The organism is Pseudomonas asiatica (genome assembly GCF_040214835.1).
Lineage (GTDB): Bacteria > Pseudomonadota > Gammaproteobacteria > Pseudomonadales > Pseudomonadaceae > Aquipseudomonas > Aquipseudomonas putida_Z.
On record NZ_CP157874.1, the window covers coordinates 3914398 to 3972068 of the forward strand.

Genomic DNA, 57671 nt, shown 5'->3' on the forward strand with positions numbered 1-57671 from the left:
TGGATCGCCTTCGCCAACGACCCCTGGCCCCGTGCGGTACTCGACCGCTATCGGCAAGGCATCGCCGACAGTGACCCGGGCACCCTCGCCCGCTTCGTCGAAGTGGACCTGCACACCGCACGCAACGACCCTGCCAGCCTCGGCATCGCCATGACCGACAGCTTCCGCTTCGGCCTGGAACAGGTGCTGGAGTTCTCGACCTTTTCCTCTGCCAGGTTTACCAGCGCTCATGGCTTTTACAGCCGCCTGGGCCGCTGGCATGAAACCCGCACGCATGTGCGCAATGTCATCCAGCAGGAACAACTGCCCAATGGCCTGCTGGCGCTGACGCTGCCCGACCCGGTCGGCATGGTCATGGAGCTCAACGCGCAACGCACTGGCTGGGTGCAAGCCCTGCAGGAATGGCGGGCGCAGCCGCAGCGGCACTTCGAGTACTTCACCTCGCAAGCACTACTGGGCATCCGCGAACTGCACGCTGCCATGGCGGCCGTGCAGGGTGCCGAGGACGCGCAGCGGGAAGCCCGGCAGGTCGAGCAGTGGAACGACAGCCCGATCGCGGCCAAGGCGTATCTGCCGCCGGTGGACATCGACGCGCAGACCGAACGCAACACCGCGCGCAAACAGCAGGACGCCCGCGAGCGGCTGGAAGAGCGTTACGACGAAAGCGCCCGCGCCGCGTTCCAGGCCGATTACGACCGCGAACTGAAAAACTGGCAGTCGATGATCGACCAGGTTGGCAATCTGTATGCGCGGCACTATGCCAAGCGGGCGTTTCAGCAGATCGGCTACTACGACTATGACGCGACCTCCCCCGTTTCGGTGGAGTACTTCATCCAGATGATGGCCGCCTGCCTGGCCGGCGGGCCCACTGAAACCCTGCCGCAGGAGGGTCAGCCACTCGGGATCACCCAGCATATCTGGCAGCAGCTGCTGGAAGACGACCGCAGCCTGCTTTACCAGGCACTACTGGCCAAGAACCAGAAGCTGATGCAGCAGGTGGCCAGCGCGCTGTCCGGGGACGACTTCGGCAAGGTGTACGACATCATCAAGGGCATCGTCGGTACTGCAGACGGCCAACTGCTGATGATCAAGCCGATACAGGATGCCGTTGGCCAGTTGCTGGCCGCGACCAACAGCGCAGGGAATGCGCTCAGCCAGCACCTGAGTGAACGGACCAAGACCCTGATCGGCCATGTGCATCGCTCGGCGTTTGCACTGTTCGCCGGGCAGCAGGTAACGCCGCTGCGGGTGTCGCTGACAGTGGGCGAATACATGAGACTGCTCAATGAAGCCCTGGAGGCGCGGACCGATGCGTTTCTGCAGCAGGTAGACAAGCAGTTTCGTGACCCACTGGGCCGCAAGGTGCGGGCCATGGTGCTGAGTGGCGCGATCAATATTGCGGCAGCGGGTAACCGTAGCCAGATGATCGAGGTGATGCTCTGGACGTTGGAAAGTGCCGAGAGTTTGCAGGCGCGGCTGGTGCAGTTGCGCGAGGGTGCAGCCGGTGGCGTCGGGGCGCTGGTACGCAATGTTGCGATTGGTGCGGGTACGCTGCGTGCGCAGGTTACGAGTGGTTTGAAGATCAGTTCTACGGCCGCGCAAAGCGTGGCAAGCGATGCGATGCGCAGCCTGCGGGATGCTGCAGCGAGTAGCGGAAGTGCCGGGCTGTTATTTGCCTTGGGCAGCATGTGGTTCCATCAGGACAGCCTGGGCAAGAACTATCGAGCGTTGCAAGAGACGCATCAGGACAACCCGGAGGCGCTTGCGGCGATCTGGTCTTCCTCCCTGGGTTTGTTTGGGGCGAGTGTGGAGGCGGCAGGACTGGCTGTTGCACTCATACGCCCGAAGATACCGTGGCCCGGAACAGTGACGACAACGTCTTTGGGAACCGGTATTGCTCGATACGGCGCCGGTATTGCGGGAATAGCTGGAATGATGGATGGGGCACAGTACCTGTTCGCCAGCCTGCGTACTCATAAGCGCGGAGATTTAACGTCCGCAGATGGATACAGGACTGCGGGCATAATGGCTGGCGCTTCCGCCATTGCAGGTGTACTTGGAGCTTTCGGACCCGCCACATTATTTGGCCCAATCGGTATAGCTATCATTCTAGGACTGGCCGCCTATGCAATAGCTTCCGAGGCAAAGCAAAACGAATCCTCTTCAACAGAGCTTTGGGCTCGTCAAAGCAGATGGGGATTATCTGAAGACAACCGTCTCTGGACCGAAGCGAAGCATCTTGACACTGCAATTGGTGCTTTGAATGCGGCAGCAATTGGCGTTCAAGCCGAGATTTCCATAAGGACTCAACTCACCAATCATACGAACATGCAGACTTCCGAACCAAAAGGGATGATCATCGGCAACGAGCCTGCAATACCCGCAGAATACACACTCAATTATTACTTCCTCTTGCCTAAATACGCCGAGGGTAAATCTCGCCATGAGTGGCATTTAAGCATTCATCGTACTGGCGCTCAAAGAGAAATCATTACCGTATCGGGTGATAGTACTCCGACTAACCAATTGCAGATCAGCCTACCAAAGGGGAAGGGAGTCTTTGGCCATATAGACAACCCACAACCTTTGGTGCGTTTCAACAACAAGAACAATACGTTGACCATACAGGGAGCTCTGCCTTTACTGATAGATCATCACATCAACGCCATTGAACTTAGCCTGCGTTACTGGCCAGACAAGCAGGACGAACTTGGGCATGCCCATGTAACAATAACAGAAAACTACATGCACAGCTTGGAGCCCCTGACAAAATGGCCCGACCCTTATTAAATCCTGCCTGCCCGGGCTGGAAGGAAGACCTCCCCGACCCTTACACAGTCAACTCAACAGAAAAATACATGGGCAATCAAATACCTAACCATCAGTGCATGACTTACTTAGAGATTCCGCGACAAAGCGTATCCTCACGAGGGGTGATTTCAACCTTCGCCTTCCTCTTGTGCATATTTTTCGCCTTTAGCCTTTACATGATGACACTTACGCTCGATCCCCGAAATTTTAAATCGCTGCTGCTCTCAATATCTGAAGTCTTCTTGGTTAGCTGGCTGGTTACTATAGGCCTTCGCATGGATATTTCTCCACCTCGCGACGAACCCATCAGGTTCAACCGTGCGCGCCAGAAAATCTACGCCTACAACTTCAAACGCCAATGGTGGAACCCCTTCGACAAAGGCAAGGTCGTGCCGGTCAGTTACGACTGGTCCCAAGTCCGCGCCGAGCGCTGGTCACAAACCGGCGCCCTGCCAAACGGTGGGGTCATTTTCAAATGGGGTGTCATGCTGTCCATCGTCGCGCCGGGCACGAACAACGTCATCGACCGTTTTCACCTGAGTACGATGGGTGCCGACCAGCATGCCTGGGCCTACATCTGCACCTACATGCAGGAAGGCCCCTCAGCTCTGCCACCACCCGGCCCCCCCAAGGATCACAACGATGTGCTCTGGTGTGAGTTCGCCCTGCGCCTGGCACCCCGAGTAGAGTGGCCAGCGGAAATGGATCTGGAGTCGAGAACCGCCCCCTGAGCTTACTGTCTTACACTGCTTGCTCTGGCCCCATCGCCGGCATGCCAGCTCTCATAGAACTGCACATGACTCATTGAATTAGCAGGGACTCTATGGGAGCGGCTTCAGCCGCGAACACCGGCGCAGCCGGTGCCATGCACCGCGTTGGATTCTTCGCGGCTAAAGCCGCTCCCACAGGGTACGCGGGCCGCTTGCGAATTCAGTTTTCTACGCGACAACGCAGCCCAAAGGGCTGGGCAATCTCTCTTGGACTGCACATGACTCATTGAATTAGCAGGGACCCTGTGGGAGCGGGCATGCCCGCGAACACCGGCGCAGCCGGTGCCATGCATCGCGCTGGATTCTTCGCGGGCACGCCCCACAGGGGTTACATGGTCGGCGCCACCAACCTGTACCCCACCCCTGGCTCGGTGATGATGAACCGCGGCGCCGTGGGGTCATCGCCCAGCTTCTGCCGCAGATGCCCGACCACGATCCGCAGGTAATGGGTGTCATCCACATGGGTAGGCCCCCAGATATCCTTGAGCAGTTGCTGCTGGGTAATCACCCGCCCCGGGTGCCCGGCCAGTTGCGCCAGCAGCGCATACTCCTTGCGGGTCAGCGCCACTTCCACGCCATCCAGGGTCACCCGGCGAAAGGCAAAGTCCACCATCAGCGGCCCAAAACTGGCCGCCACTTCCGAGCCACCGGCCTGCGGCACCTGGCGCAGCAAGGCGCGCACCCGCGCCAGAAACTCCTGGATGCCGAACGGCTTGGTCACATAGTCGTTGGCGCCACCATCCAGCGCATCGACCTTCTGTACTTCACTGGCGCGCACCGACAACACCAGCACCGGCACCGCGCTCCATTCGCGCAGGTCACGCAGTACCTGCTGTCCGTCCATGTCCGGAAGGCCCAGGTCAAGCACCACCAGGTCCGGCTTGCCCAAGGCCGCCTGGGCCAGCCCTTCCATGCCGGTGGCGGCCTCGAGCACCTTGTAGCCTTGCGAGGCCAGGCTGATACGCAGGAACTTGCGGATCTGCGGTTCATCGTCGATGACCAGAAGGGTGGCGGACTGACTCATGGGGTTTCGCTTTCGGTTTCAGGTTGAGGAGGCAGCGGCAAGCATAAAGTGATGCTGGTGCCCTGGCCATCGATGCCTTCACCCACCAGGATCTGCCCGCCATGGGCACCGATCATGCCCTGGCAGATCGCCAGGCCCAGGCCGGTGCCCTGCCCACCGCGGTCGCCGCGAGCGGCGGTGTAGAACATGTCGAAGATCTTCTCGCGATCATCCACGGGAATGCCGGGGCCCTGGTCGCTGACGGCAAAGCACAACCGGGCGTCCTGCACCGACACCTGCAGCTCCAGCCGGCCATTGGCTGGCGAGAAGCGCGCGGCATTTTCCAGCACGTTGACCAGCGCCTGCTCGATCAACGCCGCATGCACGAAGAGCAACGGCAGCTCGGCCGGCACGTCGGTGTGCACCCGCAGCGGCGCCAGCACCGCGCGCAGGCGGTTGAGCGCGCTGCCGACGATATCGGCCGGGGCCACCCAGTCGCGGGCCAGTTTGAGGCCGCCGTGGCCCAGGCGGGTCATGTCGAGCAGGTTCTGGATGTAGCGGTCGAGGCGTTCGGCCTCGTTGCGGGTACCCTCCAGCAGTTCGCGGCGGTCGGCGGTGGGGATCGCCTCGCCCAACGCCAGCAGGCTGTCGATGCTGCCGCGCATGGCGGTCAGCGGGGTGCGCAAGTCATGGGAAACGGACGCGAGCAAGGCGCTGCGCAGCTGCTCGGTTTCACCATGCAGGCGCGCGGCCTCCAGCTGTTCGGCCAGGCGCGCGCGGGCCAAGGCCTGGGCCAGTGGCTGACCAAGGGCAGTGAGCAGGCGCCGGCGCGGGTCGCTGAGCGGCTGGCCGGAACGTGGGCGCACCCCGAGCAATGCCAGGGGCTGTTCATCCACCGCCAGCGGCCACCACCACCAGCGGCCATTGGGCAGGGTGTCGCTGCCATGACCGGCGGCCTGGCCGTGCTGCCACGCCCATTCTGCGGCGGCGCGTTCGTTATCGCTGAAGGCATGAGCTTCGCCGCTGGCCACCTGCAACTGGCCTTCGACATTGCGCTCCAGCAGGCACACCTGCATGTCCTGCCAACCGTCCAGGTGCTGGCCGGCGGCGTTGAACACCGCCTGGCGGTCGGTGGCCACGGTCAGCCGGCGCGACAGGTCGAGCAACTGGCTGGTCTGCGCCTGGGTCTCGCGCAGCGCCTGCAACTGGCGGCGCTGGCGGGCAGCCAGGTTGCCGGTGAGTGCAGCCATCAACAGGAAGAACACCAAGGTCAGCACGTCTTCTTCGCGCTGGATCCTGAACGACAGGTTGGGCGGGATGAACAGGAAGTCGTAGGTCAGGAACGACAGCACCGCGCAGGCCAGCGCAGGCCCCAGGCTGCTGCGCACCGCCACCAGCAACACCGCGGCCAGGAACACCAGCGAGATGTTGGGCAGGGCCAGCACACTCGACACCGCCCAGGCCAGGCCTGCGGCCATGACCGTTGCCAGCAGCGCCAGCAGGTAATGGCGCCAGACCCACACCCGCTGCACCGCCGAACGCGGCGCTTGCGGCTGCGCGTCGCGGTCCAGCACGTTGATTTCCAGGCCGTGGCTTTCGCGCAGCAGCCGCGCGGCCACACCGGCACCGAACAGGCGCCGGCGCAGGCGGTCGCGGGACTGCCCGACCAGCACCAGGCTGGCCCGCCGTTCGGCGGCATGCTGGATCAGCGTGCGCACCACTTCGCCGGCACGCAGCAGTACCACCTCCCCGCCCAGGCGTTCGGCCAGTTGCTGGGCAGCTTGCAGGCGCTGGCGCGCGGTTTCGTCGCGCAGGCGGCCGTTGTCCACGTGCACCAGGCTCCAGGGCAGGTGGCGGCGTTGCGCCACGCGGCTGGCATGGCGCACCAAACGCTCCGCCTGGTCGTCGCCATCCACGCCCACCAGCAAGCGCCCACGCAGGGCCGGGGCTTCCTGGCCGCGTTGGCGATAACCGTGGGCCAGGTCGGCATCCACCTGGGCAGCGGCGGTCTGCATGGCCAGTTCGCGCAGGGCGGTAAGGTTGGTTTGCGAGAAGAACGCATCGATGGCGGCCCGCGCCTGCTCGGGCACGTACACCTTGCCTTCGCGCAGGCGTTCGAGCAGCTCCCGGGGTGGCAGGTCGATCAGCACCAGCTCGAAGGCTTCCTGCAGTACCCAGTCCGGCAGGGTTTCGCGCACTTGCACGCCGGTAATGTCGCGGACCTTGTCGTTGAGGCTTTCCAGGTGCTGGACGTTGACCGTGGTGTACACATCGATGCCGGCGGCCAGCAGTTCCTGTACGTCCTGCCAGCGTTTGGCGTGGCGGCTGCCGGGCGCATTGGTGTGGGCCAGTTCGTCGACCAGCACCAGGGCCGGCGCGGCCTTGAGCAGGCCGTCGAGGTCCATTTCCTCGAGGGTGACGCCGCGGTACTGGCTGCGCAGCAGGGGCTGCTGCTGAAGGCCAGCGAGCAATACCTCGGTTTCGGCACGGCCATGGGTTTCGACCACCCCGGCCAGCACCTGCACGCCCTGGCGTTGCTGGGCGTGGGCGGCCTGGAGCATGGCGAAGGTCTTGCCGACGCCGGGGGCGGCGCCAAGGAATACCTTCAACCGCCCCCGGCCGCTTCGCGGGAGGGTAGCCAACAGCGCGTCTGCGCGGGCGGAGTCACTCATCTTTCATCCTTTGCTATTTCCAGCAAGCCGCAAATCCAGGGACAAACACCGTACCTGTGGGAGCGGGTTCACCCGCGAATGCAGTAGTAGCGCCACCGACGCATTCGCGGGTAAACCCGCTCCCACAGGGTCCCTGCTAGCCCCTCAAGTCATCTATCAATGACTGAGGTTTTCCAAGGCCTGGTTCAAGGCCAGCACATTGACCACCGGCGGGCCGATCAATGGGTGGAGGGTGGCCTCTTCCAGCAAGCCTTGCAAGCGCTCCACCGGCAACTGCCGTGCCGCCGCCACCCGCGGGATCTGGTAGGCCACGGCCTCCGGCGGCAGGTGCGGGTCGAGGCCGCTGCCCGAGGTGGTGAGCAACGCCTGGGGCACCGGCCCCTGCTGCGCCTGGTACAACGCAGCCGCATCGCCCTTGACCCGCTCGGCCAGCGCCGGGTTGCTCGGCGACAGGTTGCTGGCGCCGCTGGCCACGGTGGCGTAGGCGCCTGCCGATGGCCGCGCGTGAAACCAGCCATCGCCCTGGAAATCCTGGGCGATCAGCGCCGAACCGCGCACCTGGCCCCGGTCATCGCGCACCAGGCTGCCATTGGCCTGGCTGGGGAAAGCCACCTGGGCAATACCGGTCACCGCCAACGGATACAGCGCGCCGGTCACCAGGGTCATCAACAGGGCCAGGCTCAATGCCGGGCGTACATAAGCATTCATGGTGGCCTCCTCAGACCAGGTGCAGGGCATTGAGCAGCAGGTCGATCAGCTTGATCCCGGCAAACGGCACGACAATGCCACCCAGCCCGTAGATCAGCAGGTTGCGCCGCAGCAGGTGTGCCGCGCTGGCCGCCTGCACCCGCACGCCGCGCAGCGCCAGCGGGATCAGCACGATGATGATCAGCGCGTTGAACACGATGGCCGACAGAATCGCACTCTGCGGGCTGGCCAAATGCATCAGGTTGAGCACGCCCAGCTGCGGGTAGATGGCGGCGAACAGCGCCGGCAGGATGGCGAAGTACTTGGCCACATCGTTGGCGATGGAGAAGGTGGTCAACGCGCCGCGGGTCACCAGCAGCTCCTTGCCGACCTGCACCACATCCAGCAACTTGGTCGGGTCGCTGTCCAGGTCGACCATGTTGGCCGCCTCGCGCGCGGCCTGGGTGCCGTCGTTCATGGCCATGCCCACGTCTGCCTGGGCCAGTGCCGGGGCGTCGTTGGCGCCGTCGCCGCACATGGCCACCAGGCGGCCGTCGTTCTGCTCCTGGCGGATGCGCGCCAGCTTCTTCTCTGGCGTGGCCTCGGCCAGCACGTCATCCACGCCGGCCTCGGCAGCGATGGCGGCGGCGGTCAGCGGGTTGTCGCCGGTCACCATCACCGTGCGGATGCCCAGCTTGCGCAGCTCGGCAAAGCGCTCGCGGATGCCGGGCTTGACCACGTCCTTGAGGTGGATCACGCCGAGCAGGCGCTTGTCGATGCACACCAGCAGCGGTGTACCGCCGCTCTGGGCAATGCGCTCCACTTCACGGGCCAGTGCCAGGGGCATTTCCAGGCGTTGCATGCCGACGAACGCCAGCACGGCGTCGACGGCGCCCTTGCGGTAGCGGTGCTGCTGCAGGTCGATGCCCGAGAGGCGCGTCTCGGCGCTGAACGCCACCGCCTCGAACTGCCCGGCGGCCGGTTCGACGAAGTCATGCAACTGGCGCAGGTACTCGACGATCGACTTGCCCTCGGCGGTGTCGTCCGCCAGCGAGGCCAGCAAGGCGCCCTCCCCCAGCTCGCGGGCGGTGATGCCCGGGGCGGCGTGCAGGGCGCTGCAGCGGCGGTTGCCGAAGGTGATGGTGCCGGTCTTGTCGAGCATCAGCGTATGCACATCACCGGCCGCCTCCACCGCGCGGCCGGAACGGGCGATGACGTTCAGCCGCACCAGCCGGTCCATGCCGGCAATGCCGATGGCCGACAGCAGGCCACCGATGGTGGTGGGGATCAGCGTCACCAGCAATGCGGCGAGAAAGATCAGCGGCAGGCTGCCACCGACGAAGTGGGCGAACGGCTGCAGGGTCACCACCACGATCAGGAAGATCAAGGTCAGGCCGATCAGCAGGATGTCGAGGGCGATCTCGTTCGGAGTCTTCTGCCGCTTGGCGCCTTCGACCAGGGCAATCATGCGGTCGAGGGTCGATTCGCCCGGGTTGCTGGTGATGCGGATCAACAACCAGTCGGAGACCAGCCGGGTATTGCCGGTCACCGCCGAGCGGTCGCCGCCGGACTCGCGGATCACCGGCGCGGACTCGCCGGTAATGGCGGCCTCGTTGACCGCAGCGATACCTTCGAGCACCTCGCCGTCACCGGGGATCATTTCGCCGGCCACCACGCGCACCACATCGTCCTTGCGCAGCGCACTGGCCGCGACGGTCTCGTAGCTGCCATCGCGCTTGCGACGCTGGGCGGTCAGGCCCTGGCTGCCGGCCTTGAGGCTGTCGGCGCGGGCCTTGCCACGGCCTTCGGCAAGGGCCTCGGCGAAGTTGGCGAACAGCACGGTGAACCACAGCCACAGGGCGATCTGCACGGCAACGCCGGTGCTCACGCCGCTGCCGGGGGCAAAGCACAGGACGGTGGTCAGCACAGCAGTCAGTGCGACTACCAGCATCACCGGCGAGCGCTTGAGCTGGCGCGGGTCGAGCTTGACGAATGCCTGTACCAGCGCCGGGCGCCACAACGCGGCGAAGCGGGTCTGGTCCTTGGCACTATGCCGAGTTTGTACTTCAGGAATGGGCATGTTCATGGTCGGTCCTCAAAAACCCAGGCTCAAGTGTTCGGCGATCGGCCCAAGGGCCAGGGTCGGCAGGAAGGTCAGGCCACCGACCAGCAGGATGGTGACCAACAGCAGGCCGGTAAACAGCGGGCCATGGGTGGGGAAGCTGTTCAGCCCCTGGGGCGCGCTTTTCTTCGCCGCCAGGCAGCCGGCCAACGCCAGCACCGGCAGGATGTAGCCGAAGCGGCCGACAAGCATGGCCAGGCCGATCATCAGGTTGTGGAACACCGTGTTGGCACCGAAGCCGGCAAAGGCCGAGCCGTTGTTGGCCGTGCCCGAGGTGTAGGCATACAGCAGCTGGCTGAAGCCATGCGCACCCGGGTTGCTGACTGCACCTGCCGGGCCCGGCAGGCTGGCGGCAATGGCGCCGAGCACCAGCACGCCGACCGGCATCACCAGCAGGGTCGCCACCAGCAACTGCACCTCGCGGGCCTGCAGCTTCTTGCCCAGGTATTCCGGGGTGCGGCCGATCATCAGCCCGGCCAGGAACACCGCGATCAGCACGAACAGCAGCATGCCGTACAGCCCTGCACCAACGCCGCCAAAGATCACCTCACCGACCATCATGTTGACTATCGCCACCATGCCGGTCAGCGGGTTGAGGCTGTCGTGCATGGCATTGACCGAACCGTTGGAGGCGGAGGTGGTAGTCACTGTCCACAGCACCGAACCGGTGGTGCCGAAGCGGCTTTCCTTGCCCTCCATGGGCGCGCTTTGCTGTACCTGCGCGCTCTCGAGGGCCGGGTTTGGCTGGTACTCGGACCACAACGCCGTGCTGCCGCCGATCAGGAACAGGGCGAGCATGCAGGCGAGGATGGCGCGGCTCTGGCGCAGGTCCTTCACGTAGTGACCAAAGGTGAACACCAGCGCCACCGGAATGAGGATGATCGAAGCCACCTCGAACAGGTTGCTCCAGGCCGTGGGGTTTTCGAACGGGTGCGCCGAGTTGACCCCGAAGAAGCCACCGCCGTTGGTACCCAGCTGCTTGATGGCGATCTGGCTGGCGGCCGGGCCCAGCGGGATGGTCTGCTCGGTGCCTTGCAGGGTGACCGCGTGGGCGTAGTCGGCCAAGGTTTGCGGTACGCCCTGCCATACCAGCAACAACGCCAGCAGCAGGCACAGCGGCAGCAGGCCGTAGAGGGTGGCGCGGGTCATGTCGACCCAGAAGTTGCCCAGCGTCGTGGCGCTGCGCCGGGCGATGCCGCGGCACAGGGCGACCAGCACGGCCAGGCCGGTGGCAGCGCTGACGAAGTTCTGCACGGTCAGGCCGAGCATCTGGCTCAGGTAGCTGACCGATGCCTCACCGCTGTAGGCCTGCCAGTTGGTGTTAGTGACGAAGCTGACCGCGGTATTGAACGCCAGCGACCATTCCTGGCCGGGCAGATGCTGCGGGTTGAATGGCAGGTAGCCCTGCAACAGCAGCACGGCGAACAGCAGCAGGAACCCGGCCAGGTTGAAGGCCAGCAGGGCCAGGGTGTACTGCTGCCAGTTCTGTTCCTGGCCGGCGCGCACGCCCGCCAGCCGGTAGCAGGTTTGCTCGACCGGGCCCAGCAGGGGCGACAGCCAGGTGCGCTGGCCTTCCATGACCTTGAAGTAGAACCGCCCGAGCCAGGGTGCCGGTAGCAGCACGATGGCGAAAAATGCCAACAGCAAGGCGAAGTCGTAACTGTGCATGGCCGCTCCCTAGCTGCGATCGGCGCGCAGCAGCGCCACCAGCAGATAAAACGCCAATGCCACTGCCAGCAGCAGTGACAGCCCGTCGAGCATGTTCATGTGTGGTTCTCCCCGTGGTGCGGCTTGGGCCGCTTTGGGGAAATTGTCCGAGGGAGGGGCGTAAAGGGGCGAGATTGGGGGGTGGGGATGGGAATAAAGAAGGTGTAAAAATCAGGGGTTGAAGTTGCCTGAGCCGGCCTCTTCGCGGGTAAACCCGCTCCCACAGGAGCTGCATCAGGTTCAAGGCCTGTGTTGTCCCACAGGAACTGCACCAGGGGCAAGGCCTGTGCTGTACCTGTGGGAGCGGGTTTACCCGCGAAGAGGCCGGTACAGGCTACCGCTGGGGCGGCTGCTGCGCCGCGTTGCGGCTCCAGTCCAGCAGCAAGCTGTAGCCGACCGCCAGCAAGGTCGGCCCGATGAACAGGCCAATGAAGCCAAAGGCGATCAAACCGCCGAATACCCCCAGCAGCACGATCACCAGCGGCAGGTTGCCGCCACGGCTGATCAGGTACGGTTTGAGCACGTTATCCACGCCACTGATGATGAAGGTGCCCCAAACCCCCAGGAACACCGCCATGCCGTATTCGCCCTTCCATACCAGCCAGCCCGTGGCCGGGATCCAGGCCAGTGGCGGGCCCATGGGGATCAGGCTGAGCATGAAGGTCACCAGCCCCAGCACGATGGCCCCGGGCACACCGGCAATCAGGAAGCCGATCAACGCCAGCACGCCCTGCGCGGCGGCCGTACCGATCACCCCGTTGACCACCCGCTGCACCGTACCGGCCACCAGTTCCAGGTAGTACTCGGCACGGTCGCCCATCAGGCGGTGCAGCAAGCGCAGGACGAACGCCGACAAGCGCGGGCCGTCGCGGTAGAAGAAGAACACGAATACCAGGCTGAGGGTCAACTCCAGCACGCCGCTGCCGATCTGCGCGCTGCGCGCCAGCAACCAGTTGCCCACCTGCCCCAGGTGCGGCTTGACCGAGGCCAGCAAGGCCGCGCCCTGCTGGTCCAGCGATTGCCACCAGCTGACCAGGCGCTCGCCAACCAACGGGATGCCACCCAGCCACGCCGGGGCGTCGGGCAGGCCGTCCACCTGCACGTCACGCACGAACGCCGTCGCATCGCGAATGTGGTCGGCCAGGTTGAACCCCAGCCACACCAGCGGCAGCGCCACGATCAGGATCCAGGCAGTGGTCAGCAGGCTGGCTGCCAGGGTTTCGCGCCCGCCCAGCGCACGCGTCAGCAAGCGCATCAACGGCCAGCTGGCAAAGGCCAGGATGGCCCCCCACAACAGCGCTGAAATGAAAGGTGCCATCACCCACAGGCCGGCACCCAGCAGCGCCAGCAGCAGAATCTGGACCAGCAAGCGGTCATTGTTAGCCATGGTGGTGCCCGTTCAACGGATCAGTTCAAGGTGCAGGCCGTCGGTAGGCGCGCTACCGACTTCGAGGCGGCCATTGCGCACCCCCGCCTTGACCAGCGCCTCGCGCCAGGCTTCAGCCTGGGCGCCACTGAGGCTGGCACGCAGGGTGCTGTCGAGGTTCAGGCTGCGGGCCAGCAGGTTCGCCCAGGCGTCTTGCGGCGCGGCCAGGTCAGGGTAGTCGAGCTTGCCGGTGTCGCGCATTTCGCGCAGCACCGTGGCGGCGGTCGGCAGCAGTTCGCCCAGCGGGCTGCCGGCGACGAACTCTTCCACGTGCAGGTAGGCTCGGCGGTTGCCGCGGGTGACGCTGTACAGCGCAACCAGGGTATCGGCCTGCTCCGCCGAGCGGCGCAGCAGGATGAACGCCTGCTGCTCGTCGCCGCCGTTGAGGCGGGCATTGGCGAACACATCATTGGCCCACAGGCTGGCCTCGCCGCAATCGCGGCCCTGGCACCAGAACAGCGGGTAGCCACCGTCGCGCTGCAGTGCTTCGCGAGCGCTGGTGAAGGCTTCGCGGGCGGTACGCTCGACCGGCAGTTCGTAGGTTACCGAGCTGACCTGGCCACGGCTTTCGACCTTGTCCTCGACCCGCAGGCGGCCGCTGATCTTGCGCAGCGGGCCCATGGGGTAGACACGCTCCTGCTCCACGGCCGGGCGCTGGTCGACCACCTTGGCGTCCACCGGTACCGGCAGGCTGCCGGCCCACAAAACGGGGCTGGCTAACACCAGGCAGGCAGCGAAGGCATTACGGATGGCAACAGGCGCGCTCATTGGCGAACCAGGTGGCGCTCAGCGCCGAGGTGAAGCTCCAGGATGTCTGGCAGTTGCATGGTTGTCTCCCTGTTCAACCCGCCAAGCCTCGACACTTGTCCGGTGCAAGTCAAGCAAAGCCAAAGAAGCGATTGAAACAGTCTGCGACAAGGGCCGCGCCCTGCTCATCGTTCAGGTGCAGGTGATGGCCACCGGGCAGCGTCACCTGCTCGAAGGGTAGCTGCTCCAGCAACCCTGTGTGGCGCGCCAGCATGCCGTCGGCAGCCACCACCAGGCGCGCCGGGCAACTCACCCGGCGCACGTAGGCCATGGCCTGGGCCTCGCTCAGGCGCACTGGCGAAGGCAGGGTCAGGCGGCTGTCGCTGCGCCAGCTGTAACCGCCGGGCACCGGCATCAGGCCACGCTGGGCCAGCAGCTCGGCTGCCTCGCGGCTGACCGCGACCATGCCTTTCATGCGCGCCTGCACGCCCTGCTCCAGTGTGGTGTACACCGACTTGCGCTTGCCATCCAGGCGCAACTGGGCCTGCAGTGCCATGCCCAGCCGCTCACCGGCATCCTGCTCGGCGCCGGTCGGCGGGATGACGCCGTCGATCAGGGCCAGATGGCTAACCCGCTCCGGCAGCGCGCCAGCCAGTTGCACGGAAATGATTGCTCCCAGCGAATGGCCCAGCAGGGCGAACCGTTGCCAACCCAGCTGCTCGGCCACCCGCAGCACGTCATGGGCGTAGTCGGCCAGGGCATAGCCGGCGCCGAGCGGCCGGTGCTCGGAGTAACCATGCCCGGCCAGGTCCAGGGCGACGATGCGCAGGCCTTTCAGCTGCGGCGCCAGGCGGGCGAAGCTGTTGGCGTTGTCCAGCCAGCCATGCAGGGCGATTACCGGCAGCCCGTCCTCGGGGCCGAACAGGTGCGCCGCCAGTTCGATATGGCCCAGGCTCAGGCGGATTTCCTCGACCTGCGCGCTCATGCCTGGCTCCAGCGGTCGAACAGGCCCTTGATCAGGCTGGCGGTGTCGGTTGGTCGCTCCAGCGGGAACATGTGCCCACCCGGCACGCTGTGGAACTCGCCCCTGGGCATGCCGCGCACAGCCAGTGTGTGGTGGCGGCGAATGACGTTGCTGCGCTCGCCGCGGACCATGGCCAGTGGCACCTGCAATTGCCGCGCGGGCGCAGGGCTGGTATGCGGGATGCTGCGGTAGATGCTGATTTCCGTGGCCGGGTCGAAGCGCAACTGCAGCCCCTGCTCCATCGCCTGCAGGCCGTGCTCTATGTAGGCATCAAGGCAGTCGGGGTCGAAATGGCGAAACAGTGACTTGCCGGCGAAATAGTCTCGGGCACTGTCTCGGTCATTGAAGGTTTCGCGGCGCCCCAGGGTGCGGCCAGCCGGGGTGATACGGTCAATGAAGCCGAAGCGCTTGGCGGTGCGCAGCAGCCACTGGTCGGCGCGGGTGAGCACCGGCGAGTCGAGCATCACCACGCCGCGGTAGTACTCGGGGCAGCGCAAGGCTGCGTGCAGGTGCAACACCCCGCCCAGCGAATGGCCGACGCCCCATACCGGCTGGTCCTGACGGGCCAGGTGGTGCAGCAGTTCATCGACCAGGCTCTGCCAGTTGTCGTCCACCGGAAAGCGCGGATCGTGGCCGTGCTGGGCCAGGTGCTGCACCTGGTAGTCCGGTGCCAGGGCGGCAAACAGCTTGCAGTAGGTGGCCGAGGGGAAACCGTTGGCATGGGCGAAGAAGATCTGCTGCGACATGGCGCCGGGTCCGGATGGAGGATGATGGCCCATTGTCGGTATCGCGGGGCAGTTCGGCAACGTCCGGAAAGGTCATCGGCGAGGGCTATCAGGTCAGGCTTGCGGGAGATCGCCCAGCCCCTTGGGCTGCACTGTCGCGTAGATAACTGAGTTCGCAAGCAATCCGCAAACACTGTGGGAGCGGCTTTAGCCGCGAAGAATCCAACACGGTGCATGGCACCGGCTGCGCCGGTGTTCGCGGCTAAAGCCGCTCCCCCAGCTCAAGGCGGGGGCGCTACCTGTCCGCGCAGCGCCCCCCTGGGTTTCAGGCCGGCGAGTTGATCGCCCGAAGGGTCATCAGCCCAGCCAGCGGCCAGTCCCCTTCCAGCTCCGCCAGGCTTGCAGTGCTCATGCCTGCCGGTTGCTGCTGGTGGCCATGCTGCAACGCCCCGACCAGGGTACCCACCAGCGGCTGGTGGCTGACCAGCAGCACATGCTCCAGGCCCAGGCGCTCGATTTCGCCGATAACCTGCTGCACATCACTGTCAGGCGTCAGCCAGGGCACGGTGCGCACCGGTTCGGCGAAGCCCAGGGTGTCATGCACCAGGGCGGCCGTTTGCTGGGCGCGTACGTAAGGGCTGGCGATGATCGCCTGCAGCGGCTGGCCCAGCAGGCGGGCGGCGCTGTGCAGCACCTGCTCGCGACCATGGGCGGTCAGCCGGCGCTCGGCATCGCTGTTGGCCCGCGGCTCCGCTTCACCGTGGCGCAGTACCCACAGCTTCACAGCTTGGGCTCCTCGTCACGCACCGGGTGCGGGGCCGGGGCCACCGCGTGCGGCGCCTCGCCTTCCGGGGCACGCGGTGCCGGCCAGTCGGCGAACGGCCACGGTTTCTGATCGCTGTGGAAGCTGCCAAAGCGGCCGATCTGCGCCAGGTACTGGCTCAGGCTGTCGCCGAAGTTCATCAGGCTGGCGCTGGGGGCGCCGTACACCAGGCGGTAGATCAGTTGTACCAGCACCAGGCCACCGAGCAGCAGCTCGGCCAGCTGCCAGACCACCAGGAACACCACCATCCACAGGACCCGCAGGATGATCGACTCGCGCTGAGCGCGTTCGGGCGTATCGTTCATGTGTTGCTCCTTGCTGTTGTCAGAGCCGCTGAAGGCTCAGTTGAAACCGCTGATGGAAATGAAATCGACATCGGTCTTCGGCTCGGCACGCATCAGGTGCTCGATCACCTGGTTCAGCGTGCGGCCTTCGAACAGGATGGCATGCAGGCCAGCCACCAGCGGCATGTACACCTGCACTTCCTGCGCCTTGGCCTTGAGCACCTTGAGGGTGTTGACGCCTTCGGCCACTTCGCCCAGGCGGTTGACCGCCTGCTCCAGGCTCAGGCCCTGGCCCAGCGCGTGGCCGACCTGGTAGTTGCGGCTCTTGGGCGAGGAGCAGGTGACGATCAGGTCACCGACACCAGCCAGGCCGAGGAAGGTCATCGGGTTGGCGCCCTGGCTGACGGCGAAGCGGGTCATCTCGGCCAGGGCGCGGGTAATCAGCATGCTCTTGGTGTTCTCGCCCATGCCCAGGGCCACCGCCATGCCGGCGATGATGGCGTAGACGTTCTTCAGCGCCCCGCCCAGCTCGACGCCAAAGCGGTCGGCACTGGCGTAGACGCGGAAGGTACGCCCATGCAGCACGGCCTGCACCTGCTGGCACAGTTTTTCGTCCTCGCTGGCAACTACCGTGGCGGTCAGTGCATGTTCGGCGATTTCACGGGCCAGGTTGGGGCCGGACAGCACGCCGATGCGCGCCTCGGGGGCGATTTCCTCGAGGATCTGGCTCATCAGTTTGAAGCTTTGCGCTTCGATGCCCTTGGTCAGGCTGACCAGGCCCTTGCCGCGCAGCAGCTCGGCATGCGGGGCCAGCACGCTGCGCAAGGCGCTCGATGGCAGGGCGACGAAAATCAGCTCGCTGGCCTGCAGGGTGGCCAGCAGGTCGCTGACCGGCTCGACGCCGTCGTGCAGGCGGATGCCCTTGAGGTAGCGCGGATTCTCGCGATTGACGCGCATGGCCTCGGCCTGTTCCGGGTCGCGCATCCATTGGCGCACCGGCACACCGTTTTCTGCCAGCAGGTTCGCCACGGCGGTGCCGAAGCTGCCGCCTCCCAGAACTGCAACAGGTTGCTGTTCAGTCATATCCAATCCGTTAAAGCCAAAAGTTAAGTGGCGACCCGGCCATTATACGGCTCGCCTGCTACAGAACCAGTGTCAGTACTGGCCTCTTCGCGGGTAAACCCGCTCCCACAGGTACAACGAAGCCTTCAGTAGCGGTGCGGTCCTTGTGGGAGCGGGTTTACCCGCGAAAGGGCCATCACGGGTAATGCAGATCACTGGCAAATACGCCACGGTCAGTTACCATGCCTGTTTCAATCCTGATACAAGGCCGCTTTGTGTTCCCTGGCACGCCCCCGTACCCGCGCCTGCTCATACTGACTGCCCTGCTCGGTGGCCCGGCCGTGGCCGATGACCTGTTCATCGACAACACGGACCTGCCGCAGGTTCTGACCGCCACGCGCCTGAAACAATCCCCCGCCGCAGTCCCGGGCAGCATGACCGTGCTCGACAGCGAGCTGATCCGCGCCAGCGGTGCCCGCGACATCCCCGAGCTGCTGCGCCTGGTGCCGGGCATGATGGTGGGCTACAACGCCGGCAACCAACCCACGGTCAACTACCATGGCAGCAACGTCAACGATGCCCGGCGCATGCAGGTGCTGATCGATGGCCGTTCGGTGTACCGCGCCGGCCTGGCCACGGTGGACTGGAGCGACATCCCCCTGGCCATGGAGGATATCGAGCGCATCGAGGTGTTCCGCGGCCCCAACACGGTCAGCTATGGCGCCAACGCGCTGATGGCGGTGGTCAACATCCTTACCCGCAACCCTGCCGACAGCCATGGCACGCGGCTGAAGATGACCCGCGGCCAGGACGGCATCAATGATTTCTACGCCAGCCACGGCTTCGGCTGGGATGGCGGCGACATGCGCCTGTCGCTGTCCGGCCAGCAGGACGATGGCTTCGACGAGAACCAGTTCGGCCAGGACTACCGCGACAGCCGCCGGCTGACCCGCTTCAATATCAACGCCAGCCACAGCCTGGCACACGACCAGACCCTGGAATGGCAACTGGCGGCGAAGGAAGGCAGCAACCAGCGGCCTTATACCTATCAGCCGGTGTTCGGTGACTACCAAGCGGGCAACGATGCAGACGTCAATGCCAAGGATTATGCGGGGTCGATGCGTTGGACTAAGGACTTCAGTTCCGAGCACAGCCTCTATATCCAAGGGTCGGCCCAGCATTTTGACCGCCAACAGGTGTGGCGCGCCTGCGATGCGCTTCTATCGTTTAGTCCTGAGTTGACGCGACTATGGCAAATCAACCCTGATTTTGCCGAGAAAGTGGCGCGCGGCGTTCCCGTGGGAAAACCACCCCTCACCGACGATCCTGTACTAAAAGAGCTCGCACGTCAGGTAAAAAATCAGTGGGATGAGGGCGGAAGCGACCCAGTCTGCGGCGACGTCGACCAGAGCACCCGCGAAACCCGCTACGACCTGGAAATCCAGGACACCCTGAGCCTGACCGACAGCCTGCGCCTGCTCAGCGGCATGAACTACCGCTATGATCGTGCCGACTCGCAGACCTACTTCAATGGCAGCATCGACGACCAGACCTGGCGCCTGTTCGGCCAGCTGGAGTGGCGCGCCGACGAGCACTGGATCCTGCAGGGCGGTGCCATGTTCGAGGACTCGCGCCTGTCCGGCAGCTCGCTGACCCCACGCGTGGCGGTCAACTACCTGATCACCCCGCGCCATGGCCTGCGTGCGGTGTATTCCGAGGCAGTGCGCTCGCCAGACATGTTCGAGAACAACGTCAACTGGAGCTATACGGTCAAGAACCTGAGCCCAACCCCCAATGCATTCAAGCTGCAAAACGGCGAATACTTCGTCAAGACCCGCGGCCCGGGCGACCTCGACCAGGAACGCATGCGCTCGCGCGAACTGGGCTACAACGGCTACTTCAGCGACATCGACCTGAACATGGATGTGAAGCTGTTCTACGACGAGATCACCGGAATGATCAGCGAGCCCCTGAAGAACAACCAGTACATCGCCAGCAACGCCAACAAGGCCCGTTTCAGCGGCAGCGAGGCGCAACTGGACTGGCGCCCGACCCTGCGCGACCGCCTGCGCCTTACCTACGCCTACGTCGATGCCTGGGCCAGCAACCCCGCCGACCGCCGCCTCAGCGCGCGCAACAGCGGCTCGGCCGGGTGGATGCGCGAGTGGGGCGACGGCTGGTCCAGTGCGCTGTTCTATTACGGCGACGATGCGCTCAACCAGTACCGCTACGAGCGCCTGGACCTGCGCCTGGCCAAGCGCTTCCGGGTGCATGGCAGCAACCTGGAGCTGGCGGCGCTGTGGCAACAGCGCCTGGACGATGAGCCGACCACGGCAATCCAGAACCGCTACGACAGCCGCCACCGCCTGAGCGTCAGCGCGGAGCTGGAGTTCTGATGGCCCTGCTGCTGCGCCTGTTGCTGTTGTGCCTGTGGCCGATGGGGCCACTGTCCGCCAGCGAAATCCTGTTGGTAGGCGCGGAAGACCAACCCGGCATTCGCAGTTTCGTCGCTGCGCTGGAAAGCCGCCGGCCGCACGATCACGTGCATTTCCAGACCACCGTGGACCTGCCACGCCCGGGCAAGCTCAAGGCTGACCAGCGCCTGATCTTGCTGGACAACGCCGCACTGGAATGGCGCCTTGGGGAAACCGCCGGCCCGCCGGCTCTGGCCATGAGGGTCAGCCGGGTACAGGCTGAACAGCGCCTGGGAAAGTCGCGGCCCGCGTTCCTCACGTTGCTGTGGAGCGACCCGCCGCTGGGCCGGCAGCTGCGCCTGGCGCGCTACCTGCTGCCGCAGGCCCAGCGCATTGGTGTGCTGTACGGTGAGCACAGCAGCTTTCTGCTCGAAGAGCTGCGCCATGCCGCCCGCGCGCTGGGCCTGGAGATCATTGCCCAGGACTGGCCCGACCCGCGCGACAGCCGCCCTCTGCAACATTTGTTGGCCAACAGTGACGTGCTGCTGGGCCTGGACGATGCCGACCTGTTCAACTCCAAGACTGCGAAGAACCTGCTGTTGAGCAGCTATGGCCGGCAGATGGCGCTGATCGGCCCGAACGCAGGGTTTGTCCGTGCCGGCGCCCTGGCCAGCACCTTCAGCGACCAGGACGATTGGCTGGCGGTACTCGACCAGTTGCTCGACCAGCCACCGGCGCGCTGGCCGCGCAGCCTGTACCCGGTACGCTTCGGCGTCAGCGGCAACCAGCAGGTGGCGCGCGCCCTGGGCCTTGAACCGATCGATCCGAACGCCGCCGCCAAGGCCCTGGCCGAAGGAGAACCCACCCCATGAGCAAGCGCCTGAGCTGGGACATCCACACCCGCACCCAGATCATCAGCCTCGGCCCTGCCCTGCTGCTGACCTTGCTGCTGATCAGCTTCTTCACCTTCGTGCGTATCCAGGACCTGCGCCAGGAACTGAACCACACCGGGCAACTGATCGCCAACCAGCTGGCTCCAGCCTCGGAATACGGGGTGATCTCGGGCAACAATGAAGTGCTCGAGGGCCTGATGCGCGCCACGCTCAGCATCCCTCACGTGCGCTTCCTCGAGGTGCAGGACAGCCGCAACCACATCCTGGTGTATGTGGAGCAGTCCGACGAAAGCGCCAACCGCGCGCAGCGCGTCGAAGTGTTCCAGGCGCCCATCCGCCTGCAGCAGATCCGCCTGGACAGCGACTTCCTGCAACAGGGCAAGGCCACCACCCCGGCCATCGGCGATGATTACCTGGGCCGGGTCATCGTCGGCATGTCCGATGACGCCTTCAGCCAGCGCCAGCAGGAAATCGTGATCAAGGCCGGCATCCTCGCGCTGTTCGCCCTGCTGTTCACCTTCCTGCTGGCGCGCCGCCTGGCCCTGAGCCTGGCCAAGCCGATCAGCGACATGGGCCATGCGGTCAAGGCCATCCAGCAGGGCGAGTACCACACCCTGTTGCCGGTGGTCGATGACAGCGAACTGGGCCACCTGGCGCGCCACATCAACAACCTGGCCCACGCCCTGGAGCAGGCCAGCAATGAACAGAAGCAGGCCATTGCCGAACTGATCCAGGCCCGCGAGGAGGCCGAACAGGCCAACCGCGCCAAATCGGACTTCCTGGCGATGATGAGCCACGAGCTGCGCACGCCGATGAATGGCGTGCTGGGCATGCTGCAGTTGCTGGAAACCACCCAGCTGAACAGCGAACAGGCCGAATACACCGCGGTGGCCAGCGAGTCTACCGGGCACCTGCTCAAGGTCATCAACGACATCCTCGACTTCTCGCGCATCGAACGCGCCGCGCTGCAACTGGAACACATCGACTTCAACCTGGGCGAGCTGATCACCAGCAGCGTCCAGTCGTTCCAGCACAGCGCCCAGCAGCGCGGCCTTGCCCTGCACCTGCAACTGCCGGCGGGTATCGAGCAGCTGCAGGTGAACGGCGACCCCACGCGCATCCGCCAGATCCTGCTGAACCTGGTCGGCAATGCGCTGAAATTCACCGAACGCGGCCAGGTACAGGTCGAGGCGCGCTGGCAGGTGCTCGACCGCCAGCTGATCTGGCTGACCTGCAGCGTGCGCGACACCGGTATCGGCATCGACAACGAGCGCCTGGAAATGATGTTCGTCGCCTTCCAGCAGGCCGACAGCTCGATTTCCCGCCGCTATGGCGGCACCGGGCTGGGGCTGTCGATCGCCCGCACCCTGGCCGAACGAATGGGCGGCAAGCTGCGCGGCGAAAGCCGTGAAGGCCTGGGCTCGACCTTTACCCTGGAGATGCCGCTGGCCCTGGCCAGCCCTGCCCCGGTATCGCTGACGCTGCCAAGCGCTGCGCCGCCGGCGGTGGCCGACAATGATCAGGTGCTGCTGGTAGAGGACAATCCAGTCAACCAAAGTGTCATCGAGGCCATGCTGCGTAGCCTGGGGCTGGCGGTATGCACGGCCGAAGACGGCCTGGAGGCGGTCGAACGGGTCAGCCGGCAGCGTTTTGCCGCCGTGCTGATGGACTGCCGCCTGCCGCACCTGGACGGCTATGAAGCCACCCGGCGTATCCGCCAGCTGCCCAACGGCGCCAGGCTACCGATCATCGCCCTGACCGCCAACGCCTTGCAGGGCGACCGCGAGCGTTGCATGGCGGCCGGCATGGACGACTACCTGAGCAAACCCTTGCGCCGCACCGAACTGCAGCGCGTGCTGCAGCGCTGGCTACCCGGTCAGACAACCGCGACTGGCGATAAATGCTAAAGTGCGGCAGTCTTAAACACTGGACAGGACCTTCATCGGACCTGAAAATAGACGTTTCAGTGCACACCTGTACTTCTTTCACCGGGTGCACTGTGACTTTCACCACAACGCAATAGTCTACCTGTAGGCTGCCGTCTCGGACGCGATGCGTATCGGGCCGGCCGGGAAGATTCATCCCCTGCCGCAGGGGGTTATTGAGGAGCTCGCATGACCAAACAACACGCCTTTACTCGGGAAGACCTGCTGCGCTGCAGTCGCGGTGAGCTGTTCGGCCCAGGTAATGCGCAACTGCCCGCGCCGAACATGCTGATGGTCGATCGCATCACCCATATCAGCGAAGAAGGCGGCAAGTACGGCAAAGGTGAATTGGTCGCCGAGCTGGATATCAATCCGGACCTGTGGTTCTTCGCCTGCCACTTCGAAGGCGACCCGGTAATGCCGGGCTGCCTGGGCCTCGACGCCATGTGGCAGCTGGTAGGTTTCTTCCTCGGCTGGCAGGGCCTGCCGGGCCGCGGTCGCGCCCTGGGTTCGGGCGAGGTGAAGTTCTTTGGCCAGGTACTGCCGGAAGCCAAGAAAGTCACTTACAACATTCACATCAAGCGCGTCCTGAAGGGCAAGCTGAACATGGCCATCGCCGATGGCTCGGTCAGCGTCGACGGCCGCGAGATCTACACTGCCGAAGGCCTGCGGGTCGGCGTGTTCACCTCCACTGACAATTTCTAAGGGTTATTCGCATGCGCCGCGTCGTTATCACTGGTCTGGGCATCGTATCGTGCCTGGGCAATGACAAAGCTACCGTCACCGAAAACCTGCGCAACAGCCGTCCGGGTATCCGTTACAACCCGGAATACAAGGAAATGGGGCTGCGTAGCCAGGTTTCCGGGTCCATCGACCTCAACCTCGAAGAACTGATCGACCGCAAGGTCTACCGCTTCGTCGGCCACGCTGCTGCCTACGCCTACCTGGCGATGCAGGACGCGATCAAGGACGCCGGCCTGACCGAAGAGCAGGTATCCAACCCGCGTACCGGCCTGGTGGCTGGCTCCGGCGGCGCCTCGACCCTGAACCAGATGGAAGCGCTGGACACCCTGCGCGAGAAAGGCGTCAAGCGCGTCGGCCCGTACCGCGTTACCCGCACCATGGGCAGCACCGTTTCGGCGTGCCTGGCCACCCCGTTCAAGATCAAGGGCATCAACTACTCGATCTCGTCGGCCTGCGCCACTTCGGCACACTGCATCGGCACCGCCCTGGAACAGATCCAGTGGGGCAAGCAGGACATCGTCTTCGCCGGTGGCGGTGAAGAAGAGCACTGGAGCCAATCGTTCCTGTTCGATGCCATGGGCGCCCTGTCGACCAAGCGCAACGAAACCCCGGACCAGGCCTCGCGCGCCTACGACGCCGACCGTGATGGCTTTGTCATCGCTGGCGGTGGCGGCATGGTGGTGGTCGAGGAGCTGGAACACGCCCTGGCCCGTGGCGCCAAGATCTACGCGGAAATCGTCGGCTACGGCGCCACTTCCGACGGCTACGACATGGTTGCCCCGAGCGGCGAAGGTGCCATCCGCTGCATGCAGCAGGCGCTGTCGACCGTCGACACCCCGGTCGACTACCTGAACACCCACGGCACCTCGACCCCGGTCGGTGACGTTGCCGAGATCAAGGGCGTTCGCGCAGTGTTCGGCGACAAGGCACCGAAGATCAGCTCGACCAAGAGCCTGTCGGGCCACTCGCTGGGCGCTGCCGGCGTACACGAGGCGATCTACTGCCTGCTGATGATGGAAAACAACTTCATCGCCGGCTCCGCCAACATCGACGAGCTGGACCCGGAGGTCGCCGACCTGCCGATCCTGCGCAAGACCGAAGAAAACGCCAAGATCGACACGGTCATGAGCAACAGCTTCGGCTTCGGCGGCACCAACGCCACCCTGGTGCTCAAGCGCTGGGAAGGCAAGTAAGACGCTGCTGCGGTAAACGAAAACGCCCCGACTGGTTCGGGGCGTTTTCATTTGTGTCGCCTATACCGGCCCTATCGCCGGCAAGCCAGCTCCCACAGGTACTGCATAGGCTTCGGAACCTGCGCAGTACCTGTGGGAGCTGGCTTGCCGGCGATAGGGCCAGCACAGGAAAACCCTTATTTCTGCCTGGGCAGTACAGCCAGAAAATTCTCCCTGGCCACCTTGTTGGCAACTTGTTCCGGCAATGCATCCAGAAACGGCCTGAACCCATGCATCTGCTCCCCAAGGCTACCAAACCGCCCCACCACATCCGAACCCAGCATGAACCGCTCCGGGAATTTCTCGACCAGTGCCAGCCACGCCTTGCGCGGCACACCCCGGTCATCCAGCAGATACGGTTCCAGCACGCTCCACGACAAATCGACATACAGGTTCGGGTAATCCTCCAGTAACCGCGTCAGCACCGGCAGCAGAAAGTCCATCTGCGTCTGGTGCCGGTGAATCTCCATGCTGCTGCCGGCGTGCGCCCAGATGAACCGCGTGTGCGGGTGATTGCGCAGCGGCTCTTCGATCTCCGCCAGGTACAGCGGGTTGCGCTCGCGCTTGGAGGTGATGTTGGAATGCAGCAGCACCGGCAGGTCGCGCTCGGCCGCCAGGTGGTAGATACGCGTCATGGCTTCGTTGTTGGCACGCGGCGTGTCACCGCTGGTCAGTGCAGTCAGGTCATCGTGGCGGGTGAACACCTCGCCAATGCCCTGCCACAGCCCCGGATGCAGATCGAGCATGCGCTTGATATGGCTGGCGGCGTTCTTGTCCACCGGATTGAAGCCGGCCAGGAACGGATGAAAGCGCTTGCGCTGCTCGTCGGGCAGTTGCTGCAGCGCCGCGGCCACGTAGGTGTCGGTGGCGCTGTACCAGTAGGCTTCGGCGTCATCCCCAGCGTAATAGCGCGGGCGCTTGGGCTCGTCTTCGTGCCACTTCTTGGCCACCGGGACGCCGGAAATCATCGACTGCTCGATACCGGCGGCATCCATGGCCTTGATCAGCGCGGGCATGCCTTCGCTTTCCTGGAAGAAGTCGACGTAGTGCAGGTGGGCATCACTGTAGCGGTAGTCGCGCGCCTGCGCCGCTTGGCACAGCCAGGTGGATAACAGCACGCAGGCGAGCGCTCTGACGATCATGATGAAGCTTCCTTTTCCGGGTACCACACCTCTAGACCGGCCAGCCAACGAGACGGTTCAGCCGCAGCGGGCAAACCGCTATGCTTGGGGCATTTCCACCTTGCCTGGAGCCTTCCCATGAGCAGCCCCCTGGTCATCCGCCCACGTGCCGAATCGGTCGAGGGCCAGCCGATCCTGCGCCCGCTGCCGTCGGCCCAGTGCCGCAGCGTCGGCCCGTTCGTGTTTTTCGACCACATGCTCGAAACCGACTATGCCCCTGGGCATGGCATGGACATCCGCCAGCACCCGCATATCGGCCTGTCGACCCTTACCTACCTGTTCGAAGGGGCAATCCTGCACAAGGACAGCCTCGGCTCGGCGCAACGGGTGCTGCCGGGCGATGTCAGCTGGATGACCGCAGGCAGCGGCGTGGCCCATGTCGAGCGCACGCCTGAAGATGCCCTGGCCCATGGTTCACGCCTGCACGGGTTGCAGGTATGGCTGGCGTCACCACGCGAGCATGAACAAGGCCCGCCAAGCTACAGCCACCACCCGGCGGCGAGCCTGCCGGTCAGCGACAACCTGGGGGTGCGCATCTGCATGATTGCCGGCAGCGGGTTCTGCCTGGAGTCGCCGGTGCCGGTGCTCTCCCCTACCCTTTACGCGCATGTGCGGATGCAGCCGGCGACTACCTTGCAGGTGCCGAATGAGCATGCGCAACGGGCGCTGTACGTACTGGATGGCGAATTGCTGATGAACGATGAGGAGGTGGAGCCGTGCAGCCTGGTGGTGCTGCCGGAGGGCGAAGAGGTGACACTGTATGCGGAAGGTGAGTGCCAGCTGGTGCTGATTGGTGGCGCGCCACTGGATGGACCGCGGCGGATGAACTGGAACTTTGTCTCCAGTGACCCGGATCTGATCGAGCGGGCCAGGGCGCGATGGGCAGCGGGGGATTGGCCGGTGGTTTCGGGGGAGACCTCCAGGATCGAGTTGCCGCGCTGATTTTGGGGCTGCTTTGCAGCCCATCGCGACACAAGGCCGCTCCTACAGGGACCGCGCATGCCATGAGCCATGCTACCCCTGTAGGAGCGGCCTTGTGTCGCGATGGGCCGCAAAGCGGCCCCCTGCATTGTCAGCGCTGGAACACTTCGGTCAGCAGGTTATGCATCGAGCGGAACGCCCGCTCCGAGGTACGCCGGTCATACTGCATCTTGCCCGGCACATTGGCACTCGGGTCGGTAAACGAGTGCACCGCGCCGCCATAGCTGAGCAATTGCCAGTCAACCTTGGCCGCGTTCATCTCCTCCTCGAACGCCGGCAACTGCTCCTTCGGCACCAGTGGGTCGGAAGCGCCGTGCAGCACCAGCACCGAACCCTTGATGCGCTTGGCATCTTCCGGGTTCGGCGTGTCCAGCGTGCCATGGAACGACACCGCCGCACGCAAATCGGCACCGGTACGGGCCAGTTCCAGTGCACAGCAGCCACCAAAGCAGAAACCAAACGTGCCGACCTTGCCCGGCTCCAGCAGCGCCTTCGACTGCCCCACCAGTTGCGCCAAGGCTTCCTGCATGCGCTTGCGCAGCTCGCCACGGTCGTTCTTCAACGGCATCATCGCCGCGCCGGCCTCGTCGGCGTTGGACGGACGCACCGATTGCCCGTACAGGTCGGCAATCAGCACCACATAGCCCTTCTCGGCCACTTCCTTGGCGATGCGCTCGGCACCTTCGCCGATACCCATCCAGTTCGGCGCCATCACCAGGCCTGGCCGCCCCAGCGCGCCCGGCTCGTAGACCAGGCGGCTTTCATACGCCTTGCCGGACAGGTGATAGACCAGCGATTCGACGATTACTTTGCTCATCAAGCACTCCTTTGGCACTCGTCATCAATATGCTCGCCATGAAAAAAGCCCGCCGAAGCGGGCTTTCCTATGCATCAACTCAAGCAGACAGCTCGACCAGCAGCTTGTTCAGGCGACGAACGTAAGCCGCCGGGTCCTTCAAGCTGTCACCGGCCGCCAGGGCCGCCTGATCGAACAGGATGTGCGACAGCTCGGCGAAGCGGTCTTCGCTCTGCTCGTTGTCCAGCTTCTCGATCAGCGGGTGGGTCGGGTTGAACTCGAAGATAGGCTTGGACTCCGGCACCTTCTGCCCGCTGGCTTCGAGGATCTGGCGCATCTGCAGGCCCAGGTCCTGTTCACCGATGGCCAGGATCGCCGGCGAGTCGGTCAGGCGGTGCGACACGCGCACTTCGGCCACGCTGTCACCCAGCGCGCCCTTCAGGCGCTCGACCAGGCCTTCCTTGTCCTTGGCGACTTCTTCCTGGGCCTTCTTGTCTTCTTCCGAATCCAGCTTGCCCAGGTCCAGGTCGCCACGGGCGACGTCGACGAAGGCCTTGCCGTCGAACTCGTTGAGGTAGCTCATCAGCCACTCGTCGATACGGTCGGTCAGCAGCAGCACTTCGATGCCTTTCTTGCGGAAGACTTCCAGGTGCGGGCTGTTCTTGACCTGCGCGTACGACTCGCCGGTGAGGTAGTAGATCTTGTCCTGGCCTTCCTTGGCGCGTGCCAGGTAGTCGGCCAGGGCGACGCTCTGCTCGCCGCTGTCGTCCTGGGTGGAAGCGAAGCGCAGCAGGCCGGCGATCTTTTCCTTGTTGGCGAAGTCTTCGGCCGGGCCTTCCTTCAGCACCTGGCCGAAGTTCTTCCAGAAGCCCTTGTACTGCTCGGGCTCGTTCTTCGCCAGCTTCTCCAGCATGTCCAGCACGCGCTTGGTCAGCGCGGTCTTCATCGAGTCGATGATCGGGTCTTTCTGCAGGATTTCACGCGACACGTTCAGCGACAGGTCGTTGGAATCGACCACACCCTTGATGAAGCGCAGGTACAGCGGCAGGAACGACTCGGCCTGGTCCATGATGAACACGCGCTGCACGTACAGCTTCAGGCCGCGTGGCGCTTCGCGCTGGTACAGGTCGAACGGCGCGCGGGCCGGCACGTACAGCAGCGAGTTGTATTCGAGCTTGCCTTCGACCTTGTTGTGGCTCCAGGCCAGCGGGTTTTCGAAGTCATGGCCGATGTGCTTGTAGAACTCCTGGTACTCCTCGTCCTTGATCTCGGTACGCGGACGGGTCCACAGGGCGCTGGCACGGTTGACGGTTTCCCACTCTTCGGCCGGCTGTTCTTCACCTTCGGCGGCAGCTTGCTCTTTCGGCAGCTGGATCGGCATGGCGATGTGGTCGGAGTACTTCTTGACCACGTTGCGCAGGCGCCAGCCATCGGCGAACTCCTGCTCGTCCTTCTTCAGGTGCAGGACGATGCGGGTACCGCGCTGTGGCTTGTCGATGGTGGCGACTTCGAACTCGCCCTCGCCTTTCGACGACCAGTGCACGCCTTCGGCGGCCGGCTGGCCGGCACGGCGGCTGTACACATCGACCTTGTCGGCAACGATGAACGCGGAGTAGAAGCCCACACCGAACTGACCGATCAGGTGCGAGTCCTTCTTCTGGTCACCGGTGAGGTTCTTCATGAAGTCGGCGGTGCCGGACTTGGCGATGGTACCCAGGTGGGCGATGACGTCTTCGCGGCTCATGCCGATGCCGTTGTCCTCGAGGGTCACGGTACCGGCGTCCTTGTCGAAGCTCAGGCGAATCTTCAGGTCGGCGTCGCCTTCGAACAGCTCTGGCTTGGCCAGGGCCTCGAAACGCAGCTTGTCGGCGGCGTCGGAGGCGTTGGAGATCAATTCACGCAGGAAGATCTCCTTGTTCGAATACAAGGAATGGATCATGAGGTGCAGCAGCTGCTTTACCTCGGTCTGGAAGCCCAGCGTTTCTTTTTGAGTCTCCACACTCATGGTCTTCAAAACTCCGATCTGATGGCAGTTGACGCCTGGCGGCCAGGTTGGCCTGCGTTAGCGGCGGATGTCATGCAGATGGGGGCTGCCCGGATGATTTCAAGGGCTTTTCCGGTTCGATCTTGAAATGCGCGCGAGCCGTGGCGATCGGCGACTGCCTGTCACCTTGCCAGGCGGTGATGGCCACATTGGTCACCCGCCGGCCCTGGCGCCACAGCTGGCACTGGGCATAGGTATCGCGAAAGTGCCCGGCGCGCAGGTAATCGATGGAAAAGTCGATGATCTTCGGAATGCTCGCGCTCTCGCTGAAGATCAGCAGGTACAGCGCTGCCGACAGCTCCATGAAGCCCGCGATCACCCCGCCGTGGATGGCAGGCAGCAGCGGGTTGCCGATATTGTCCTGGCTGGCCGGCAGACGGAACAGCAGGTCATCGCCCTCGCGCTCGCATTCGATGCCGATCAGGCCGGCATAGGGGATCAGTGCCAGCAAAGGCCGATAGTCTCCCACTGCGTGGGCGGCGTTGAGCTGTTGGCGAACCTCGTGCGGAATCATGCCCCGCCCTCCTTCAGGCTGTTGCCGAAACGGATGCCACCCTTGATCTCCTGGCCCAGGCGCATGAACGTGCCCACCACCTGGCAGATCGGCTGGGCGGGGTCGTCCTGATAGGCCGTGCCACGGGTGAAGATCACATCGCGGGTAACCCGGTAGCACTGGGCATGGCCGTAGATGTCCTTGCCGGCTTCTGCCGGGTGCATGTAGTCGATGCGCAGGTCCAGTGTCGGGCACACCTCGAAGCGCGGCAGCACACACAGCGTGGCCATGCCGCAGGTGGTGTCCATCAGCGTGGTCAGCGCGCCGCCATGCACGGCGCCGGTCTGCGGGTTGCCGACGATGGCCGGTGACCAGGGCAGCACCAGGGTCATGCCATCGGCATTGGTTTGCGCCACGCGCATTTGCAACAACTGACAATGTTTCAGGGCCGAGAGAAAACGCTCGGCCATGGCCATCAAGGTTGAATCGCTCATTGGCTGTTTCCCTGCCATTGCCGCAGCGGCATAAAATCGTTAAAAAGTCTATATAGAACGGGGCGTTATATATGTGTAATCTTCGCGGAACTTATTCCGCGTAGTTGCACTCGAAGGAACAAGTCACTTATTCCACCAAGGAGAAACACCCCCATGCGTAAACCTTTTGCTTTTGCTCTGATGCTGGCCGCTGCCATGGGCCTGGCCGCTTGCGATAAAGCGAGCGAAGACAAAGCCCAGGACGCACAGCAACACGCCGAGCAAGCCCAGGAAAAAGCGGGCGAAGCTCAGGATAAAATGAACGAGGCTGCCAAGGAAAACGCCGAAGCCGCCAAAGATCAGGCCGAAGCCGAGCAGAAGGCCGCCGAAGAAGCCGCTCCGGCTACTCCGGCTCCGGAAGCCGCTCCAGCTGCTCCAGCCGAACCTGCCAAGCAGTAATCGGCTAAAACAAGAAAACCCGACATTGTCGGGTTTTTTTGTGCCTGAAACTTATGGATTAAACGTTTCAGGTTCCAGAAACGGTGTTTTCCTTGGCGGGTTCGATCGAAACACTTTCGGTAGGTGTGAACACCATCACATCCAACACATCCGAATGGAACTCGCGGCGGTACAGAATCAGCACTACTCCGACACTCATGACCATGAACAACCATGGGCTGATGAACCAGCTCAACATGGCCATGCCGAAGTAATAGGAACGCAGGCCCAGGTTGAACTGGTTGGCGGCAAGCGACAGCACCCGCGCCGCCCGCGAGGCGAATGCCTTGCGTTCAAGTTCATTGACCAGCCGTTCACCGATCATCGGCGCCGAACCCACCAGCACTGCCGCGAAGTTGTATTGGCGCATGCACCAGCTGAAGGTGAAAAAGGCGTAGACGAAGACCATGGCCAGGCACAGCAGCTTGATCTCCGACATGCCCTGGGACGTCTGCTGCACCAGCGGCAGGTCGGCCAGCAGCGACAGCGCCCGGTCGGAGGCCCCTAGCACGGTGAGGATACCGGCAAGGATGATCAGGGTGCTGGAGGCGAAGAACGAGGCGTTGCGCTCGAGGTTGCCGATCACGCTGGCATCGGCAATGCGGTTGTCGCGCAGCAGCATACGGCGCATCCAGTCTTCGCGGTACAGGTGCAGCACGCTGGCCAGGCACGCGGTGTCGCGGCCCTTCCAGATGGCATAACGGGTGTAACCGCCCCAGCACAGGGCGAACCAGGCGATGGCCAACAGGTTGTTGAAGTTGCTTTGGATGAAGTTCATGCAGGGTTCCCGGGAGGGCCAGATACCTGAAGGATAGGGACCGGATTTCGACGCTGGCAAGCGGCAAAAGGCACACCTGAACAGTGAAACCAGACGCGATCGGTTGTAGGAGCGGCCTTGTGTCGCGATGGGGTGCGAAGCAGCCCCCATGATTTCAGCTTCGCAGCATGTATTGCCGGGGCTGCTTCGCAGCCCATCGCGACACAAGGCCGCTCCTATGTATGGACTCGCCCACACTGTCTAGCTGCTTTTGAACATAGGAACCCGGTTGCATCTATGTATCAGGCCTGTTCGAGGAAGCTTTTTGCTTCTGGCCAACATCGTGGTGAGCTCGCAGCGTGCCGTTTACATTGAGGCCACTGCATCGGGCCTGTAGGAGCGGAGGCATCAGTCTGCGACGGTCTTACCAGGGGTCAATGTTCACTAGCAGGGGTTGGAGCGCTTAGCGCCCCGGTGGCATTACTCGGTTAGTCAGAGGCTCATGGCAGCCTCCGGGTTGCTGTTCGGTTTGTGTTGATAGACCTGGTCGTTCTGTAACAGGGCCCAGATAATGCGCAGATTTCGATTAGCCAGTCTGATCGCCGCTTCCTTGCGCCCAAGGCGGGATAGCCAGCGCAAGAGGCGGCGATCGTCTGGCTGATCGGAATCAGGCCTTAGCTGACTCAAGACAGCATGTGCGCCCTGGATCATCAGGCTACGTATGTAGCCGTCACCTCGCTTGCTCATCCTGCCCAATCTGACTTTGTTTCCACTGCTGTGCTGATCGGGCACGATACCGAAGAAGGCGGAATACATTCGGCCACTGGCGAAGCGGCTGGGCTCGGTCTGTTTCGCCACGATCGCCGTGGCGATGATAGGGCCTACGCCACGAATGGTGACCAGTCGCTGTGCGACTTTATCCTCCCGGGCTGTCGCTTCGAGCCGTCTACTGAGCCCCGCAATGCGTTCACCCAGAGACAGCCAGTCCGTCAACAGCTCATCGAGCAACTCACGCAATAGGTCGGGCAAAGGTAAAGAGGCATCCTCAAGAGACCGCGGCACATGCTTACCAATCGCAGCGTCGCCCTGTGGCATGGATACGCCATGCTCAAGCAGCAAACCACGTATCTGGTTACCCAGCGCGGTATGCCGCTTGATGTTGCCGCGGCGGATACGGTGCAGTGCTTGAATAGCCAGTGCTGTGGTGCTCTTGATCGATATCGAGGCAATACTGGTATCGCGACCGGCGCGCAAAATGGCATGGGTGTCGTTACGGTCGTTCTTCGCGCCGCTGCGGTGTTCGGCGACTCGTTGCGCAGGCAGGATGCGAACCGCATTACCTTTGGCCTGCAGCAGCCTTGCCCAGGCTTGTGCACCTGGGCCGCACTCCATCAAGACGGTCACTGTCGCTGGCAACCTGAGCAGGAAATCATGAAAGGCCTGACGGGATTTGATGCGATCTTCGTAGATCACCCGACCGGTAGCATCCTCGCCTGCTAACTGAAAGACCTGCTTGGCCAGGTCTACACAGATGGTTGTGCAAAGCTCCACATCAGTGGACGACAGGGAACCTTGCTTGGAACTATGCTTTTTCATGGTCTCGCCCTCGCTGCCGTTGGCTTCTTAGAACGCCACCGTGGCACTGTGATGCCTCGGCGGGGGCGAGTCCATCGATTACAACTGATCGCGCCAGCCGAGAAGCTTGTGCCAGGTTGCCGAACAGGCAAACAAAAAGCCCCGCATCCTCTCGGATGCGGGGCTCTTGAGTTTCCACCCTTGGCGAGCACCCTTCGGCTTGTGGCCGGTGCCGCCCTCAGGCTTCGACTATCAGGCCAGCGCTTCGCGCGGCTTGCCGAGCATGCGGTCGCAGGCCACGGCGCCAACCAGGGTCACCACCGAAGGCACCAGCCAGGCCAGGCCCTGGTCGCTCAATGGCAGGTGGGCCATGAAGTCCGGCAGCACGTGGGCAATGCCGCTGCCCTTGATCGCATCGACCATGCCGAACAGCAGCGACACCAGCATCACTGGCGCCAGGATGCGGGTTGGCGAGTTCCACAGGTCCTTCACGAAGCTGAGCCCGACCACCACGATGCACGGTGGGTAGATCGCGGTGAGCACCGGGATCGAGAACATGATCAGCTTGGTCAGGCCGAGGTTGGAGATCAGCAGCGAGAAGCCCGCCAGGATCACCACCAGTGCGCGGTACGACAGCGGCAGCATCTGGCTGAAGTACTCGGCGCAGGCACAGGTCAGGCCAACCGCGGTCACCAGGCAGGCCAGCGCGATCAGCACGGCGAGGAAGCCGCTGCCCAGCGAACCGAAGGTGTGCTGCACGTAGGCATGCAGTACCGCCGCGCCGTTGGTGGCGTCAGCCGCGATATCGTGGCTGGTTGCACCCAGGCGGAACAGGCTGATGTACACCAGGGCCAGGCCGACACCGGCAATCAGGCCGGCGATGATGGCATAGCGAGTGATCAGCTTCGGCGACTCGACACCGCGCGAGCGGATGGCGTTGACGATGACGATACCGAACACCAGGGCACCCAGGGTGTCCATGGTCAGGTAACCATCGGAGAAGCCCTTGGAGAACGCTGCGGCGGCATAGGCCGGCTGCGCGTCACCAATGGTGCCGGCAGGCAGCGCGAAGGCGGCGATGCCCAGCACCGCCAGGGCGATGATCTTCAACGGCGCCAGGAAGCGGCCCACGGTATCGAGCAGCTTGCCTGGGTACATGGACACGGCCAGCACCACGAGGAAGTACACCAGGCTGTAGATGAACAGCGCCAGCGGGCTTTCACCGGTCAGCGGCGCAACGCCCACTTCGAACGATACGGTCGCGGTGCGCGGGGTGGCGAACAGCGGGCCGACCGACAGGTAGCATACGGCCGCCAGCAGGCCGCCGAAGAACTTGCCGATCGGGCTGCTCAGGGCATCCATGCCGCCGCCGACCTTGGCCAGGGCGACCACGGTGATGACCGGCAGGCCCACGGCGGTAACCAGGAAGCCCAGGGCCGCCATCCATACGTGCGGGCCAGACTGCAGACCGACGATAGGCGGGAAGATGATGTTGCCAGCGCCCACGAAAAGCGCAAACGTCATAAAGCCAAGCGCCAGGATATCCTGGCCTTTGAGAACTTTCATTTAAGGTAGTACCACACTGCTGAAATCGGGATTCGAGAGGGGATTTCCCTTTGGATGAGGGGAAATGCTGCCCGGCTTGATAGGCCAGACCCGTTTAGCGTGTCGTTCCCTTTTGGGGTACGGGCACAGAGTGAACGCGTAATGTAACTGTTTTGTCAGTCAAACGCACTGGCACAGTGCTGCTTGTCCGATGTGCGTACATGTTTGTCGTCTGTGCGACCGAGGACAGCGAGAATTATCCTCGGATTGAAATATTCGTCTGCGTGAAAATTCCTATCAAACTCATCGAAAAATCCCTGTTGTCTGTGCCGGCCTCTTCGCGGGTAAACCCGCTCCCACAGGTGCTTCACAATTCTCAAGGTTAGTGATTTCCTGTGGGAGCGGGTTTACCCGCGAAGAGGCCGGCACAGAAATACCCCCCCAGAAACGACAAAGGCCACCCGAAGGTGGCCTCTGTGCGCGTGGGGGGTGTAGCAGTATTACTTCTTGACTTCCCAGCCAGTCAGCTCGGCCAGGGCCTTGCCGATGTCAGCCAGGGAACGCACGGTCTTCACACCAGCGTCCTGCAGGGCGGCGAACTTCTCGTCCGCAGTGCCCTTGCCGCCGGAGATGATGGCGCCAGCGTGGCCCATGCGCTTGCCCGCAGGTGCGGTAACACCAGCGATGTAGGAAACGACAGGCTTGGTGACGTTGGCCTTGATGTAGGCCGCAGCTTCTTCTTCAGCCGAACCGCCGATCTCGCCGATCATGACGATCGCTTCGGTCTTCGGGTCTTCCTGGAACAGCTTCAGGATGTCGATGAAGTTGGAGCCCGGGATCGGGTCACCGCCGATGCCGACGCAGGTCGACTGGCCGAAGCCGGCGTCGGTGGTCTGCTTCACAGCTTCGTAGGTCAGGGTGCCGGAACGCGAAACGATACCGACCTTGCCTGGCAGGTGGATGTGGCCTGGCATGATGCCGATCTTGCACTCGCCCGGGGTGATGACACCTGGGCAGTTAGGGCCGATCAGGGTCACGCCCAGCTCGTCGCACTTGACCTTGGCATCCAGCATGTCCAGGGTAGGAATGCCTTCGGTGATGCACACGATCAGCTTGATGCCGCCGAAGGCAGCTTCCAGGATAGAGTCCTTGCAGAAAGGAGCCGGAACGTAGATGACCGAAGCGTCAGCGCCGGTAGCTTCCACAGCTTCTTTCACAGTGTTGAACACTGGCAGGCCCAGGTGGGTGGTGCCACCCTTGCCTGGGGTTACGCCGCCGACCATCTTGGTGCCGTAGGCGATGGCCTGTTCGGAGTGGAAAGTACCCTGCGAGCCGGTGAAGCCCTGGCAGATGACTTTGGTGTCTTTATTGATCAGGACGCTCATTACTTGCCCTCCGCAGCTTTGACAACTTGTTGAGCAGCGTCGGTCAGGCTGGTTGCCGCAATGATGTTCAAACCGCTTTCTGCCAGTACTTTAGCGCCCAGTTCGGCGTTGTTGCCTTCAAGGCGAACGACGACCGGAACTTTCACGCCGACTTCTTTCACTGCACCGATGATGCCTTCGGCAATCATGTCGCAGCGAACGATGCCGCCGAAGATGTTGACCAGAACGGCCGCGACATTGCTGTCGGACAGAATGATCTTGAACGCTTCGGTAACGCGCTCTTTGGTAGCACCACCGCCAACGTCGAGGAAGTTGGCCGGCTTGCCGCCGTGCAGGTTGACGATGTCCATGGTACCCATGGCCAGGCCGGCACCGTTGACCATGCAGCCGATGTTGCCTTCGAGGGCAACGTAGTTCAGTTCGAACTTGGCAGCGTGGGCTTCACGGGCGTCGTCCTGCGACGGGTCGTGGAAGGTTTTCAGCTTAGGCTGACGGTACATGGCGTTGGCGTCGATGTTGATCTTGGCATCGAGGCAGTGCAGGTCGCCGTCGGCCTTGATCACCAGCGGGTTCACTTCCAGCAGGGCCAGGTCGTGATCCTTGAACAGCTTGGCCAGACCAACGAAGATCTTGGCGAACTGTTGAACTTGCTTGCCTTCCAGACCCAGCTGGAATGCCAGCTCGCGACCCTGGAACGGCTGAGCGCCGACCAGCGGGTCGATGGTGGCCTTGAGGATCTTCTCAGGCGTTTCGTGAGCGACTTTCTCGATGTCCACGCCACCTTCGGTGGAAGCCATGAACACGATACGGCGGCTCGAACGATCGACTACAGCGCCCAGATACAGCTCTTTGGCGATGTCAGTGCAGGATTCGACCAGAATCTTGGAGACGGGTTGACCGTTGGCATCGGTCTGGTAGGTAACCAGATTCTTGCCCAACCACTGTGCAGCGAACGCCTTGGCGTCTTCTTTGCTGCGAACCAGCTTGACGCCGCCCGCTTTACCGCGACCACCCGCGTGAACCTGGGCTTTTACCACCCACTCGTTCCCGCCGATCTTGTCGCAGGCTTCTGCAGCTTGCTCAGGGGTATCGACAGCGAAACCCTTGGAAACTGGCAGGCCGTATTCAGCGAACAGCTGCTTACCCTGATACTCGTGAAGATTCATGCTTTTTACCGTCTTCGTTAGGTACTGCGCTTCGGCGCTGCGCCATCACTGGCGCCGCACCACCTGTGACCGTTGACCCCGGGTTTTCCCGTGTGATCCGGTCCGGCGGACTTTCCGCGGTGAGTCATGCACGCAAGACTCACGACGGGCAGCCCGCCGTGGTTTCTTATAATTAACGCTTCTTACGGTTGGCCACGTGAATGGCGCCGCCATTCACTGCCAGCGCTGCTTCATGCAACGCTTCGGACAGGGTCGGATGGCTGAAGACCATCATGCCCAGATCCTCGGCACTGGTGCCGAATTCCATGGCGATTGCGCCCTGCTGCACCAGTTCGGCAGCCGATGGGCCAATCACGTGTACACCCAGGACGCGGTCGGTCTTGGCATCGGCGATGACCTTGACGAAACCACCGGTGTCGTTGGCAGCCATCGCACGGCCGCTGGCCGCGAACGGGAAGGTGCCCACGTTAACCTCAACGCCCTCGGCCTTCAAGGCCTGTTCGGTCTTGCCGACCCACGCGATTTCCGGGTGGGTGTAGATGACCGACGGGATCAGGTCGTAGTTCATCTGGGCCTTGTGACCCTTGATGCGCTCGACCACCATGATGCCCTCTTCCGAGGCCTTGTGGGCCAGCATCATGCCGCGTACCACGTCACCGATGGCATACACGCCCGGCACGCTGGTAGCGCAGTAGTCGTCGACGAAGATGTAGCCACGCTCGTCGATGGTCACGCCGCTGTCGGCGGCCAGCAGATCAGTGGTCACCGGGCGACGACCGACCGCGACGATCAGCTTGTCGAAGGTGATCTTCTGCTCGCCGTTGGCGTCGGTGTAGGTCACTTCGACTTCGTTGCCGTTGACTTTCGAGCCGGTGACGCGCGCGCCCAGCTTGATGTCCAGGCCTTGCTTGGTCAGGGTCTTCTGGGCTTCTTTCGACACGGCGGTGTCGGCAGCCATCAGGAAGGTGTCCAGGGCTTCCAGGACGGTGACTTCAGCACCCAGGCGAGCCCATACCGAGCCCAGCTCCAGGCCGATCACGCCAGCACCGATAACGCCCAGGCGCTTCGGCACGGCCTGGAATTCCAGGGCGCCGGTGGAGTCGACGATGACGTTCTGGTCGACCGGAGCCGGTGGAATGTCGATCGGGCGCGAGCCGGAAGCCAGGATCACGTTCTCGGCTTCGATGACTTCGGTGGTGCCGTCAGCCTTGGTGACTTCGACTTTCTTGCCGGCCAGCAGCTTGCCGTGGCCCTGGATCGAAGTAACGCCGTTGGCCTTGAACAGGGTGGCAACGCCACCGGTCAGGTTCTTGACGATGCCAGCCTTGCGGCCAACCATCGCGGCGACGTCCATCTTCACTTCACCAGTGGAGATACCGTGGACGTTGAAGCTCTCTTTGGCTTCCTTGTACTTCCAGGAGCTGTCCAGCAGCGCCTTGGAAGGAATGCAACCTACGTTCAGGCAGGTGCCGCCCAGGGCCAGCTTGCCCTCGGCGTCGGTGTACTTCTCGATACAGGCAGTCTTCAGACCAAGTTGTGCGGCCTTGATGGCAGCCACATAGCCGCCAGGACCTGCACCAATCACCACTACGTCGAATTTCTGGGTCATAAAAGATTCCTTATCAGCTACAAGCTACAAGCCGCGGACCGCGCGGCATGGCTTCCTGCGAAGCCAGGGCCGGCACGGTACGCAGCCAGAGGGTTAGATGTCCAGCAGCAGGCGAGACGGATCTTCCAGCAGGTTCTTGATGGTGACCAGGAAGGTTACCGCTTCCTTGCCGTCGATCAGGCGGTGATCGTACGACAGCGCCAGGTACATCATCGGGCGAATCACCACCTGGCCATTGATGGCCATCGGGCGCTGGATGATGTTGTGCATGCCGAGAATGGCGGCCTGCGGCGGGTTGACGATCGGGGTCGACATCATCGAACCGAAGGTACCACCGTTGGTGATGGTGAAGGTGCCACCGGTCATCTCTTCGATGGCCAGCTTGCCGTCACGGGCCTTCTTGCCGAAGGTGGCGATGCCGTTCTCGATTTCCGCCAGGCTCATCGACTCGGCGTTACGCAGTACCGGTACCACCAGGCCACGGTCGCTGGACACGGCAACGCCGACGTCGGCGTAGCCGTGGTAGACGATGTCGTTGCCGTCGATCGAGGCGTTGACAGCCGGGAAGCGCTTCAGGGCTTCGGTGGCGGCCTTGACGAAGAACGACATGAAGCCCAGGCGTACGCCATTGTGGGTCTTCTCGAACAGGTCCTTGTACTTCGAACGCAGGGCCATGACTTCGGTCATGTCGACTTCGTTGAAGGTGGTCAGCATGGCCATGCTCGACTGGGCTTCGACCAGACGCTCGGCGATCTTGGCGCGCAGGCGGGTCATCGGCACACGCTTCTCGGTGCGGTCGCCAGCGGCAACGACAACCGGGGCAGCAGCGGCAGCGGCGGCAGGCTTGGCAGCTGCAGCAGGCGCCGACTTCTTGTTGGCGACGGCAGCGACGACGTCTTCCTTGGTGATGCGACCACCTTTGCCGGTGCCGGCAACGGTAGCCAGGTCGATGCCGTTCTCTTCAGCCAGCTTGCGCGCGGCCGGGGCGGCAACCGGGTCTTCTTCGCCAGCGTCGGCAGCGGCGGCGGCAGCCGGGGCAGCAGCGGCCGGGGCGGCAGCTGGTGCAGCGGCGGCAGCACCGCCTTCAACGATCGAACCCAGTACTTCGTCGGACAGGACGGTGTCGCCCTCGCCCTTGACGATGGCGCCCAGCACGCCGTCGGCGGTGGCCAGTACTTCCAGGACGACCTTGTCGGTCTCGATGTCGACGATCAGCTCGTCACGCTTGACGGCATCGCCCGGCTGCTTGTGCCAGGTGGCAACGGTGCCATCGGCAACCGATTCCGGGAAGGTTGGGGCTTTGATCTCGATAGCCATTATCTGTGTTTCCTTAAATTCGGTTTCAGGTGCGCGAAGGCATTAAACAGTGAAGGCGTCTTGCAGCAGTTTTTCCTGCTGTTCGGCGTGCTTCGATGCGTAACCACAGGCTGGCGCGGCGGAAGCGTCGCGGCCGGCGTATTCCAGGACCAGTGCCTTGTTGTGGCGGCCCAGGATACGGCGCATGTGGTGCTGGCTGCTGTACCAGGCGCCCTGGTTCATCGGCTCTTCCTGACACCAGACCGCATGCTTGAGGTTGGTGTAAGGCGCCAGGATTTCGACCAGGTCGTCCTCAGGGAACGGATACAGCTGCTCGATACGCACGATGGCGATGTCTTCGCGGCCTTCGGCACGGCGTTTTTCCAGCAGGTCGTAGTAAACCTTGCCGCCGCACAGGACCAGGCGTTCGACCTTGGCCGGATCGAGGCTGTCGATTTCCGGGATCACGGTCTGGAACGAGCCTTCTGCCAGGTCTTCCAGGGTCGAGATGGCCAGCTTGTGGCGCAGCAGCGACTTCGGCGTCAGCACGATCAGCGGCTTGCGCAGCGGACGGATGACCTGGCGACGCAGCAGGTGGTAGATCTGGGCCGGGGTGGTCGGTACGCAGACCTGGATGTTGTGCTCGGCGCACAGCTGCAGGTAACGCTCCAGGCGCGCAGAGGAGTGCTCCGGGCCCTGCCCTTCATAACCGTGTGGCAGCAGCATGGTCAGACCGCACAGACGGCCCCACTTGTGCTCGCCGCTGGTGATGAACTGGTCGATCACCACTTGCGCACCGTTGGCGAAGTCACCGAACTGGGCTTCCCAGATCACCAGCGCGTTCGGCGTGGTGGTCGAGTAGCCGTATTCGAAGGCCAGTACCGCTTCTTCCGACAGGAAGGAGTCGTACAGTTCGAACTGAGGCTGGCCCGGGAACAGGTTCTTCAGCGGTACGTAGGTGCTGGCGTCCTTCTGGTTGTGCAGCACCGCGTGACGGTGCGAGAAGGTGCCACGGCCGATGTCCTGGCCGGTCATGCGGATCGGGTGACCTTCGAACTGCAGGGTGGCGTAGGCCATGGTCTCTGCATAACCCCAGTTGATCGGCAAGCCACCGGCCTGCATCTTCTGACGGTCTTCGTAGATCTTGGCGACCTGGCGCTGGACGACGAAACCTTCCGGGATCTCCAGCAGCTTGGCCGACAGTTCCTGCAGGGTCTTGAGGTCGAAGCGGGTGTCGTGACGCGCGGTCCAGGCATGGCCCAGGTACGGGCGCCAGTCGACGAACAGCTCGCGGTTCGGCTCCTTGACCAGGCTCTTCACCACGTGCAGGCCGTTGTCCAGCGCGTTGCGGTACTCGTCGATCTTGGCCTGGGCGCGCTCGGAATCGATGCGGCCGGCCTGGATCAGCGCCTCAGCGTACAGTTCACGCGTGGTGCGCTGCTTGCTGATCTGCTGGTACATCAAAGGCTGGGTGCCGTTCGGCTCGTCGGCCTCGTTGTGGCCGCGGCGGCGGTAGCAGACCAGGTCGATGACCACGTCACGCTTGAACTGCATGCGGTAGTCGATGGCCAGCTGGGTCACGAACAGCACGGCTTCCGGGTCGTCGCCGTTCACGTGCAGGATCGGCGCCTGGATCATCTTGGCAACGTCGGTGGCGTACTCGGTGGAGCGCGCGTCCAGCGGGTTGCTGATGGTGAAACCAACCTGGTTGTTGATCACGATGTGCACGGTACCGCCGGTCTTGAAACCGCGGGTCTGCGACATCTGGAAGGTTTCCATGACCACGCCCTGGCCGGCGAATGCTGCGTCGCCGTGGATCGAGATCGGCAGTACCTTGTCGCCAACGGTGTCGTTGCGGCGATCCTGACGGGCGCGCACCGAACCCTCGACCACTGGCGAGACGATTTCCAGGTGGGACGGGTTGAACGCCATGGCCAGGTGCACTTCGCCACCCGGGGTCATCACGTTCGAGGAGAAGCCCTGGTGATACTTCACGTCACCGGAGCCCAGCTCGTTCATCTTCTTGCCTTCGAACTCGTCGAACAGCTCGCGCGGGTTCTTGCCGAAGGTGTTGACCAGAACGTTCAGGCGGCCACGGTGGGCCATGCCGATCACGACTTCCTTGGTGCCGTAGGAACCGGAACGCTGGATCATCTCGTCCAGCATCGGGATCAGGCTTTCGCCGCCCTCGAGGCCGAAACGCTTGGTGCCCGGGTACTTGGTGCCCAGGTATTTCTCAAGGCCTTCACCGGCGGTCACGCGCTCGAGCAGGTGGGCCTGCACGTCAGCGGAAAACTCCGGACGGCCGCGCACGCTTTCCAGGCGCTGCTGGAACCAGCTGCGCTGCTCGGAATCGACGATGTGGGTGAACTCGGCGCCAATGGTGCGACAATATGTCTTCTGGAGCGCCTCGAAGATCTCGCGTAGGCTCGCCTCCTCTTTGCCGATGAACAGGTCGCCGGCACGGAAGGTCGTATCAAGATCGGCATTGGTCAAGCCGTAGTGATTGATCGACAGGTCTACGGGCGCAGGACGCTGCCACAACCCCAACGGGTCGAGCTTGGCAGCCTGATGGCCGCGCATACGATAGGCCTGGATCAGTCGCAGAACTTCAACCTGCTTCTTCTCGTGTTCACTGCTCACGCTCCCGGCGGATACCGGTTGGGCGCGGCGCTGGTTCTTTGCCAGCAGTACGAAATGGTCGCGGATTGTCGAGTGCGATACATCGGTAGCGGTGCTGCCGTCGGCGGGCAACTTCTGGAAGTAGGTGCGCCACTCTTCTGGCACAGCGTTAGGGTCGTGCAGGTAGAGCTCATAAAGCTCTTCCACATATGCAGCGTTACCACCTGAAAGGTGGGCGCTTTCCCACATGCGCTGCATCACGCTTTCTTGCATGCTTGGTCACCCTCGGTTAGGGGACTGATCGGCGAGAGCCACAGCAAACCTGGAAAAGTCCGAATACAGCGACTGAACCACGCCACTTGGATCCTGCTGATTTTCCGGGTACCAGCCCGGAAAGCCCCTGCTGGTCTCATATCTTCATAGGTAATGAACGCGGGCTTTGTGAGCCCTTGTTCGGGTTTTACCTCAGTGCGGGCTCACCACCCGCACCTCGGCTTACTGCAGGTACAACACTTTGTATCAGGTGCCGCTTTGCAGCAGCATGTTACGTACGTGGCCGATTGCCTTGGTCGGGTTCAGACCTTTCGGGCAAACGTTGACGCAGTTCATGATCCCGCGGCAGCGGAATACGCTGAACGGGTCATCCAGGGACGCCAGGCGCTCCTGGGTCTTGGTGTCACGGCTGTCGGCCAGGAAGCGATAGGCTTGCAGCAGTGCGGCCGGGCCCAGGAACTTGTCCGGGTTCCACCAGAACGACGGGCAGGAAGTCGAGCAGCAAGCGCACAGGATGCACTCGTACAGGCCGTCCAGCTTGTCGCGGTCTTCCGGCGACTGCAGGCGCTCGATGGCCGGCGCAGGAGTGTCGTTCTGCAGGAACGGCTTCACCTTCTCGTACTGCTTGTAGAAGATGCTCATGTCGACGACCAGGTCACGAATGACCGGCAGGCCCGGCAGCGGGCGCAGAACCAGCTTGTTGCCCTTCACCACCGCCGACAGCGGGGTGATGCAGGCCAGGCCGTTCTTGCCGTTCATGTTCATGCCGTCGGAACCGCAAACGCCTTCACGGCAGGAGCGACGGTACGAGAAACCTTCGTCCTTTTCCTTGATCAGCGCCAATACATCGAGAACCATCAGGTCCTTGCCGCCGGTATCGACGTCGAACGACTCCATTTTGGGCGCCGAGTCGGTGTCCGGGTTGTAACGATAAACTTCGACTTTCAACATAGCAGCCACCCTTAGTAAGTCCGGACTTTTGGTTCGAAGGCTGGAACAGTCTTCGGCGCAAAGTTGACGCCGCGCTTGGCAACGCGTTTCTCACCCGGGTAGTACAGGGTGTGGCACAGCCAGTTTTCGTCGTCACGGTCTTCGAAGTCTTCACGGGCGTGGGCGCCGCGGGACTCTTTACGGGCTTCGGCCGCGATGGCGGTAGCTTCGGCGACTTCCAGCAGGTTCTGCAGCTCCAGCGCTTCGATACGCGCGGTGTTGAAGGCCTGGGACTTGTCGTTGATCTTGACGTTGGCAATACGGTCACGCAGGCCGGCCAGCTGCTCGATACCCTTCTGCATGTATTCGCCAGTACGGAATACACCGAAGTAGTTCTGCATGCAGCTCTGCAGCTCGCGCTTGAGGCTGGCAACGTCTTCGCCAGCGGTACGCTCGTTGAGCTTGTTCAGGCGGTTCAGGGCGACATCGATATCGGTGTCGCTGGCGTCGCGGTATTCCACGCCGTCGGACAGCGATTTTTCCAGGTGCAGGCCAGCGGCACGACCGAATACCACCAGGTCGAGCAGCGAGTTGCCGCCCAGACGGTTGGCACCGTGGACCGATACGCACGCCACTTCACCCACTGCGAACAGACCCGGGATGATGTGGTCCTTGCCTTCGGCGTCCATGGTGATGGCCTGGCCATGAATGTTGGTGGCAACGCCGCCCATCATGTAGTGGCAGGTCGGTACGACCGGGACCGGCGCGACGACTGGGTCGACGTGGGCGAAGGTCTTGGACAGCTCGCAGATACCTGGCAGGCGGCTGTGCAACACTTCCTCGCCCAGGTGGTCCAGCTTCAGCAGCACGTGGTCCTTGTTCGGGCCCACGCCGTTGCCGGCGATGATTTCCTTGACCATGGAACGGGCAACCACGTCGCGGCCGGCCAGGTCTTTCGCGTTCGGCGCGTAACGCTCCATGAAGCGCTCGCCGTGGGCGTTGATCAGGTAGCCACCTTCACCGCGGCAACCTTCGGTAACCAGTACACCGGCGCCGGCGATGCCGGTCGGGTGGAACTGCCACATCTCGATGTCCTGCACCGGTACGCCCGCACGCAGCGCCATGCCGATACCGTCACCCGTGTTGATCAGGGCGTTGGTGGTGGAGGCGTAGATACGACCGGCACCGCCAGTGGCCAGAACGGTGGCCTTGGACTTGATGTACATGGTTTCGCCGGTTTCGATGCAGATTGCGATCACACCGACGAACGCGCCGTCCTGGTTCTTCACCAGGTCAACAGCGTAGTACTCGTTGAGGAAGGTAGTGCCTGCCTTCAGGTTGCCCTGGTACAGGGTGTGCAGCAGCGCGTGACCGGTACGGTCGGAAGCAGCACAGGTACGGGCGGCCTGGCCACCTTTACCGAAGTCCTTGGACTGGCCACCGAACGGACGCTGGTAGATGCGGCCGGTTTCGGTACGCGAGAACGGCAGGCCCATGTGGTCCAGCTCGAAGACCGCAGCCGGGCCTTCCTGACACATGTATTCGATAGCGTCCTGGTCACCGATGTAGTCGGAGCCTTTGACGGTATCGTACATGTGCCAGCGCCAGTCATCGTTCGGGTCGGCCGAAGCGATGGCGCAGGTGATGCCGCCCTGGGCGGATACAGTGTGCGAACGGGTCGGGAAGACCTTGGTGACCACGGCAGTCTTGTGGCCGCCTTGAGCCAGCTGCAGCGCTGCGCGCATGCCGGCGCCGCCGCCACCGATGATGATGGCGTCGAAGGAAATGGTTGGAATGCTAGCCATGGATCAGATACCCCAGAGAATCTGCACACCCCAGACGAAGTAAGCGAACATCGCAACGCCGCATACCGCCTGGAACAGGAAACGAATCGCAGTTGCCGACTTGCCGAACGACATTGGCGTCAGGTAGTCGGTCGCAATGGTCCACATGCCGACCCAGGCGTGAGCGCCCAGGGCAACGAGGGCCAGCAGACTGAAGATCCGCATCGCGTTGTTGGAGAACAGACCATGCCACTGGGTGTAGTCGATGCCTGGGTGGGCGACCACGTAGCCGATCAGGAAGAGGAAGTAAGCCGCGAGAACGACCGCAGAAACGCGCTGCGCCATCCAGTCATAGAGGCCCGAACGCGACAGGTTCGTGACATTGGTTACCATACCCAAACTCCCACCAGAACGATCAGCACCACGGAGATGACGATCACGATTTTCGAGCCCAGCTTGCCGCCTTCCAGCGTCTCACCGATGCCCATGTCCATGATCAGGTGACGTACACCTGCCACGAGGTGATAAAGCAGGGCGGATAGCAGGCCCCAGGTCACGAATTTGGCCAGCGGGCTGGTCAGACACGCCTTCACCTCACCAAAGCCTTCCTCGGAACCCAGCGACTTGCCCAGTGCATAAAGCATGATGGCAAGGCCAAGGAACAGGATGACGCCGGAGATACGATGCAGGATGGACGTGTACGCAGTGACGGGGAGCTTGATGGTCCTTAGGTCTAGGTTTACAGGTCGTTGGCTTTTCACGGCTTTTTTCACACTGAAGAGCCCCTAGCGAATCAGGGCAAAGTTGTTGGTAAGTGTACTGGTCAGGTACCCACCACCCAGGGAACGGCGACCCCCAGCAGTTCGGGCTTGCAAGCCCCTGGCGGTCGGGTTGCGAGTATAGACAGTTAGGCTGCTTATGACAACGTGACGGGGTAGCCCAAATAGCGCATTGCCTTTAACGCACAAAAGGCGTAAATGGGCGAGAATTTCGCGAAAAATCAGGCCTCAATGCCTGTTTCAACAAGCCTTTAGGCAAATTGACATCTGAATTTATCCCTCTATAGTGGTGCGGGCCCTGCGTGGGGGGTCTGTCTGATGATTTCAAGCATTAATAGGAGGCCACATGGCTGACAAAAAAGCGCAGTTGGTCATCGAGGGCGCTGCCCCCGTCGAGCTGCCCATTTTAACCGGCACCGTTGGTCCTGATGTAATCGACGTCCGCGGGTTGGGGGCCACTGGTCACTTCACCTTCGACCCTGGTTTCATGGCGACTGCCTCGTGCGAGTCGAAGATCACCTACATTGACGGCGACAAAGGTATCCTGCTGCACCGCGGCTACCCGATCGAGCAGCTCGCCGAAAAGTCCGACTACCTCGAAACCTGCTACCTGCTGCTCAACGGCGAACTGCCGAATGCCGAGCAGAAGGCCCAGTTCGTCAGCACCGTGAAGAACCACACCATGGTTCACGAGCAGCTGAAGTCCTTCTTCAACGGCTTCCGCCGCGACGCCCACCCGATGGCGGTGATGTGCGGCGTGGTCGGCGCCCTGTCGGCGTTCTATCACGACTCCCTGGACATCAATAACCCGCAACACCGCGAAATTTCCGCGGTGCGCCTGGTCGCCAAGATGCCGACCCTGGCCGCGATGGTTTACAAGTACTCCATGGGCCAGCCGATGATGTATCCGCGCAACGACCTGTCGTACGCGGAAAACTTCCTGCACATGATGTTCAACACCCCGTGCGAGATCAAACCGATCAGCCCGGTGCTGGCCAAGGCGATGGACCGGATCTTCATCCTCCACGCCGACCACGAGCAGAACGCCTCCACCTCTACCGTTCGTCTGGCCGGCTCGTCGGGTGCCAACCCGTTCGCCTGTATCGCCGCTGGTATCGCCGCACTCTGGGGCCCGGCCCACGGCGGTGCGAACGAAGCGGTACTGACCATGCTCGATGAAATCGGCGATGTCTCGAACATCGACAAGTTCATCGCCAAGGCCAAGGACAAGAACGACCCGTTCAAGCTCATGGGCTTCGGTCACCGCGTGTACAAGAACCGCGACCCGCGCGCCACCGTGATGAAGCAGACCTGCGACGAAGTCCTGCGCGAGCTGGGCATCAAGAACGACCCGCAGCTGGAACTGGCCATGCGCCTGGAAGAGATCGCCCTGACCGATCCGTACTTCATCGAGCGCTCGCTGTACCCGAACGTCGACTTCTACTCGGGGATCATCCTCAAGGCGATCGGCATTCCGACCAGCATGTTCACCGTGATCTTCGCCCTGGCACGTACCGTGGGCTGGATCTCGCACTGGAAAGAAATGCTCTCCAGCCCGTACAAGATCGGCCGCCCGCGCCAGCTGTACACCGGCGAGCAGAAGCGCGACATCGTTGCGCTGCAGGACCGCAAGTAAGCTTCCATAGCCGAACGCAAAAAGGCTGCCCTCGGGCAGCCTTTTTTATTCGTCCTGTGCTGGCCTCTTCGCGGGTAAACCCGCTCCCACAGGGACCCCACAGGCCCGAAAGTTTGCGGGATACCTGTGGGAGCGGGTTTACCCGCGAAGAGGCCGGCACAAGTGACACAATGCCTCAGTTTTTCTCAGCCCGCTCCCGCAACCCTTTCAGCGTATTGAACGGCGCATCCACCACGAACTTGTTGGCCACCATCGCCGGCACGCTACCACCCGGCTCGGTGTGCACCTGATAGGTCACTTCCGTGCTGTCACCCTTGGGCACCAGCTTCCAGAAGCCTTCGACCTTCGCCACCCGCACAAAGCCCTTCTCTTCCGGGACGTAGGTTGGCTCTTCCTTCAGGTTGCGCACCAGGCTGCCGTCAGCCCCCTTGACCGTGGTCACATGCAATACCGAGTCCCGCGGCGTGACCGGCCATGGCGTATTGAACTGGGTGTAGGTCCAGCTCTGGTCACCTTCGTGCTTGAGCAGCTTCTGCGACTTGCATTCGTGAATCCATGCACAAGCCCCGACCACATCCTCCTGCAACGCCTGCACCTTGGCCAGCGGCGCCTTGATCACGGTGACGCCTTGATAGGCCTTGTACTTGGAACCGGCCACTTCACTGAGGGAAACCTTGATCCCCTCCTCGTCCTTGGCCACCTGCCAGTTTTCGGCCCAGGCCGCGGGCGACAGCAGAACACCCATGCCACACAGCAGAGCAATACGCTTGAACGATCTCATCATGTTTATCCTTGTTGTCGAAGATCCAGCCTGTCACGCCGCCGTCATCTGCTCCCACCAGCCAAGAATCCTGATGGCCTCGTCACGGTCACTGCCGCATACCTCCACATCCGCCTTGAAACCGCCACACACTGCCGGCCGCTCGGGCTTGCCGAACAGGTCGCAGAGGTTGTCGACGGTCAGGTGCAGGCAGCGCTCGCCAGCCGGCTTGCCATTGGGCATGCGCGGCATCGCAGAGGTGATGGACGGGGCGATGCAGCAGGCACCACAGCCCTCACGGCAATTCATGGCTATTCACCAAAATCAGGACTCCCTGGAACAAAACGGGACGAACGTCCCTGGATAGTAACCGCTCAAACAGGCGTTTGAAATTGCTGGCATGATGAAATCTGCCGTGACCCGGCAGTCAGTTCACCTGCTACTGGCGGTACTCGAAATCGATGGCCGCCCCTTCCACGTCGCGACGGCTGTCATTGCGCAGCTGCAGCTGCATTTCGTTGCTGATCAACCGGCCATTGAGCTGGAACGGGCTGTCGCTGGTCTCCGGCTTTTCAGTGAACATGGGTGGCAGCAAAGGCTTGCGTCGCTGTATCGGCGAAGGGCTGCCCACATTCGGCTCAAGGTCATCGACCATATCGGCCGGCAGGCTGAGGTCCAGCTTCGCCTTGGGTAGCGGCTTGGCAACCTCCTTGCTCACCTGCTTGCGCGCCGGCCTGGCCTTGCTGTTACCGGCTTTTTTTGCAGGCTGCTTGTGCGCTGGCCTGGCTGCGGCTTTCTGCACCGGCTTGGCTTTCTGCACCGGCGCCGCCTGCGCCTGGCCTGCCGGCTGCGCAGCCTGGGCAACACCAGCCAGGCTGCCGAGCGGTACAAGGCACAAGATCAGGGCATAACGGCGCAAAGCATTCATGGCAAATAGACAGACTGGCAGGAAAAGTGCGTATGCTCCCTGTTCCACGGGCGCGTGGCAAGCCTACAAAAGTGCCGCTGCTGGCTCCCGGCACAATTGCTGAGCCAGCAAACCGAGCGTGATCACCGCGCGCTCGGCTTCCTTGTTCCAGGGTATACCGCAATTAAGCCGGATACAGTGGTTGAACTGCTCGGTGTTACTGAAGATCAGCCCCGGCGCAATACTGATACCCTGCTCCAGCGCGCGCACATGCAGCTCCTGGGTATTGACCCGCCCCGGCAGGCTCACCCACAGGATGAAACCGCCCGTCGGCCGGGTCATCTGGGTACCCTCGGGGAAGTGCTGCTGCACCGCCAGCTGGTAGGCACTGAGGTTCTTGCGGTACTCCTGGCGGATGTAACGCAGGTGCCGGTCGTAGCCGCCATTTTCCAGGTAGGCCGCCACACCCATCTGCGTCACGCTGCAGGCCGAGTGGGTGGTGAAGGTTTGCAGGCGCTGGATCTCGTCCTGATAGCGCCCGGCGATCATCCAGCCAACGCGAACGCCGGGGGACAGGGTCTTGGAAAAACTCGAGCAATAGATCACCCGGTCCAGCCGGTCGAATGCCTTGAGCGCCTTGGTCTTGCCCTGCTCGAACATCAGCTCGCCATAGATGTCATCCTCGACGATCTGGATATCGAAGTCCGACGCCAGGCGCAGCAACTGCTTCTGCCGCTCTTCCGGGACAGTGCCACCCAGCGGGTTGCTGAGGCGCGCAGTCAGAACCAGGGCCTTGATCGACCACTGGTTGGCCGCCAGCTGCAGCGCTTCGAGGCTGATACCGGTGGACGGGTCGCTGGGGATCTCGATCACCTTCAGGCCCAGCAGGTCGGCCAGTTGCAGCAGCCCGTAATAGGTGGGCGATTCGGCGGCGATCAGGTCGCCGGGACGGGTCAGCACGCGCAGAGACATCTGCAGCGCATCGACACAGCCATGGGTCACGATCACTTCACGCGGGTCGACCAGCACACCGGCATCACGCATGCGAATGGCGATCTGCCGGCGCAGCGGCTCGAAACCGGGGCTGAACATGTAGCTGAAGGCACGCGGGCTGTGGAAGCGCGTGACCTTGGCGATCTGCTGGTGCAAGGCACGGACCGGCAGGTAATCGACGTGCGGCACTGCGGCGCCGAACGGGAACACGCCATCACGACGCGCCTCGGTCAGCACCTGCTGGATGATACTGGCGCGGGTGACCAGGCCGGGGCGCTCGACCCGGGCGATGTCCGGGGTCTGCGCGGTCAGGGCCGGGGTCTGGTGCACGTAGTAGCCGGACTGCGGCCGCGCACGGATCAGCCCCTGGTCCTCGAGATTGGCATAGGCCTGCAGCACCGTGGCATGGCTGACATTGAGCTGGGCGCTCATCTTGCGCACGGAGGGTACCCGCTCGCCTGGCTGGTAGACACCACGACGGATGTCATCGGCCAGTTGCTGGGCGATACGCTGGTACAACAGCAGGTTGGTCATGGCTGGCTCTCGACGCGCGGACGGGCTCGTTGTTCTTGTGTCGCTCACTGACGGTAGAGGATACCGTAACAGTTGCAAAGTGTACTGGGACAGATCGCAGGATAGTCAACAATACAGTTGCGTGACAGCCATGGAAACGATCAAACCCGGGTAGCCCGACGAAAAGCCGGGGGCGCTCTGCGCCCCTTTCGCGACACAAGGCCGCTCCTACAGGTACTGTGCATACCTTGAAGTTAACACTGTACCTGTGGGAGCGGCTTTAGCCGCGAACACCGGCAAAGCCGGTGCCATCCACCGCGCCGCCAAGCGGTCAGCGTGCTGGCGCCAGCTTGCCCTTGTCATCGGAGAACACGATCTCCACCCGACGGTTCTGCGCCCTGCCCCGCTCCGAGGCATTGGCCTCGATCGGGTACTGGTCGCCATAGCCCTCGACCTGCAGGCGCTTCTCGTCGATGCCCAGGTCTACCAGCATGTCGGCCACGGCCTGCGCCCGATCACGCGACAGCTTCAGGTTGTCCTCAGCCGGGCCGGTGCTGTCGGTATAGCCCTCGATCCGCACCACCCGGCGCGGGTTGAGCTGGAGGAACTGCACCAGCTTGAGCACGGTACGGCTGGCCGAGTTCTTCAGGTCGGCGCGGCCGGTGTCGAACAGCACGTCCCCCAGGGTCATCACCAGACCACGGTCGGCCTGCTCCGAGGCCAGCGCGGCGATCTGCGACTCGACCCACTTGCCCTGCTGCTGAACACTGACCAGCTTGGCCTCGCGCAGGGCCAGCTGCAGGCGCTGGCGCTCCAGGTCGAGCTTGGCCTGGCGTTCCTGGTTCAGCGCCAGCTTGGCATGCTCGCTGGCAATTTCGCTGTAGCGCTGGCTCAGGAAGGCGTAATGGCGCACGTCGGCACCGGTGCCGATGTAGCTGGACAGGCGCTCGGCACGGGCCAGCGACTCGCCCGCGCGAATCACGTCACGCGGCGCGCTGCGCAACACATTGGAATCATCCTTGACCTTCTGGAAAGCTGCAGTGGCATCATCCAGCGCTGCGCTGCTGCGCTGGCTGGCGCAGCCTTGCAAACCTGCCGCCAGCGCCAGCACTGCCAGCGCGGCCAATGGCACACGACGGATCATGGCTGCACCTCCAACTGCTTGCGCAGGCGCTGGACCCGCGACTGCAGCAGTTGCAGCTGCTCTTCGCTCTTCTGGTTCAGTACCTGGGCCTCGGCCAGGCGCGCATCCAGTTCGGCCTGCTCGGCACGCATGCGCGCATCGCGGTAGTCTTCGGTGAGCATGTTGGCCTTGGCCCGGGCCAGCTTGTCTTCAGCCAGCTTGAGCGCATCGACCTGCTCGGTGGCACCGACGGCCCTGGCCTGCTCCAGCGCCTGTTCGGAAATGCGCATCTGCTCGTTAGGGGCCGGATCGTTGGCGCAGCCAGCCAGGCCGAGCACGGCCAGGGCAAGGATTAGTGGTTGGGTTCTCACGCAATCTTCCTAGTGTTTGGGGGCGTCCGACGACACCTGCAGCTGCGCTTTCCAGCGCTCGACATTACGTTGCAGCACGGCCTCGGATGCTCCGGAGATCGGCAATTCTGTCAGTTTTTTCGCCAATTGCCCACGCAACCAGCTGTCATTGCAGGCCGAATTGTGCGACAGGGCCAGGTACAGGCCCGGCCGATCCACCGGCAGGCCGCGGGCGATCAGGTCATTGCTCATGCCCAGGCTCTGGGCCATGGCCATGCCCGAATAGCGGCCAGCGAGCACATAGTCCACCTGGCCGAGCACCAGCTTCTGGAACGCCTGGGTCAGGTTCTGTGCTGGCACCAGTTTCAGCTGGGCCTTGGCGAAAGCGGTAAAGGCCGGGGTCAGCCGCGCACGCTCGGACAAACTGCCCTGGTACTGGGCCAGGTCCGCCGGGCCCTCGAAGGCCAGTGTGGCGTCGTGGCGCGTCCACACCAGGTATTCGTTGAGCTGCAGGGGTGGATGGATGTAGTCCAGCGCGGTCAGTTGCTCCACCTGCATGGGGGTGTCGAGCAGCAGGTCCATGCGCCCGCTACGTACTTCTTCCAGCGCCTGGTCACGACGACCGGCGCTCAGCACCTCCACCTTCACGCCCAGTTCGCCAGCCACCTGGCGCAGCAGATCGACGTTGGCGCCGATCAGGTGTTTCGGGTCGTTCGGGTCCCGCCACGAATAGGGCGGCGCATCAGGGCTGCCGGTTGCCACCAGGCGCTCGCACTTGCCTGCCGCCATGGCCAGCGGCGAAACCAGCACCGCCATGCATGCCAGCACCCTGCCTGCTTTACGCAGCACCATTGCTCACTCCTTGTATTGCTTTGCCCGGCCCGATCGCCGGCAAGCCAGCTCCCACAGGTACAGCACCGCCCTTGAGAACTGCGCTGTACCTGTGGAGCCGGCTTGCCAGCGATCGGGCCGGAAATGACCACAAAAAAACCCGGCCCCCTGTACGAGGGCCGGGTTCTTTATAAGTGAAGCAGGCAGATCAGACCAGCTTTTCCAGCTCCGGAACCGCTTCGAACAGGTCAGCGACCAGGCCGTAGTCGGCTACCTGGAAGATCGGCGCTTCTTCGTCCTTGTTGATCGCCACGATCACCTTGGAGTCCTTCATGCCGGCCAGGTGCTGGATCGCGCCGGAGATACCGACGGCGATGTACAGCTGTGGCGCAACGATCTTGCCGGTCTGGCCGACCTGCATGTCGTTCGGCACGAAGCCGGCGTCGACCGCGGCGCGCGAGGCACCGACGGCAGCGCCGAGCTTGTCGGCCAGGCTGTACAGGTGCTTGAAGTTGTCACCGTTGCCCATGCCACGGCCGCCGGAAACGACGATCTTGGCAGCGGTCAGCTCTGGGCGGTCGGACTTGGCCAGCTCTTCACCAACGAAGGCCGAGATGCCGGCGTTGTGCGCGGCGCCGACGGCTTCGATGGAAGCCGAACCACCTTCGGCGGCCACGGCGTCGAAGCCGGTGGTACGCACGGTGATGACCTTGATGGCAGCGCTCGATTGCACGGTGGCAATGGCGTTACCGGCATAGATCGGGCGCTTGAAGGTGTCAGCGGACTCGACCGAGATGATCTCGGAGATCTGGTCCACGTCCAGCAGCGCGGCAACGCGCGGCAGGATGTTCTTGCCGTTGGTGGTGGCCGGAGCCAGCACGTGGCTGTAGCCCTTGGCCAGCTCGACGATCAGCGGCGCAACGTTTTCTGGCAGGGCGTGGGCGTAGGCAGCGTTATCGGCAACCAGCACCTTGGCCACGCCAGCAATCTTGGCTGCGGACTCGGCAACGCCACCGACGTTTGCGCCTGCGACCAGCACGTGGATATCACCACCGATCTTGGCGGCAGCGGCAACAGTGTTCAGGGTGGCCGGGGCTACGGCACCGTTTTCATGTTCAGCGACAACCAGGATAGTCATTTAGATTACCTTCGCTTCGTTCTTCAGCTTCTCGACCAGTTCGGCCACCGATTTGACCTTGATGCCAGCGCTGCGGGCAGCCGGGGCTTCAACCTTCAGGGTCTTGTTGGTGGAGGCGAGGGAAACGCCCAGCGCGTCTGGAGTAACGGTCTCCAGCGGCTTCTTCTTGGCCTTCATGATGTTCGGCAGCGACGCGTAGCGTGGCTCGTTCAGGCGCAGGTCGGTGGTGACGATGGCCGGCAGGTTCAGTGCAACGGTCTGCAGGCCGCCGTCGATTTCACGGGTGACGTTCAGCTTGTCGCCAGCAACTTCCACCTTGGAAGCGAAGGTACCTTGGGCGAAGCCGGTCAGCGCAGCCAGCATCTGGCCGGTCTGGTTGTTGTCGCTGTCGATGGCCTGCTTGCCGAGGATGACCAGCTGAGGCTGCTCTTTGTCGACAACGGCTTTCAGCGCCTTGGCCACAGCCAGGGAATTCAGTTCGTCAGCGGCTTCGACCAGGATGGCACGGTCGGCACCCAGGGCCAGGGCGGTACGCAGTTGCTCCTGGGCAGTGGTCGGGCCGACGGAAACGACGACGATCTCGGTCGCGACGCCCTTTTCCTTCAGGCGTACGGCTTCTTCCACGGCGATTTCGCAGAAGGGGTTCATGGACATCTTGACGTTAGCAAGGTCGACGCCGGAGTTGTCCGCCTTGACGCGAACCTTGACGTTATAGTCGACCACTCGTTTGACAGCTACAAGAACCTTCATGGATTCCTCGTTACTCTCCGGTGAATAGATAGTCGCCAGGGGCAGAGCCCTGCGATGCGCGTGGGTACAAGGGCACCTCTAAAAACGTACCGGGAGGCGGTAACTTCACAGTGACCGAACAGTCTTGTCCGGACTCTTGCGACAAATACTCACGGGTCATTTTCTGTCGTGGCGTGTAAACTCCACTACAAACCGGCCCAAGGCCGCAAAACCCTGCTCCACACCTGGTCTTTAGAGGTGTACCTGCGCCCGGCTGCAAGCCTACGGCGAACGTAAAACCGCTCGTATCTTGACCGTAACACCCAATCCGGTCAATACGGCAAATCGGTCACCCTCCAGCCGCGTTCCTGTGATTTTACTGGCCTGCGGCAAATTCAAACAAACGTTTGTATTGGACCCGCCAAGTGGTGTAGATATAATGCGCGGCCAAGACAAAACGGTGTAGTCCGTCATTTGCCCAGCTACAGTTCCGCCGTTGCGTAGAACCGCTGCGAATGCCCCGCGCACCCATAAGACAAAGCAACAGCACGAGCCTTGATGAGTAGGAGAGAACCAGTGGAACGCGAATACATGGAATTCGACGTGGTCATCGTCGGCGCCGGCCCGGCGGGCCTGTCCGCCGCCTGCCGCCTGAAGCAGAAGGCCGCCGAAGCCGGTAGCGAAATCAGCGTCTGCGTGGTGGAAAAAGGCTCTGAAGTCGGCGCCCACATCCTCTCCGGCGCGGTGTTCGAACCCCGTGCCCTGAACGAGCTGTTCCCAGACTGGAAAGAGCTCGGCGCGCCGCTGAACACCGAAGTGAAGCGTGACGACATCTACGTGCTCAAGGATGCCGGCAGCTCGACCAAGGTGCCTGACCTGTTCGTGCCCAAGACCATGCACAACCAGGGCAACTACATCATCTCGCTGGGCAATCTGTGCCGCTGGCTGGCCCAGCAGGCCGAGAACCTGGGCGTGGAAGTCTACCCGGGCTTCGCCGCCCAGGAAGCGCTGTTCGATGAAAACGGCGTGGTACGCGGCATTGTCACCGGCGACATGGGCGTCGACCGCGAAGGCAACCCGAAAGACGGCATGTACACCCCTGGCATGGAGCTGCGTGGCAAGTACACCCTGTTCGCCGAAGGCTGCCGTGGCCACATCGGCAAGCAGCTGATCAAGCGCTTCAACCTGGATAGCGAAGCCGACGTGCAGCACTACGGCATCGGCCTGAAGGAAATCTGGGAAATCGACCCGGCCAAGCACGAGCAGGGCCTGGTGGTGCACACCGCCGGCTGGCCGCTGGACGTGATGGCCAAGGACAACACCGGTGGTTCGTTCCTCTATCACCTGGAAAACAACCAGGTGGTGGTCGGCCTGATCGTCGACCTGTCCTACGCCAACCCGTACCTGTCGCCGTTCGACGAGTTCCAGCGCCT

Annotated in this window: 50 protein-coding genes (2 of these 50 only partly in view); 11 read left to right on the forward strand and 39 right to left on the reverse strand. The window is 63.0% G+C overall.

Annotated features, from left to right (window positions below; all coding sequences use genetic code 11):
- On the forward strand, window positions 1-2790 hold the 3' portion of the coding sequence (locus ABNP31_RS17535; protein ID WP_350012596.1) for a T6SS effector BTH_I2691 family protein. It extends 411 nt beyond the left edge of the window; 2790 of the gene's 3201 nt are visible here — the last part of the coding sequence; the start codon falls outside the window, past its left edge; its stop codon occupies window positions 2788-2790.
- Window positions 2772-3542, forward strand: coding sequence for a DUF6708 domain-containing protein (locus ABNP31_RS17540; RefSeq protein ID WP_256578972.1), 771 nt, complete (start codon window positions 2772-2774; stop codon window positions 3540-3542). The genes ABNP31_RS17535 and ABNP31_RS17540 overlap by 19 nt, the downstream gene beginning before the upstream one ends.
- Before the next feature lie 367 nt (window positions 3543-3909).
- On the opposite strand, the gene ABNP31_RS17545 is transcribed toward ABNP31_RS17540, so the two are convergent.
- From ABNP31_RS17545 to ABNP31_RS17605, 13 genes are all read right to left on the reverse strand, one after another.
- Window positions 3910-4605 (reverse strand): response regulator, encoded by a 696-nt coding sequence (locus ABNP31_RS17545; protein WP_289514654.1) that lies wholly within the window; start codon window positions 4603-4605, stop codon window positions 3910-3912.
- Complete coding sequence (locus ABNP31_RS17550) at window positions 4602-7256, reverse strand: sensor histidine kinase (protein WP_238066646.1); 2655 nt, start codon at window positions 7254-7256, stop codon at window positions 4602-4604. The genes ABNP31_RS17545 and ABNP31_RS17550 overlap by 4 nt, the downstream gene beginning before the upstream one ends.
- A 156-nt stretch (window positions 7257-7412) precedes the next feature.
- On the reverse strand, window positions 7413-7964 hold the full coding sequence (kdpC, locus tag ABNP31_RS17555; RefSeq protein ID WP_085664059.1) for a potassium-transporting ATPase subunit KdpC: 552 nt from the start codon (window positions 7962-7964) through the stop codon (window positions 7413-7415).
- Between the two features lie 10 nt (window positions 7965-7974).
- Window positions 7975-10029, reverse strand: a complete 2055-nt coding sequence (gene kdpB, locus ABNP31_RS17560; RefSeq protein ID WP_274078353.1) for a potassium-transporting ATPase subunit KdpB — start codon at window positions 10027-10029, stop codon at window positions 7975-7977.
- A gap of 9 nt (window positions 10030-10038) precedes the next feature.
- Window positions 10039-11733 carry a potassium-transporting ATPase subunit KdpA gene (kdpA, locus tag ABNP31_RS17565; protein WP_085664057.1) on the reverse strand — a complete coding sequence of 565 codons (1695 nt, stop codon included), beginning with the start codon at window positions 11731-11733 and terminating at the stop codon, window positions 10039-10041.
- A gap of 9 nt (window positions 11734-11742) precedes the next feature.
- Window positions 11743-11832, reverse strand: a complete 90-nt coding sequence (kdpF, locus tag ABNP31_RS17570; RefSeq protein ID WP_003251485.1) for a K(+)-transporting ATPase subunit F — start codon at window positions 11830-11832, stop codon at window positions 11743-11745.
- 274 nt (window positions 11833-12106) lie between these two features.
- Window positions 12107-13159, reverse strand: coding sequence for an AI-2E family transporter (locus ABNP31_RS17575; protein ID WP_085664056.1), 1053 nt, complete (start codon window positions 13157-13159; stop codon window positions 12107-12109).
- Window positions 13160-13171: 12 nt separating this feature from the next.
- Window positions 13172-13966 carry a DUF4892 domain-containing protein gene (locus ABNP31_RS17580; protein ID WP_085664055.1) on the reverse strand — a complete coding sequence of 265 codons (795 nt, stop codon included), beginning with the start codon at window positions 13964-13966 and terminating at the stop codon, window positions 13172-13174.
- A gap of 109 nt (window positions 13967-14075) precedes the next feature.
- Window positions 14076-14930, reverse strand: coding sequence for an alpha/beta hydrolase (locus ABNP31_RS17585; RefSeq protein WP_025339955.1), 855 nt, complete (start codon window positions 14928-14930; stop codon window positions 14076-14078).
- Window positions 14927-15715: an alpha/beta fold hydrolase gene (locus ABNP31_RS17590; RefSeq protein ID WP_238066648.1), complete on the reverse strand. Its 789-nt coding sequence runs from the start codon at window positions 15713-15715 to the stop codon at window positions 14927-14929. Before ABNP31_RS17590 ends, ABNP31_RS17585 begins: the two co-directional genes overlap by 4 nt.
- A 304-nt stretch (window positions 15716-16019) precedes the next feature.
- Complete coding sequence (gene sixA, locus ABNP31_RS17595; RefSeq protein WP_015271084.1) at window positions 16020-16478, reverse strand: phosphohistidine phosphatase SixA; 459 nt, start codon at window positions 16476-16478, stop codon at window positions 16020-16022.
- Window positions 16475-16822, reverse strand: a complete 348-nt coding sequence (locus tag ABNP31_RS17600) for a DUF4389 domain-containing protein (protein WP_025339957.1) — start codon at window positions 16820-16822, stop codon at window positions 16475-16477. The genes sixA and ABNP31_RS17600 overlap by 4 nt, the downstream gene beginning before the upstream one ends.
- Window positions 16823-16858: 36 nt before the next feature.
- Complete coding sequence (locus ABNP31_RS17605; RefSeq protein WP_025339958.1) at window positions 16859-17884, reverse strand: NAD(P)H-dependent glycerol-3-phosphate dehydrogenase; 1026 nt, start codon at window positions 17882-17884, stop codon at window positions 16859-16861.
- Between the two features lie 221 nt (window positions 17885-18105).
- Here ABNP31_RS17605 and ABNP31_RS17610 point away from each other — a divergent pair, with 221 nt between their 5' ends.
- The 5 genes from ABNP31_RS17610 (at window position 18106) to fabB (ending at window position 25032) form a co-directional block, all read left to right on the forward strand.
- The gene (locus ABNP31_RS17610) at window positions 18106-20259 is read left to right on the forward strand and encodes a TonB-dependent receptor plug domain-containing protein (protein WP_350012597.1); all 2154 of its coding nucleotides are present in this window, start codon (window positions 18106-18108) and stop codon (window positions 20257-20259) included.
- On the forward strand, window positions 20259-21149 hold the full coding sequence (locus ABNP31_RS17615; protein ID WP_350012598.1) for an ABC transporter substrate-binding protein: 891 nt from the start codon (window positions 20259-20261) through the stop codon (window positions 21147-21149). The genes ABNP31_RS17610 and ABNP31_RS17615 overlap by 1 nt, the downstream gene beginning before the upstream one ends.
- Entirely contained in the window at window positions 21146-23077 is a 1932-nt protein-coding gene (locus ABNP31_RS17620; RefSeq protein WP_025339961.1) for an ATP-binding protein, read from the forward strand. Before ABNP31_RS17615 ends, ABNP31_RS17620 begins: the two co-directional genes overlap by 4 nt.
- Window positions 23078-23284: 207 nt before the next feature.
- Window positions 23285-23800, forward strand: coding sequence for a 3-hydroxyacyl-[acyl-carrier-protein] dehydratase FabA (fabA, locus tag ABNP31_RS17625; RefSeq protein ID WP_003251509.1), 516 nt, complete (start codon window positions 23285-23287; stop codon window positions 23798-23800).
- Window positions 23801-23811: 11 nt separating this feature from the next.
- On the forward strand, window positions 23812-25032 hold the full coding sequence (gene fabB, locus ABNP31_RS17630) for a beta-ketoacyl-ACP synthase I (protein ID WP_085664051.1): 1221 nt from the start codon (window positions 23812-23814) through the stop codon (window positions 25030-25032).
- Between the two features lie 176 nt (window positions 25033-25208).
- Here fabB and ABNP31_RS17635 read toward each other — a convergent pair whose 3' ends face one another.
- Window positions 25209-26213, reverse strand: coding sequence for an amidohydrolase family protein (locus ABNP31_RS17635; protein WP_350012599.1), 1005 nt, complete (start codon window positions 26211-26213; stop codon window positions 25209-25211).
- 117 nt (window positions 26214-26330) lie between these two features.
- Here ABNP31_RS17635 and ABNP31_RS17640 point away from each other — a divergent pair, with 117 nt between their 5' ends.
- Window positions 26331-27194: a pirin family protein gene (locus ABNP31_RS17640; protein ID WP_085664049.1), complete on the forward strand. Its 864-nt coding sequence runs from the start codon at window positions 26331-26333 to the stop codon at window positions 27192-27194.
- 130 nt (window positions 27195-27324) lie between these two features.
- Here the strand turns inward: ABNP31_RS17640 and ABNP31_RS17645 are convergent, their stop codons facing one another.
- The 4 genes from ABNP31_RS17645 to ABNP31_RS17660 all read right to left on the reverse strand — a co-directional run bounded on the left by ABNP31_RS17645 (window position 27325) and on the right by ABNP31_RS17660 (window position 31060).
- Window positions 27325-28050, reverse strand: coding sequence for a dienelactone hydrolase family protein (locus ABNP31_RS17645; protein WP_085614439.1), 726 nt, complete (start codon window positions 28048-28050; stop codon window positions 27325-27327).
- Window positions 28051-28129: 79 nt separating this feature from the next.
- Window positions 28130-30034, reverse strand: a complete 1905-nt coding sequence (gene htpG / locus ABNP31_RS17650) for a molecular chaperone HtpG (RefSeq protein WP_025339964.1) — start codon at window positions 30032-30034, stop codon at window positions 28130-28132.
- A 70-nt stretch (window positions 30035-30104) separates the two neighbouring features.
- Window positions 30105-30587, reverse strand: coding sequence for a PaaI family thioesterase (locus ABNP31_RS17655; RefSeq protein WP_025339965.1), 483 nt, complete (start codon window positions 30585-30587; stop codon window positions 30105-30107).
- Window positions 30584-31060, reverse strand: a complete 477-nt coding sequence (locus ABNP31_RS17660) for a PaaI family thioesterase (protein ID WP_075045842.1) — start codon at window positions 31058-31060, stop codon at window positions 30584-30586. The genes ABNP31_RS17655 and ABNP31_RS17660 overlap by 4 nt, the downstream gene beginning before the upstream one ends.
- A gap of 153 nt (window positions 31061-31213) precedes the next feature.
- On the opposite strand from ABNP31_RS17660, the gene ABNP31_RS17665 reads away from it, so the two are divergent.
- Window positions 31214-31498, forward strand: coding sequence for a hypothetical protein (locus ABNP31_RS17665; RefSeq protein ID WP_023661534.1), 285 nt, complete (start codon window positions 31214-31216; stop codon window positions 31496-31498).
- A gap of 67 nt (window positions 31499-31565) precedes the next feature.
- On the opposite strand, the gene ABNP31_RS17670 is transcribed toward ABNP31_RS17665, so the two are convergent.
- The 12 genes from ABNP31_RS17670 to sdhC all read right to left on the reverse strand — a co-directional run bounded on the left by ABNP31_RS17670 (window position 31566) and on the right by sdhC (window position 47252).
- A complete protein-coding gene (locus ABNP31_RS17670; protein WP_025339967.1) occupies window positions 31566-32315 on the reverse strand; it encodes a DUF599 domain-containing protein in 750 nt (249 codons plus the stop codon).
- 471 nt (window positions 32316-32786) lie between these two features.
- The gene (locus ABNP31_RS17675; protein WP_085665802.1) at window positions 32787-33845 is read right to left on the reverse strand and encodes an IS110 family transposase; all 1059 of its coding nucleotides are present in this window, start codon (window positions 33843-33845) and stop codon (window positions 32787-32789) included.
- Between the two features lie 276 nt (window positions 33846-34121).
- Window positions 34122-35435: a branched-chain amino acid transport system II carrier protein gene (gene brnQ, locus ABNP31_RS17680; protein WP_075045845.1), complete on the reverse strand. Its 1314-nt coding sequence runs from the start codon at window positions 35433-35435 to the stop codon at window positions 34122-34124.
- Between the two features lie 479 nt (window positions 35436-35914).
- Complete coding sequence (sucD, locus tag ABNP31_RS17685; RefSeq protein WP_004376004.1) at window positions 35915-36799, reverse strand: succinate--CoA ligase subunit alpha; 885 nt, start codon at window positions 36797-36799, stop codon at window positions 35915-35917.
- On the reverse strand, window positions 36799-37965 hold the full coding sequence (gene sucC, locus ABNP31_RS17690) for an ADP-forming succinate--CoA ligase subunit beta (RefSeq protein ID WP_003254205.1): 1167 nt from the start codon (window positions 37963-37965) through the stop codon (window positions 36799-36801). The genes sucD and sucC overlap by 1 nt, the downstream gene beginning before the upstream one ends.
- A 172-nt stretch (window positions 37966-38137) precedes the next feature.
- Complete coding sequence (lpdA, locus tag ABNP31_RS17695; protein ID WP_013973439.1) at window positions 38138-39574, reverse strand: dihydrolipoyl dehydrogenase; 1437 nt, start codon at window positions 39572-39574, stop codon at window positions 38138-38140.
- A gap of 93 nt (window positions 39575-39667) precedes the next feature.
- Window positions 39668-40891: a 2-oxoglutarate dehydrogenase complex dihydrolipoyllysine-residue succinyltransferase gene (odhB, locus tag ABNP31_RS17700; protein ID WP_085614443.1), complete on the reverse strand. Its 1224-nt coding sequence runs from the start codon at window positions 40889-40891 to the stop codon at window positions 39668-39670.
- A gap of 42 nt (window positions 40892-40933) precedes the next feature.
- Window positions 40934-43765: a 2-oxoglutarate dehydrogenase E1 component gene (locus ABNP31_RS17705; RefSeq protein ID WP_025339970.1), complete on the reverse strand. Its 2832-nt coding sequence runs from the start codon at window positions 43763-43765 to the stop codon at window positions 40934-40936.
- 246 nt (window positions 43766-44011) lie between these two features.
- A complete protein-coding gene (locus ABNP31_RS17710; protein ID WP_016711649.1) occupies window positions 44012-44716 on the reverse strand; it encodes a succinate dehydrogenase iron-sulfur subunit in 705 nt (234 codons plus the stop codon).
- 11 nt (window positions 44717-44727) lie between these two features.
- Window positions 44728-46500 carry a succinate dehydrogenase flavoprotein subunit gene (gene sdhA / locus ABNP31_RS17715; RefSeq protein ID WP_085614444.1) on the reverse strand — a complete coding sequence of 591 codons (1773 nt, stop codon included), beginning with the start codon at window positions 46498-46500 and terminating at the stop codon, window positions 44728-44730.
- A 3-nt stretch (window positions 46501-46503) separates the two neighbouring features.
- Complete coding sequence (gene sdhD, locus ABNP31_RS17720) at window positions 46504-46872, reverse strand: succinate dehydrogenase, hydrophobic membrane anchor protein (RefSeq protein WP_003254214.1); 369 nt, start codon at window positions 46870-46872, stop codon at window positions 46504-46506.
- Window positions 46866-47252: a succinate dehydrogenase, cytochrome b556 subunit gene (sdhC, locus tag ABNP31_RS17725; protein ID WP_012315350.1), complete on the reverse strand. Its 387-nt coding sequence runs from the start codon at window positions 47250-47252 to the stop codon at window positions 46866-46868. The genes sdhD and sdhC overlap by 7 nt, the downstream gene beginning before the upstream one ends.
- Window positions 47253-47604: 352 nt before the next feature.
- On the opposite strand from sdhC, the gene gltA reads away from it, so the two are divergent.
- On the forward strand, window positions 47605-48894 hold the full coding sequence (gene gltA / locus ABNP31_RS17730) for a citrate synthase (RefSeq protein WP_013973445.1): 1290 nt from the start codon (window positions 47605-47607) through the stop codon (window positions 48892-48894).
- A gap of 175 nt (window positions 48895-49069) precedes the next feature.
- Here gltA and ABNP31_RS17735 read toward each other — a convergent pair whose 3' ends face one another.
- From ABNP31_RS17735 to ABNP31_RS17775, 9 genes are all read right to left on the reverse strand, one after another.
- Window positions 49070-49675 (reverse strand): START domain-containing protein, encoded by a 606-nt coding sequence (locus ABNP31_RS17735; RefSeq protein ID WP_075045846.1) that lies wholly within the window; start codon window positions 49673-49675, stop codon window positions 49070-49072.
- 33 nt (window positions 49676-49708) lie between these two features.
- Window positions 49709-49963: a YkgJ family cysteine cluster protein gene (locus ABNP31_RS17740; protein WP_025339973.1), complete on the reverse strand. Its 255-nt coding sequence runs from the start codon at window positions 49961-49963 to the stop codon at window positions 49709-49711.
- A gap of 130 nt (window positions 49964-50093) precedes the next feature.
- Window positions 50094-50582 (reverse strand): hypothetical protein, encoded by a 489-nt coding sequence (locus ABNP31_RS17745; protein WP_085664047.1) that lies wholly within the window; start codon window positions 50580-50582, stop codon window positions 50094-50096.
- Window positions 50583-50645: 63 nt separating this feature from the next.
- Entirely contained in the window at window positions 50646-52088 is a 1443-nt protein-coding gene (locus ABNP31_RS17750; protein WP_025339975.1) for a PLP-dependent aminotransferase family protein, read from the reverse strand.
- 310 nt (window positions 52089-52398) lie between these two features.
- Window positions 52399-53211: an OmpA family protein gene (locus ABNP31_RS17755; protein WP_350012600.1), complete on the reverse strand. Its 813-nt coding sequence runs from the start codon at window positions 53209-53211 to the stop codon at window positions 52399-52401.
- On the reverse strand, window positions 53208-53561 hold the full coding sequence (locus ABNP31_RS17760) for a DUF4398 domain-containing protein (protein ID WP_023661849.1): 354 nt from the start codon (window positions 53559-53561) through the stop codon (window positions 53208-53210). The genes ABNP31_RS17755 and ABNP31_RS17760 overlap by 4 nt, the downstream gene beginning before the upstream one ends.
- Window positions 53562-53570: 9 nt before the next feature.
- Complete coding sequence (locus ABNP31_RS17765) at window positions 53571-54392, reverse strand: substrate-binding periplasmic protein (RefSeq protein ID WP_350012601.1); 822 nt, start codon at window positions 54390-54392, stop codon at window positions 53571-53573.
- 187 nt (window positions 54393-54579) lie between these two features.
- Complete coding sequence (locus ABNP31_RS17770) at window positions 54580-55509, reverse strand: electron transfer flavoprotein subunit alpha/FixB family protein (RefSeq protein WP_350012602.1); 930 nt, start codon at window positions 55507-55509, stop codon at window positions 54580-54582.
- Window positions 55510-56259 (reverse strand): electron transfer flavoprotein subunit beta/FixA family protein, encoded by a 750-nt coding sequence (locus ABNP31_RS17775; protein ID WP_014590265.1) that lies wholly within the window; start codon window positions 56257-56259, stop codon window positions 55510-55512. It abuts the gene before it with no gap.
- Between the two features lie 555 nt (window positions 56260-56814).
- On the opposite strand from ABNP31_RS17775, the gene ABNP31_RS17780 reads away from it, so the two are divergent.
- On the forward strand, window positions 56815-57671 hold the 5' portion of the coding sequence (locus ABNP31_RS17780) for an electron transfer flavoprotein-ubiquinone oxidoreductase (RefSeq protein WP_061551082.1). The gene runs 808 nt beyond the window's last position; only the first 857 of its 1665 coding nucleotides appear in the window; it begins with the start codon at window positions 56815-56817; its stop codon lies off the right edge, out of view.

Bases quoted from the DNA above. Each gene is read 5' to 3' on its own strand.
- fabB (WP_085664051.1), top strand. From the start codon at position 23,812: ATGCGCCGCGTCGTTATCACTGGTCTGGGCATCGTATCGTGCCTGGGC.
- ABNP31_RS17635 (WP_350012599.1), bottom strand. From the start codon at position 26,213: ATGATCGTCAGAGCGCTCGCCTGCGTGCTGTTATCCACCTGGCTGTGC.
- htpG (WP_025339964.1), bottom strand. From the start codon at position 30,034: ATGAGTGTGGAGACTCAAAAAGAAACGCTGGGCTTCCAGACCGAGGTA.
- fabA (WP_003251509.1), top strand. From the start codon at position 23,285: ATGACCAAACAACACGCCTTTACTCGGGAAGACCTGCTGCGCTGCAGT.
- gltA (WP_013973445.1), top strand. From the start codon at position 47,605: ATGGCTGACAAAAAAGCGCAGTTGGTCATCGAGGGCGCTGCCCCCGTC.
- ABNP31_RS17755 (WP_350012600.1), bottom strand. From the start codon at position 53,211: ATGATCCGTCGTGTGCCATTGGCCGCGCTGGCAGTGCTGGCGCTGGCG.
- ABNP31_RS17710 (WP_016711649.1), bottom strand. From the start codon at position 44,716: ATGTTGAAAGTCGAAGTTTATCGTTACAACCCGGACACCGACTCGGCG.
- ABNP31_RS17545 (WP_289514654.1), bottom strand. From the start codon at position 4,605: ATGAGTCAGTCCGCCACCCTTCTGGTCATCGACGATGAACCGCAGATC.
- ABNP31_RS17540 (WP_256578972.1), top strand. From the start codon at position 2,772: ATGGCCCGACCCTTATTAAATCCTGCCTGCCCGGGCTGGAAGGAAGAC.
- ABNP31_RS17655 (WP_025339965.1), bottom strand. From the start codon at position 30,587: ATGATTCCGCACGAGGTTCGCCAACAGCTCAACGCCGCCCACGCAGTG.
- ABNP31_RS17765 (WP_350012601.1), bottom strand. From the start codon at position 54,392: ATGGTGCTGCGTAAAGCAGGCAGGGTGCTGGCATGCATGGCGGTGCTG.
- ABNP31_RS17590 (WP_238066648.1), bottom strand. From the start codon at position 15,715: ATGTCGCAGCAGATCTTCTTCGCCCATGCCAACGGTTTCCCCTCGGCC.
- ABNP31_RS17550 (WP_238066646.1), bottom strand. From the start codon at position 7,256: ATGAGTGACTCCGCCCGCGCAGACGCGCTGTTGGCTACCCTCCCGCGA.
- kdpB (WP_274078353.1), bottom strand. From the start codon at position 10,029: ATGAACATGCCCATTCCTGAAGTACAAACTCGGCATAGTGCCAAGGAC.
- ABNP31_RS17705 (WP_025339970.1), bottom strand. From the start codon at position 43,765: ATGCAAGAAAGCGTGATGCAGCGCATGTGGGAAAGCGCCCACCTTTCA.
- ABNP31_RS17620 (WP_025339961.1), top strand. From the start codon at position 21,146: ATGAGCAAGCGCCTGAGCTGGGACATCCACACCCGCACCCAGATCATC.
- ABNP31_RS17610 (WP_350012597.1), top strand. From the start codon at position 18,106: ATGCCTGTTTCAATCCTGATACAAGGCCGCTTTGTGTTCCCTGGCACG.
- ABNP31_RS17770 (WP_350012602.1), bottom strand. From the start codon at position 55,509: ATGACTATCCTGGTTGTCGCTGAACATGAAAACGGTGCCGTAGCCCCG.
- sdhD (WP_003254214.1), bottom strand. From the start codon at position 46,872: ATGGTAACCAATGTCACGAACCTGTCGCGTTCGGGCCTCTATGACTGG.
- ABNP31_RS17605 (WP_025339958.1), bottom strand. From the start codon at position 17,884: ATGACTGAACAGCAACCTGTTGCAGTTCTGGGAGGCGGCAGCTTCGGC.
- sdhA (WP_085614444.1), bottom strand. From the start codon at position 46,500: ATGGCTAGCATTCCAACCATTTCCTTCGACGCCATCATCATCGGTGGC.
- brnQ (WP_075045845.1), bottom strand. From the start codon at position 35,435: ATGAAAGTTCTCAAAGGCCAGGATATCCTGGCGCTTGGCTTTATGACG.
- ABNP31_RS17645 (WP_085614439.1), bottom strand. From the start codon at position 28,050: ATGAGCAAAGTAATCGTCGAATCGCTGGTCTATCACCTGTCCGGCAAG.
- ABNP31_RS17615 (WP_350012598.1), top strand. From the start codon at position 20,259: ATGGCCCTGCTGCTGCGCCTGTTGCTGTTGTGCCTGTGGCCGATGGGG.
- ABNP31_RS17580 (WP_085664055.1), bottom strand. From the start codon at position 13,966: ATGAGCGCGCCTGTTGCCATCCGTAATGCCTTCGCTGCCTGCCTGGTG.
- ABNP31_RS17640 (WP_085664049.1), top strand. From the start codon at position 26,331: ATGAGCAGCCCCCTGGTCATCCGCCCACGTGCCGAATCGGTCGAGGGC.
- lpdA (WP_013973439.1), bottom strand. From the start codon at position 39,574: ATGACCCAGAAATTCGACGTAGTGGTGATTGGTGCAGGTCCTGGCGGC.
- kdpF (WP_003251485.1), bottom strand. From the start codon at position 11,832: ATGAACATGCTCGACGGGCTGTCACTGCTGCTGGCAGTGGCATTGGCG.
- ABNP31_RS17735 (WP_075045846.1), bottom strand. From the start codon at position 49,675: ATGAGATCGTTCAAGCGTATTGCTCTGCTGTGTGGCATGGGTGTTCTG.
- ABNP31_RS17600 (WP_025339957.1), bottom strand. From the start codon at position 16,822: ATGAACGATACGCCCGAACGCGCTCAGCGCGAGTCGATCATCCTGCGG.
- ABNP31_RS17585 (WP_025339955.1), bottom strand. From the start codon at position 14,930: ATGAGCGCGCAGGTCGAGGAAATCCGCCTGAGCCTGGGCCATATCGAA.
- ABNP31_RS17665 (WP_023661534.1), top strand. From the start codon at position 31,214: ATGCGTAAACCTTTTGCTTTTGCTCTGATGCTGGCCGCTGCCATGGGC.
- sucC (WP_003254205.1), bottom strand. From the start codon at position 37,965: ATGAATCTTCACGAGTATCAGGGTAAGCAGCTGTTCGCTGAATACGGC.
- ABNP31_RS17670 (WP_025339967.1), bottom strand. From the start codon at position 32,315: ATGAACTTCATCCAAAGCAACTTCAACAACCTGTTGGCCATCGCCTGG.
- ABNP31_RS17740 (WP_025339973.1), bottom strand. From the start codon at position 49,963: ATGAATTGCCGTGAGGGCTGTGGTGCCTGCTGCATCGCCCCGTCCATC.
- kdpC (WP_085664059.1), bottom strand. From the start codon at position 7,964: ATGAATGCTTATGTACGCCCGGCATTGAGCCTGGCCCTGTTGATGACC.
- ABNP31_RS17660 (WP_075045842.1), bottom strand. From the start codon at position 31,060: ATGAGCGATTCAACCTTGATGGCCATGGCCGAGCGTTTTCTCTCGGCC.
- ABNP31_RS17575 (WP_085664056.1), bottom strand. From the start codon at position 13,159: ATGGCTAACAATGACCGCTTGCTGGTCCAGATTCTGCTGCTGGCGCTG.
- odhB (WP_085614443.1), bottom strand. From the start codon at position 40,891: ATGGCTATCGAGATCAAAGCCCCAACCTTCCCGGAATCGGTTGCCGAT.
- sucD (WP_004376004.1), bottom strand. From the start codon at position 36,799: ATGAGCGTCCTGATCAATAAAGACACCAAAGTCATCTGCCAGGGCTTC.
- kdpA (WP_085664057.1), bottom strand. From the start codon at position 11,733: ATGCACAGTTACGACTTCGCCTTGCTGTTGGCATTTTTCGCCATCGTG.
- ABNP31_RS17775 (WP_014590265.1), bottom strand. From the start codon at position 56,259: ATGAAGGTTCTTGTAGCTGTCAAACGAGTGGTCGACTATAACGTCAAG.
- ABNP31_RS17750 (WP_025339975.1), bottom strand. From the start codon at position 52,088: ATGACCAACCTGCTGTTGTACCAGCGTATCGCCCAGCAACTGGCCGAT.
- ABNP31_RS17745 (WP_085664047.1), bottom strand. From the start codon at position 50,582: ATGAATGCTTTGCGCCGTTATGCCCTGATCTTGTGCCTTGTACCGCTC.